Origin of the sequence: Nonomuraea sp. NPDC026600 (genome assembly GCF_040638335.1) — a bacterium.
GTDB lineage: Bacteria > Actinomycetota > Actinomycetes > Streptosporangiales > Streptosporangiaceae > Nonomuraea.
Map to the genome: position 1 here is coordinate 225,299 of NZ_JBEZYD010000001.1, position 53,884 is coordinate 279,182.

General features: G+C 70.6%; 58 protein-coding genes (2 of these 58 cut by a window edge). 23 read left to right on the forward strand and 35 right to left on the reverse strand.

Annotated elements, in window-relative coordinates; all coding sequences use genetic code 11:
- The 8 genes in view from AB0F17_RS01060 to AB0F17_RS01095 are tightly spaced (at most 21 nt apart) and all read right to left on the reverse strand, a layout consistent with a single transcriptional unit that may run on beyond the window.
- Window positions 1–1,065 carry the 5' portion of an alpha/beta fold hydrolase gene (locus AB0F17_RS01060; RefSeq protein WP_358014130.1) on the reverse strand. 90 nt of this gene lie to the left of the window's left edge, so only the first 1,065 of its 1,155 coding nucleotides appear in the window; it begins with the start codon at window positions 1,063–1,065; its stop codon lies beyond the left edge, outside the window.
- A gap of 18 nt (window positions 1,066–1,083) precedes the next feature.
- On the reverse strand, window positions 1,084–1,857 hold the full coding sequence (locus tag AB0F17_RS01065; RefSeq protein WP_358014133.1) for an SDR family oxidoreductase: 774 nt from the start codon (window positions 1,855–1,857) through the stop codon (window positions 1,084–1,086).
- 10 nt (window positions 1,858–1,867) lie between these two features.
- Window positions 1,868–2,818, reverse strand: a complete 951-nt coding sequence (locus tag AB0F17_RS01070) for a VOC family protein (protein ID WP_358014136.1) — start codon at window positions 2,816–2,818, stop codon at window positions 1,868–1,870.
- Window positions 2,819–2,839: 21 nt separating this feature from the next.
- Complete coding sequence (locus AB0F17_RS01075) at window positions 2,840–3,613, reverse strand: SDR family NAD(P)-dependent oxidoreductase (RefSeq protein WP_358014139.1); 774 nt, start codon at window positions 3,611–3,613, stop codon at window positions 2,840–2,842.
- Window positions 3,613–4,035: a VOC family protein gene (locus tag AB0F17_RS01080; protein ID WP_358014141.1), complete on the reverse strand. Its 423-nt coding sequence runs from the start codon at window positions 4,033–4,035 to the stop codon at window positions 3,613–3,615. The genes AB0F17_RS01075 and AB0F17_RS01080 overlap by 1 nt, the downstream gene beginning before the upstream one ends.
- A complete protein-coding gene (locus tag AB0F17_RS01085) occupies window positions 4,035–5,417 on the reverse strand; it encodes an NAD-dependent succinate-semialdehyde dehydrogenase (protein WP_358014144.1) in 1,383 nt (460 codons plus the stop codon). Before AB0F17_RS01085 ends, AB0F17_RS01080 begins: the two co-directional genes overlap by 1 nt.
- Window positions 5,418–6,455, reverse strand: a complete 1,038-nt coding sequence (locus AB0F17_RS01090; RefSeq protein ID WP_358014147.1) for a fumarylacetoacetate hydrolase family protein — start codon at window positions 6,453–6,455, stop codon at window positions 5,418–5,420.
- Between the two features lie 2 nt (window positions 6,456–6,457).
- On the reverse strand, window positions 6,458–6,748 hold the full coding sequence (locus tag AB0F17_RS01095; RefSeq protein WP_358014150.1) for a putative quinol monooxygenase: 291 nt from the start codon (window positions 6,746–6,748) through the stop codon (window positions 6,458–6,460).
- Between the two features lie 176 nt (window positions 6,749–6,924).
- Here AB0F17_RS01095 and AB0F17_RS01100 point away from each other — a divergent pair, with 176 nt between their 5' ends.
- Both AB0F17_RS01100 and AB0F17_RS01105 read left to right on the forward strand, forming a co-directional pair.
- On the forward strand, window positions 6,925–8,061 hold the full coding sequence (locus AB0F17_RS01100) for an FAD-dependent monooxygenase (protein WP_358014153.1): 1,137 nt from the start codon (window positions 6,925–6,927) through the stop codon (window positions 8,059–8,061).
- Window positions 8,058–9,428: an FAD-binding oxidoreductase gene (locus AB0F17_RS01105; RefSeq protein ID WP_358014156.1), complete on the forward strand. Its 1,371-nt coding sequence runs from the start codon at window positions 8,058–8,060 to the stop codon at window positions 9,426–9,428. The genes AB0F17_RS01100 and AB0F17_RS01105 overlap by 4 nt, the downstream gene beginning before the upstream one ends.
- Here AB0F17_RS01105 and AB0F17_RS01110 read toward each other — a convergent pair.
- Window positions 9,416–10,366 carry a LysR family transcriptional regulator gene (locus tag AB0F17_RS01110; RefSeq protein WP_358014159.1) on the reverse strand — a complete coding sequence of 317 codons (951 nt, stop codon included), beginning with the start codon at window positions 10,364–10,366 and terminating at the stop codon, window positions 9,416–9,418. The genes AB0F17_RS01105 and AB0F17_RS01110 overlap by 13 nt on opposite strands.
- A 54-nt stretch (window positions 10,367–10,420) precedes the next feature.
- Window positions 10,421–10,654, reverse strand: a complete 234-nt coding sequence (locus AB0F17_RS01115; RefSeq protein ID WP_358015680.1) for a hypothetical protein — start codon at window positions 10,652–10,654, stop codon at window positions 10,421–10,423.
- Here AB0F17_RS01115 and AB0F17_RS01120 point away from each other — a divergent pair.
- Entirely contained in the window at window positions 10,559–11,434 is an 876-nt protein-coding gene (locus AB0F17_RS01120; protein WP_358015644.1) for a LysR family transcriptional regulator, read from the forward strand. The two genes, AB0F17_RS01115 and AB0F17_RS01120, sit on opposite strands and share 96 nt — an antisense overlap.
- Here AB0F17_RS01120 and AB0F17_RS01125 read toward each other — a convergent pair.
- The 3 genes from AB0F17_RS01125 to AB0F17_RS01135 are packed head-to-tail and all read right to left on the reverse strand — an operon-like array spanning window position 11,401 to window position 15,126.
- Complete coding sequence (locus AB0F17_RS01125; protein ID WP_358014161.1) at window positions 11,401–12,417, reverse strand: ABC transporter permease; 1,017 nt, start codon at window positions 12,415–12,417, stop codon at window positions 11,401–11,403. The two genes, AB0F17_RS01120 and AB0F17_RS01125, sit on opposite strands and share 34 nt — an antisense overlap.
- Window positions 12,414–13,970, reverse strand: a complete 1,557-nt coding sequence (locus tag AB0F17_RS01130; RefSeq protein WP_358014164.1) for a sugar ABC transporter ATP-binding protein — start codon at window positions 13,968–13,970, stop codon at window positions 12,414–12,416. The genes AB0F17_RS01125 and AB0F17_RS01130 overlap by 4 nt, the downstream gene beginning before the upstream one ends.
- 13 nt (window positions 13,971–13,983) lie before the next feature.
- Window positions 13,984–15,126, reverse strand: a complete 1,143-nt coding sequence (locus tag AB0F17_RS01135; RefSeq protein WP_358014167.1) for a substrate-binding domain-containing protein — start codon at window positions 15,124–15,126, stop codon at window positions 13,984–13,986.
- Window positions 15,127–15,259: 133 nt separating this feature from the next.
- Here AB0F17_RS01135 and AB0F17_RS01140 point away from each other — a divergent pair, with 133 nt between their 5' ends.
- A complete protein-coding gene (locus tag AB0F17_RS01140; RefSeq protein WP_358014169.1) occupies window positions 15,260–15,397 on the forward strand; it encodes a hypothetical protein in 138 nt (45 codons plus the stop codon).
- A gap of 29 nt (window positions 15,398–15,426) precedes the next feature.
- Here the strand turns inward: AB0F17_RS01140 and AB0F17_RS01145 are convergent, their stop codons facing one another.
- The 4 genes from AB0F17_RS01145 to AB0F17_RS01160 form a co-directional block, all read right to left on the reverse strand.
- Window positions 15,427–16,269, reverse strand: coding sequence for a GNAT family N-acetyltransferase (locus AB0F17_RS01145; RefSeq protein ID WP_358014172.1), 843 nt, complete (start codon window positions 16,267–16,269; stop codon window positions 15,427–15,429).
- 283 nt (window positions 16,270–16,552) lie between these two features.
- Complete coding sequence (locus tag AB0F17_RS01150; protein WP_358014175.1) at window positions 16,553–17,140, reverse strand: phosphoribosylanthranilate isomerase; 588 nt, start codon at window positions 17,138–17,140, stop codon at window positions 16,553–16,555.
- Window positions 17,141–17,389: 249 nt separating this feature from the next.
- A complete protein-coding gene (locus AB0F17_RS01155) occupies window positions 17,390–18,076 on the reverse strand; it encodes a response regulator transcription factor (RefSeq protein WP_358014178.1) in 687 nt (228 codons plus the stop codon).
- Window positions 18,073–19,779, reverse strand: a complete 1,707-nt coding sequence (locus AB0F17_RS01160; protein ID WP_358014181.1) for a histidine kinase — start codon at window positions 19,777–19,779, stop codon at window positions 18,073–18,075. Before AB0F17_RS01160 ends, AB0F17_RS01155 begins: the two co-directional genes overlap by 4 nt.
- Window positions 19,780–19,909: 130 nt before the next feature.
- Here AB0F17_RS01160 and AB0F17_RS01165 point away from each other — a divergent pair, with 130 nt between their 5' ends.
- Together AB0F17_RS01165 and AB0F17_RS01170 are read left to right on the forward strand one after the other, a co-directional pair.
- Window positions 19,910–20,500: an SAM-dependent methyltransferase gene (locus AB0F17_RS01165; protein ID WP_358014184.1), complete on the forward strand. Its 591-nt coding sequence runs from the start codon at window positions 19,910–19,912 to the stop codon at window positions 20,498–20,500.
- A gap of 26 nt (window positions 20,501–20,526) precedes the next feature.
- Entirely contained in the window at window positions 20,527–21,708 is a 1,182-nt protein-coding gene (locus tag AB0F17_RS01170; protein WP_358014187.1) for an acyl-CoA dehydrogenase family protein, read from the forward strand.
- 13 nt (window positions 21,709–21,721) lie between these two features.
- Here the strand turns inward: AB0F17_RS01170 and AB0F17_RS01175 are convergent, their stop codons facing one another.
- The 9 genes from AB0F17_RS01175 to AB0F17_RS01215 form a co-directional block, all read right to left on the reverse strand.
- Window positions 21,722–22,516, reverse strand: coding sequence for an enoyl-CoA hydratase/isomerase family protein (locus tag AB0F17_RS01175; protein WP_358014190.1), 795 nt, complete (start codon window positions 22,514–22,516; stop codon window positions 21,722–21,724).
- Complete coding sequence (locus AB0F17_RS01180; RefSeq protein WP_358014193.1) at window positions 22,510–23,418, reverse strand: alpha/beta hydrolase; 909 nt, start codon at window positions 23,416–23,418, stop codon at window positions 22,510–22,512. Before AB0F17_RS01180 ends, AB0F17_RS01175 begins: the two co-directional genes overlap by 7 nt.
- A gap of 9 nt (window positions 23,419–23,427) precedes the next feature.
- Entirely contained in the window at window positions 23,428–24,114 is a 687-nt protein-coding gene (locus AB0F17_RS01185) for a gamma-glutamyl-gamma-aminobutyrate hydrolase family protein (protein WP_358014196.1), read from the reverse strand.
- A 128-nt stretch (window positions 24,115–24,242) separates the two neighbouring features.
- On the reverse strand, window positions 24,243–25,466 hold the full coding sequence (locus AB0F17_RS01190; RefSeq protein WP_358014198.1) for a cytochrome P450: 1,224 nt from the start codon (window positions 25,464–25,466) through the stop codon (window positions 24,243–24,245).
- Window positions 25,463–26,659: a cytochrome P450 gene (locus AB0F17_RS01195; RefSeq protein ID WP_358014201.1), complete on the reverse strand. Its 1,197-nt coding sequence runs from the start codon at window positions 26,657–26,659 to the stop codon at window positions 25,463–25,465. Before AB0F17_RS01195 ends, AB0F17_RS01190 begins: the two co-directional genes overlap by 4 nt.
- Window positions 26,656–27,252, reverse strand: coding sequence for an ATP/GTP-binding protein (locus AB0F17_RS01200; protein ID WP_358014204.1), 597 nt, complete (start codon window positions 27,250–27,252; stop codon window positions 26,656–26,658). The genes AB0F17_RS01195 and AB0F17_RS01200 overlap by 4 nt, the downstream gene beginning before the upstream one ends.
- Window positions 27,230–27,586, reverse strand: coding sequence for a DUF742 domain-containing protein (locus tag AB0F17_RS01205; protein WP_358014207.1), 357 nt, complete (start codon window positions 27,584–27,586; stop codon window positions 27,230–27,232). Before AB0F17_RS01205 ends, AB0F17_RS01200 begins: the two co-directional genes overlap by 23 nt.
- Window positions 27,583–27,981 carry a roadblock/LC7 domain-containing protein gene (locus AB0F17_RS01210; RefSeq protein ID WP_358014210.1) on the reverse strand — a complete coding sequence of 133 codons (399 nt, stop codon included), beginning with the start codon at window positions 27,979–27,981 and terminating at the stop codon, window positions 27,583–27,585. The genes AB0F17_RS01205 and AB0F17_RS01210 overlap by 4 nt, the downstream gene beginning before the upstream one ends.
- Before the next feature lie 14 nt (window positions 27,982–27,995).
- Window positions 27,996–29,576, reverse strand: a complete 1,581-nt coding sequence (locus tag AB0F17_RS01215; RefSeq protein ID WP_358014212.1) for an ATP-binding protein — start codon at window positions 29,574–29,576, stop codon at window positions 27,996–27,998.
- A gap of 502 nt (window positions 29,577–30,078) precedes the next feature.
- Here AB0F17_RS01215 and AB0F17_RS01220 point away from each other — a divergent pair.
- Window positions 30,079–30,573, forward strand: coding sequence for a CAP domain-containing protein (locus AB0F17_RS01220; RefSeq protein WP_358014215.1), 495 nt, complete (start codon window positions 30,079–30,081; stop codon window positions 30,571–30,573).
- A gap of 323 nt (window positions 30,574–30,896) precedes the next feature.
- The gene (locus AB0F17_RS01225; protein WP_358014218.1) at window positions 30,897–32,015 is read left to right on the forward strand and encodes a globin domain-containing protein; all 1,119 of its coding nucleotides are present in this window, start codon (window positions 30,897–30,899) and stop codon (window positions 32,013–32,015) included.
- Here AB0F17_RS01225 and AB0F17_RS01230 read toward each other — a convergent pair.
- A complete protein-coding gene (locus AB0F17_RS01230; protein WP_358014221.1) occupies window positions 32,012–32,809 on the reverse strand; it encodes a helix-turn-helix transcriptional regulator in 798 nt (265 codons plus the stop codon). The two genes, AB0F17_RS01225 and AB0F17_RS01230, sit on opposite strands and share 4 nt — an antisense overlap.
- Window positions 32,810–32,991: 182 nt before the next feature.
- On the opposite strand from AB0F17_RS01230, the gene AB0F17_RS01235 reads away from it, so the two are divergent.
- Complete coding sequence (locus AB0F17_RS01235) at window positions 32,992–33,561, forward strand: MarR family transcriptional regulator (RefSeq protein ID WP_358014224.1); 570 nt, start codon at window positions 32,992–32,994, stop codon at window positions 33,559–33,561.
- Here AB0F17_RS01235 and AB0F17_RS01240 read toward each other — a convergent pair.
- Both AB0F17_RS01240 and AB0F17_RS01245 read right to left on the reverse strand, forming a co-directional pair.
- Window positions 33,484–35,073: a hypothetical protein gene (locus AB0F17_RS01240; RefSeq protein WP_358014227.1), complete on the reverse strand. Its 1,590-nt coding sequence runs from the start codon at window positions 35,071–35,073 to the stop codon at window positions 33,484–33,486. The two genes, AB0F17_RS01235 and AB0F17_RS01240, sit on opposite strands and share 78 nt — an antisense overlap.
- Window positions 35,070–35,981, reverse strand: coding sequence for an ABC transporter ATP-binding protein (locus AB0F17_RS01245; protein WP_358014230.1), 912 nt, complete (start codon window positions 35,979–35,981; stop codon window positions 35,070–35,072). The genes AB0F17_RS01240 and AB0F17_RS01245 overlap by 4 nt, the downstream gene beginning before the upstream one ends.
- Window positions 35,982–36,039: 58 nt before the next feature.
- Between AB0F17_RS01245 and AB0F17_RS01250 the strand changes: the two genes are divergently transcribed.
- The 3 genes from AB0F17_RS01250 (at window position 36,040) to AB0F17_RS01260 (ending at window position 38,020) form a co-directional block, all read left to right on the forward strand.
- Window positions 36,040–36,510, forward strand: coding sequence for a MarR family transcriptional regulator (locus AB0F17_RS01250; RefSeq protein ID WP_358014233.1), 471 nt, complete (start codon window positions 36,040–36,042; stop codon window positions 36,508–36,510).
- Between the two features lie 118 nt (window positions 36,511–36,628).
- Window positions 36,629–37,708 (forward strand): exo-alpha-sialidase, encoded by a 1,080-nt coding sequence (locus AB0F17_RS01255; RefSeq protein WP_358014236.1) that lies wholly within the window; start codon window positions 36,629–36,631, stop codon window positions 37,706–37,708.
- Between the two features lie 3 nt (window positions 37,709–37,711).
- Entirely contained in the window at window positions 37,712–38,020 is a 309-nt protein-coding gene (locus AB0F17_RS01260; protein WP_358014239.1) for a hypothetical protein, read from the forward strand.
- Between the two features lie 26 nt (window positions 38,021–38,046).
- Here the strand turns inward: AB0F17_RS01260 and thyX are convergent, their stop codons facing one another.
- Window positions 38,047–38,829 (reverse strand): FAD-dependent thymidylate synthase, encoded by a 783-nt coding sequence (gene thyX / locus AB0F17_RS01265; protein WP_358014242.1) that lies wholly within the window; start codon window positions 38,827–38,829, stop codon window positions 38,047–38,049.
- A gap of 152 nt (window positions 38,830–38,981) precedes the next feature.
- Between thyX and AB0F17_RS01270 the strand changes: the two genes are divergently transcribed.
- Window positions 38,982–39,332, forward strand: coding sequence for a DoxX family protein (locus AB0F17_RS01270; protein ID WP_358014245.1), 351 nt, complete (start codon window positions 38,982–38,984; stop codon window positions 39,330–39,332).
- 13 nt (window positions 39,333–39,345) lie between these two features.
- Window positions 39,346–39,849 (forward strand): MarR family transcriptional regulator, encoded by a 504-nt coding sequence (locus AB0F17_RS01275; protein ID WP_358014248.1) that lies wholly within the window; start codon window positions 39,346–39,348, stop codon window positions 39,847–39,849.
- Here AB0F17_RS01275 and AB0F17_RS01280 read toward each other — a convergent pair.
- From AB0F17_RS01280 to AB0F17_RS01295, 4 genes are all read right to left on the reverse strand, one after another.
- The gene (locus AB0F17_RS01280; protein WP_358014251.1) at window positions 39,846–40,628 is read right to left on the reverse strand and encodes an ABC transporter permease; all 783 of its coding nucleotides are present in this window, start codon (window positions 40,626–40,628) and stop codon (window positions 39,846–39,848) included. The two genes, AB0F17_RS01275 and AB0F17_RS01280, sit on opposite strands and share 4 nt — an antisense overlap.
- Window positions 40,625–41,458, reverse strand: a complete 834-nt coding sequence (locus tag AB0F17_RS01285) for an ATP-binding cassette domain-containing protein (RefSeq protein ID WP_358014253.1) — start codon at window positions 41,456–41,458, stop codon at window positions 40,625–40,627. Before AB0F17_RS01285 ends, AB0F17_RS01280 begins: the two co-directional genes overlap by 4 nt.
- 119 nt (window positions 41,459–41,577) lie before the next feature.
- The gene (locus AB0F17_RS01290) at window positions 41,578–42,735 is read right to left on the reverse strand and encodes an amidohydrolase family protein (protein ID WP_358014256.1); all 1,158 of its coding nucleotides are present in this window, start codon (window positions 42,733–42,735) and stop codon (window positions 41,578–41,580) included.
- A gap of 88 nt (window positions 42,736–42,823) precedes the next feature.
- A complete protein-coding gene (locus AB0F17_RS01295; RefSeq protein WP_358014259.1) occupies window positions 42,824–44,953 on the reverse strand; it encodes an anthranilate synthase component I in 2,130 nt (709 codons plus the stop codon).
- A gap of 289 nt (window positions 44,954–45,242) precedes the next feature.
- Between AB0F17_RS01295 and AB0F17_RS01300 the strand changes: the two genes are divergently transcribed.
- The 3 genes from AB0F17_RS01300 to AB0F17_RS01310 all read left to right on the forward strand — a co-directional run bounded on the left by AB0F17_RS01300 (window position 45,243) and on the right by AB0F17_RS01310 (window position 49,286).
- Window positions 45,243–46,691: a glycosyltransferase family 39 protein gene (locus tag AB0F17_RS01300; RefSeq protein WP_358014262.1), complete on the forward strand. Its 1,449-nt coding sequence runs from the start codon at window positions 45,243–45,245 to the stop codon at window positions 46,689–46,691.
- Between the two features lie 94 nt (window positions 46,692–46,785).
- The gene (locus AB0F17_RS01305; protein ID WP_358014265.1) at window positions 46,786–48,363 is read left to right on the forward strand and encodes a CocE/NonD family hydrolase; all 1,578 of its coding nucleotides are present in this window, start codon (window positions 46,786–46,788) and stop codon (window positions 48,361–48,363) included.
- Window positions 48,345–49,286, forward strand: a complete 942-nt coding sequence (locus tag AB0F17_RS01310; protein ID WP_358014268.1) for a WYL domain-containing protein — start codon at window positions 48,345–48,347, stop codon at window positions 49,284–49,286. The genes AB0F17_RS01305 and AB0F17_RS01310 overlap by 19 nt, the downstream gene beginning before the upstream one ends.
- 32 nt (window positions 49,287–49,318) lie before the next feature.
- Here AB0F17_RS01310 and AB0F17_RS01315 read toward each other — a convergent pair whose 3' ends face one another.
- Complete coding sequence (locus AB0F17_RS01315; protein WP_358014271.1) at window positions 49,319–50,209, reverse strand: SDR family oxidoreductase; 891 nt, start codon at window positions 50,207–50,209, stop codon at window positions 49,319–49,321.
- A gap of 77 nt (window positions 50,210–50,286) precedes the next feature.
- Between AB0F17_RS01315 and AB0F17_RS01320 the strand changes: the two genes are divergently transcribed.
- The 6 genes from AB0F17_RS01320 to mctP (AB0F17_RS01345) form a co-directional block, all read left to right on the forward strand.
- Entirely contained in the window at window positions 50,287–50,835 is a 549-nt protein-coding gene (locus AB0F17_RS01320; protein WP_358014274.1) for a VOC family protein, read from the forward strand.
- Complete coding sequence (locus tag AB0F17_RS01325) at window positions 50,835–51,491, forward strand: carboxymuconolactone decarboxylase family protein (protein WP_358014276.1); 657 nt, start codon at window positions 50,835–50,837, stop codon at window positions 51,489–51,491. Before AB0F17_RS01320 ends, AB0F17_RS01325 begins: the two co-directional genes overlap by 1 nt.
- A 60-nt stretch (window positions 51,492–51,551) precedes the next feature.
- Complete coding sequence (locus AB0F17_RS01330) at window positions 51,552–51,761, forward strand: DUF3311 domain-containing protein (protein ID WP_358014279.1); 210 nt, start codon at window positions 51,552–51,554, stop codon at window positions 51,759–51,761.
- A complete protein-coding gene (mctP, locus tag AB0F17_RS01335; RefSeq protein ID WP_358014282.1) occupies window positions 51,758–53,368 on the forward strand; it encodes a monocarboxylate uptake permease MctP in 1,611 nt (536 codons plus the stop codon). The genes AB0F17_RS01330 and mctP (AB0F17_RS01335) overlap by 4 nt, the downstream gene beginning before the upstream one ends.
- Window positions 53,369–53,508: 140 nt before the next feature.
- Window positions 53,509–53,718: a DUF3311 domain-containing protein gene (locus AB0F17_RS01340; protein ID WP_214634394.1), complete on the forward strand. Its 210-nt coding sequence runs from the start codon at window positions 53,509–53,511 to the stop codon at window positions 53,716–53,718.
- Window positions 53,715–53,884 carry the start of a monocarboxylate uptake permease MctP gene (gene mctP / locus AB0F17_RS01345; protein WP_358014286.1) on the forward strand. Its footprint extends 1,441 nt past the window's final position, so 170 of the gene's 1,611 nt are visible here — the first part of the coding sequence; its start codon is at window positions 53,715–53,717; its stop codon lies off the right edge, out of view. The genes AB0F17_RS01340 and mctP (AB0F17_RS01345) overlap by 4 nt, the downstream gene beginning before the upstream one ends.

A 53,884-nucleotide genomic window follows, 5' to 3' on the forward strand; every position in this document is an offset into this window, starting at 1 on the left:
GCCCTCCTCGCGGGTGAAGACGCGCAACTCCCGCTTGCTGCTGTTGACCGCCTGCTCGTAGGACCGGTACGCGTACTCGAGAGGGATCTGCCGGTCGTTCGCACCGTGCGCGATGAGGAACGGGCAAGTGATCTTGCCGGCCACGCCCTCCAGAGTGACCCGCTCGGCGTTCTTGATGAAGGTGCCGACGTCCGGCTCGCCCCACACCCACAGCACGTGCTCCCAGTAGTGCGGCACCGGGTTCTCGCCCTCGCGTTCGAGCCTGCGTTTCTGCACCTCGCCCCAGTTGTGGTTGGCCCCCCACGCGACGACGAGCTTCAGCCGCTTCTCGAAGGCCGCGGCGCGCGGCGCGTAGAAGCCGCCGAGCGACCAGCCGGCCAGCCCGATCCGGCCCGTGTCGACGTCCTCCCTGGTCTCCAGGTAGTCGACGCAGGCTCGTGCCCAGTCCTCGGTCTCCACTCGTGCGGTCAGCCCGAGCATCCGCAGCGCTTCGCCGCTGCCTGGACAGTCGACCATGAGCGTGGAGATGCCGCGGGCCGCCAGTTCGTGGCACCAGCCCGAGGTGTACATGTGCTCCTTGGTGCTGTCCAGGCCGTTCCACATGATCACGCATGGCGCCGGCCCGCCGTCGCGGGGCGCGGCCCGGGTGAAGTACGCGGGCAGGGCGGCGCCCTCGAACGGTACCTCGACGCGCGTGGTGGCCGGGTCGATCAGCTCGAACGACTTCTCTATCAGCCTCAGGCAATGCTCGTAGATCGCTTTGCGCCCTGGAGAGGAGACGCTCTGCATGCGCTCGGCCTGGCAGATGTAGGCCGCCGCACGCAAGTATTTCTGCCCCGCGGTGCGAAGGTGACCGGCGTCCTCGGCCTGCCGCGCCTGTCCTTCGAGCTGGTCGGCGATGCGCTGCCAGGCCTTCATGAAGTCCCCGGTGCCCGCGTCGCCACGCGCGGCCGCCTCGCGGATGGGCCGGCAGGCCCGGTCCACCTCGTCAATGGTGCCGCCGCTGTTGAGCGTGGCGACCACACCCAGGTTCCAAATGTAGTTGCCGGGAAAGTACTCGAACATTTTTCGCGGTCCTTCTGTTCACAGGTGGGTGGCGTCGGCGATGCCCTTGTGGGAGACGTGCGCGGTGAGACCGCCGTCCACCACCAGCTCGGCGCCGTTGACGTACGCGGACTCGTCGGAGACGAGGAAGACCATCAGCGGGGCGACGTCCGCGGGCGTTCCGATCCGGCCCAGCGGGATCTCGGCCAGGGCCGCCCCGGTGAACGCCGGAGAGGCCGAGGCCATCAGCGGAGTGTCGATCAGGCCGGGCATGACGGCGTTGACCCGGATGCCGCGCTCGCCCAGTTCGAGGGAGGCGGTCCTGGTCAGGCCCCGCAGCGCCCATTTGCTCGCGGTGTACGCCGCGGCGACGTGCCCCGCCATCGCCGCCACCGAGCAGACGTTGACGATCGAGGCGCCCGCGCTCATCAACGGCACGAGCGCCTGGATCCCGAGGAGCGGACCGGTGACGTTGATGTCGAAGGTGCGCTGCCACACCTCCAGGTCCACGTCGGGGATCCGGTCCCTGGCGGCCACTCCGGCGTTGTTGATGAGGGCGTCGACCCGCCCGTGACGTTCCCGCAGCAGGCCGGCCAGGTCGTCCCAGGCCCGCCGGTCGCGGACGTCGAGAGGCACGTAGCCGACCTGGAGCCCCTCGGCCGTCAGCCGGTCCGCGAGCGCCCTGCCCTCGCCGTCCAGCACGTCGGCCGCCACGACCGTCGCGCCTTCCCTGGCCAGCGCCTCCACCTCGGCTGCGCCCTGGCCGCGGGCCGCGCCGGTGACGACGACGACCTTGCCCGATACTCGTCCCACGCCCGCTCCCTCAGACCGGCGGCGCGACGAACACGCCGCGGTCGACGTTGTTGAAGCTCTCCTGGGCGATCAGCTCGCTCATCGGGTCCGCGGTCCCCCACTGGTCCTGGGTCATGGGGTCGTCCACGTCGTAGATGCTCGGATGCCAGACGTCCTCGTCGAGCCGCTCCAGCTCGGTGGTGTACTCCATGGTGTTGCCGCTGGGGTCGATGAAATAGGAGAAGGTGTTGTTGCCGGCCAGGTGGCGGCCGGGCCCCCACACCTTCTTGATGCCCGCGCGCATCACCCGGCCGGTCCCGCGCATGTACTCGTCGAGCCCGCGCATCTCGAAGGACACATGGTGCACGGACGTGTGCGGCCCCCGCGCGATGGCGAGGCTGTGGTGCCAGTCGTTGCAGCGCATGAAGTGCATGAGGTCGCCCATGTGCTCGCTCGACAGCGTGTCGCTGTGGCGGAAACCGAGGTGCCGCTCGTAGAAGGCGCGGGTTCTGGCGATGTCGGTGGAGTTCACGACCGCGTGCGAGATCCGCACGGGAACCGCCTCGCCTTCCTCCAAGGCCCGGTGCGTGCGCACCGCCACGCCGGCGGAGATCTCGATGGTGCGACCGTCGACGTCGAAGAACCGGAAGCCGTAGCCGCCGCCCGCAGTCTGCAGGTCGCCAGGCTCGCTGACGAGCCGGACGCCGTCCGAACCCAGCCGGGCGGCGAGCGCGTCGACGGCAGCGCGGTCCTCGGCTCCGAAGGAGATGAGGTCCAGGCGCTTGTCGGCCGCCTTGCGCAGCCGGATGACGTACTTCTCCGGCGAGCCCACCGCAGCCAGGTAGGTCAGATCGCCGTCCGAGCCGGCCTCCGTCAGTCCCCAGAGGCCGGTGTAGAAGGCGCGCTGGGTGTCGTAGTCGGGTACGGCAAGGTCGACGTGCCGCAGGTGGGTGATCCCGAACTCGTTGGGTGCGTTGCTCATAAATGCCCCTTTTGGTGGTACTCAGCCGAGGACCGAGCCGCCTCCGTCGATGACGATGTTGGAGCCGCTGATCCACGACGACTCGTCCGAGGCCAGGAAGACGGCGGCGTTCACCACGTCCTCAGGACGGCCGTGCCGGGCCAGCGGGATGCGGTCGAGGACCAGGCGCCGCAACCGCTCCGGCGGGTCGGCCAGCAGCGGCGCGGTGTTGGGGGTCTCGATCAGCCCTGGGCTGATGACGTTGGCGCGGATGCCGTACGGCCCGCCCTCCACCACCAGTTGCAGGGTGAGGGCGATGACGCCGCCTTTGGCGGCGCTGTGGGCGTTCTGCGGCATGAACTCCACGCCCCGCAACGCGGCGATCGAGCCGACGTTGATGATGGAGCCGCCGCCGTGCCGTTTGAGGTGCAGCCAGGCCGCCCGCACGGTGTAGTACACGAGATCGAGCTCGTTGCGCATGGTGAAGTCCCAATCCTCGACTCTCAACTCGTCGAGCGCTCCGAACCGTTGCGTCGAGGCGTTGTTGTACAGCACATCGATGCCGTCGTAGGCGGCGACGGCGGCGTCGACCCAGGCACGGGCCTGCGCCGGGTCGCCGAGGTCGACGCCGCCCATGGCGGTGATCTCTCCTCCCGCGGCGCGCACTGTCTCGACCGTGCGCGCCGCCCCGGCTTCGTCGAGGTCACAGCCGGCGACCTTCGCCCCTTCCGCCGCGAACACGGTCGCGGCGGTGACGCCCATGCCCGCGCCGATGCCGGTGATGAGCGCCACCTTGCCGGCCAGCCGTCCGGCCATCACCGGGCCCCCTTCGGTCGATCGAGCAGTTCGATGAGGTTGCCCTCCGGGTCGGCGACATAGGCCATCCGGACGCCGGGTTCGGGCGACGGCCGCGGCGGCATCCGCTCCGACGCTCCTGCGGCGAGCAAGGCGTCGTACGCGGCGTCCACGTCCGGCGCGTCGAGCGCGAAGTGCCCGAAGCCATGCGTGAGAGCCGCCTCGGCCGGGTTCGCGGCCCGCGGGCCTGGAACGCCGCCCGCGCGGTGGAGCAGCTCGATCCGATAGCCCGCCGGGCTCCTGAGCATCACACCGCGAAGGCCCACTTCCGCCAAGGCGAACGTGAACTCGGTCTCCAGGCCGAGCGCGCCGGCGTACCAGGCGGTCATGGCGTCGAGATCGCCGACGTTCAACCCGACATGGTCGAAGGTGCCGCCGCCCATCACTCCCTCCCGAGGTAAACGGTGCGGAGGTTGGTGAACTCGCGGGCGCCCTCGGCGGAGAGCTCTCTGCCGTAACCGCTGCGGCCGATCCCGCCGAACGGCAGCCGGGGGTCGGAGGCGACGATGGCGTTGACGAACAGCGCACCGGAGCGGATCCTGCGCCCGGCCGCCAGCCCGCGATCGGACCCGCTCCACACGGCGGCGCCCAGCCCGAATCGCGTGTCGTTGGCCAGGAGGACCGCGTGATCGTCGTCGCGTGCCCTGACGATGCAGGCGACCGGTCCGAACGTCTCTTCGGCGAAGCCGGTCATGCCCGGCTCGACCAGGTCCAGGATCGTGGGGGCGTAGAAGAAGCCCGGCCCGTCCAGCGGATGGCCGCCGACGACCAGGACGGCTCCCTGCCGGATGGTGTCGGTCACCTGGCGGTGCAGAGCGTCCCTGAGGTCGGCGCGGGCCATCGGCCCCATCGCGGTCGACTCGGCCATGGGATCTCCGACCTCGAGGAGCCTCACCCGCTCGGCCACCAGCGCCGTGAACTCGCCGGCGACCGTGTCGGCGACGATCAGCCGCTTGGCGGCGATGCAGCTCTGGCCCGCGTTGCCGAACCGCGAGCGCACCGCGGCGTCGACGGCGGCCGGCAGATCGGCGTCGTCCAGGACGACGAACGGGTCGGAGCCGCCGAGTTCGAGCACGCTCTTCTTCAGCGACGCGCTCGCGGCGGAGCCCACGGCGACGCCGGCTCGTTCGCTACCGGTGAGTGTGACGGCGGCGACGCGCTCGTCCGCGATGATGCGCGGGACCAGGCGGGCGACGTCCTCCTCGGCCACCAGCAGCGCGCGGAACAGCCCCGCCGGCGCGCCCGCGTCCGTGAGGAGAGCCTCGATGGCCAGCGCGCAGCCGCTCACGTTCGGCGAATGCTTCAGCACGGCGGCGTTGCCCGCGGCCAGCGCGGCGCACGCGAACCGCAACACCTGCCAGAACGGGAAGTTCCACGGCATCACCGCGAACACCACGCCCAGCGGCTCGTACGACACCCACGAGCGGGCCGCCGAGGTAGGCACTTCGTGATCTTTCAGCCACTCGGTGGCGTGGTCGGCGACCACGCCACAGTTCCCGGCACATTTGTCGATCTCGCCACGCGCCTCGGCCAGGGGCTTGCCCATCTCCGAGGTGATCAGGGCGGCGTACCGCTCTCGCCGTTCGGCCAGGAGGGCGCCCACCCGGCGAAGCACATCGCTCCGCTTCTCGACCGGGGTCGCGGACCAGACGGCGAACGCCCGCGAGGCCTGGCCGAGGGCGTGCTCGATCTCGTCCCACCCCTGCGCCCGGTAACGCGCGAGAGTCTCGCCGGTGGCGGGGTTCACGGTGATGATGGACGGCATTCACGCCCCCTCTCGGCCGCGGCGACGGGCGGGCGGGATCGCCGGCACGTCCTCCTCGCGGGCCACCACCCGGTTGCGAATGGCCCCGACGCGTTCGACGACCATCTCCACGACGTCGCCGACCTGAAGCGGAGGAGGCTCCAGGGCGCCCGTCCGGCCCCAGGTCTCCGCGAGCGCCCCCGTCCCGCAGGTGCCCGATGCGATCACCTCGCCCGCCTTCACCCAGGAGGCACGCGAGGCGTAGGAGAGCATCTCCTCAAAGGACCAGCTCATATGGCCGGACCGGTCGGAGCCCACCTCGCGGCCGTTGACCTGCACGGCCATCCCCAGATCCAGCAGCCCGTCCTCGTTGCGCAGGTCGCCCAACTCGTCGGGGGTGACCACCCAGGGGCCGATCGTCGTGGCGAAGTCCTTGCCCTTCGACGGGCCGAGCCCGAGCCGCATCTCGCGGCCCTGGACGTCGCGGGCCGACCAGTCGTTCATCAGGCAGTAACCACCGATCGCGGCAGCCGCGCCCTCGGGGGTGACGTTGCGGATGTCACGACAGGTCACGACCGCGAGCTCGAGCTCGAAGTCGAGCCGTTCGGTGTCCGGCGGCATCGCCACGTCGTCGAACGGCCCGTGCACCGCGTGCGGAGCCATGAACAGGAACGACGGCGCGGCATACCACTCGGGTGGCACGGCGGTGTGACCCTGCATCCCGCGGCCCACCCCCTCGACGTGCGCCTCGAAGGTGAGGAAGTCCCGCATGGCCACCGGATAGACCGGCGGAAGCAGCACCACGTCAGTGAGCGGGTGGCCGTCGAGTTCGGCGGCCTTGTCGGCGGCCTCCTCCCGCTCAGCGGGATCGGCCGCGAGGAGACGCACAAGGTCCGTGCCAGCCGGGAAGGGGTGCACCATGAGCGCGGCACCGGTCCCGATGACCAGGCCGACGCGGTGGCCCACCGCCGAGTCCGCGGCGGATCCGAACGCCGCCGAGTCCGCGGCGGATCCAAATGCCGCCGAGTCCGCGGCAAAGCGGAACGCAGCCAGGCGCATGGTCAGCCGATCGTCTCGTAGAAGGCGCGCTCACGCTTGGCCAGGACCGGAATGGCCTGGCCGAGGCCGTACTCCGCGAAGTGCGGCGATGCGCCGTGGGCGGCGTAGGCCTCCTCGTCGCCGTAGATCTCGAACAGGCGGAACACCGAAGGATCCGAGGGATCCTGGTACGCCTGATAGAACTGGTTTCCTGGCTCCGCGCGGGAAGCCGGGGTCAGCTTCTCGATGGCGTCGCGGACGACCTCCTCCTTGCCCGGTTCCGCGGTCCAGGTCGCGACGACGACAAAACCCATCTGAACTCCTCAAACGTAACGCGGTCAGTTGATGAGTCGACGCTACGGGCCGTCGCGGGCGTGCGGAATTCACAGCCATGGATGCCAGGCATTCGTATTGGCAAGTTCCGCTATGACGCTGCCGCGCCTACCTTCCAGAGTCAGCAACCAGCTCAGGCGTGGGAAGGAAGGCCGCAATGACCGACGCACGGGTGTCCCGCGTGCTCGTCGTGGGGGGAGGTATCACCGGGTCGGTCCTGTCCCTTGCCCTGGCGCGGCGAGGAGTGGACGTCGTCCTCGTGGAGATCCGCCGGGAGTGGACGGGAATCGGGCACGGGATCACCATCCAGGGCAATGCTCTCAAGGCCTTCAGGTCCGTCGGCGTCCTCGACGAGCTGATGGCCAAGGGGATACCGTTCGACATGCTCCGGGTGAAGAACGCGGCCGACGGCTCGCTGATCGCCGAGCTGCCCACTCCGCGGACCGGCGGCGACGATCTTCCCCCGACGCTGGGCGCGCTCCGCTCCGACCTGTCCGGCATCCTCGCCCGCGCGGTCCTCGCGGCCGGCGTCGACGTACGCCTGGGCACGACCGTCACCGAGATCGCCGACCGCGGCGAGTCCGTCACCGCTACCTTGAGCGACGGCACCACCGAGACCGTCGACCTCCTCGTCGGCGCCGACGGGATCCGGTCTCAGGTGCGCAGCATGCTCGGCATCGAGAGCGTCCCCGATCCGGTCGGCATGGGCATCTGGCGGGTGGTCGCGCCGCGTCCCGCGGCGATGGACTGCGCCGAGATCTACTACAACGGCCCGAAGTTCAAGGCCGGCTACAGCCCGATCTCCCGCGATCTCTGCTATGCCTACCTGCTCGAGGGCAATCTCGACCAGTCCTACATCGGAGAACACCCCTACGGCAAGGTCCTCAAGGAGCGTTCGGCCGGATACGGGGGAATCTGGGGCGAGATCCGGGACGGCCTCGCCGACGACGCCGTCGTGAACTATCAGTGGATCGAGAGCGTGCTGGTCGACGAGCCCTGGTATCGCGGCCGTTCGATCGTCATCGGCGACGCCGCGCACGCCTGCCCCCCGCTCATCGCTCAGGGCGCCGCCATGTGCGCCGAAGACGCCGTGGTGCTCGCGGAGATGCTCGCCGGCGGCCATCCGGTCGAGTCGGTGCTGCCCGCCTTCATGGCCCGGCGGTTCCCCCGGGTGAAGATGGTGCTCGACAACAGCCTGCGACTCGCCGGCTGGGAAATGCATCCGGACACCCCAGGCGCCGACCCGGGACGCATCATGAGCGAGACGCTGCACGCCTTGCGGGCGCAGGCATGACCGGACCGGCGATGGGCGGGTTCGCGGGCGAGCTGATCCTGCCGGACGATCCGGGATTCGAGGCGGCGCGGACGGAGCGTGTCTTCAACCGCCGCCTGCCCGGCAGGCGACCCGCCGCGCTGCTCAAGGCCGCCGACGAGAACGACGTCGTGCGCGGCGTCCGGCTGGCCCGCGAACGCGGCTGGAAAGTCGCGGTCCGCTCGGGCGGCCACAGCTGGGCACATTGGTCGATCCGCGACGATGCCCTGGTGCTCGACCTGGCCGGTCTGCGAGAGATGACCTACGACCCGGCCACCGGCCTCGCGACGGCGTCCCCCGCCATCAAGGGCGGCCTCGAACTCGACCCGTTCCTCGCCGCCCACGACCGATTCTTCCCGGGAGGTCACTGCCCCACCGTGGGCATCGGCGGGTTCCTGCTCCAGGGCGGGCAGGGCTGGAACGCACGCGGCTGGGGCTGGGCCGCCGAGCACGTGGCCGCCGTCGACGTCGTGACCGCGAGCGGCGAGCTGGTCCGTGCCGACACCGAGCGCAACAGCGATCTTTACTGGGCCGCTCGTGGCGCCGGCCCGGGCTTCTTCGGCGTCGTCACCCGCTTCCACCTGCGAACGCGGCCCCGGTTCCGGCACTTGGCGCAGACCGTGCACGCCTACCGGCTCGACGACTTCGACGCCGTCATGACATGGCTGCACGGCATGCACGCCTCCGTCGCCGGCACCGTCGAGATCGTCGCGCTCACCAAAACCGACAAGGCGCTCTCGGATCGGCCGGTTCTGCTGGTCACGGCAGTCGCGCTGGTCGATGACGAGCGGCAGGCGCAGGAGGCCCTGGCGCCGTTCCGCACCTCACCGGCGCTGGAGCGCGCCATCACCGTCATCGACGCCCAGCCCAGTACCCTCGACGAGCAGCGCGAGCGCCAGCTGCGCGACAACCCGGAGAGGCACCGGTGGGCGGTCGACAACGCCTGGCTCTCCGGCCCTGCCGACGCCGTCGTCCCGGCCATGCGCCGGGCCTTCACGACGCTGCCCAACGAGAAGGCGTTCACGATCTGGTTCAGCATGGCCCCGCTGCGCCCGCTGCCGGACATGGCGTTCTCCCTGCAATCGGAGATCTATCTCGCCAGTTACGTGCCGTGGGGGGGCGAAGCCGACGACGTCCGCAACCGTGCCTGGCTCAGGGAGGTCATGGCCGATCTGGAACCCGTCACGATCGGCCAGTACGTCGGTGACGGCGATCTGACCTCCCGCCAGGTCCGGTTCCTGGCCGACGAGGCCTGGGAACGCCTGAACAAGATCCGCGCCGGCTGGGACCCGGACGGGCTCTTCGCTGGCTATCTCGGCGGCGCCACGAACGCCAATCACTGGCAGTGACCGGCGTCACGAGCAGGGGCATCGTCCTTGGCCAGCATCTCGCTCACCTCGTCCAGCCGCTCGAACAGCCAGCGGTGCGCCGGGTCGGACAGCCGCGTGGCGGCGAACCAGTAGCCCTCCGCCAGAATGACGTCGCCGAACGGCGGCCTCACGGCCACCAGCGGCCCGCGCGGCCCGGCGTGCAGCCGCGCCAGCCGCTCGGGCACGATGGCCACCATGTCGGTGCCCTCGATGACGAAGGGCAGGGGCAGCCAGCCGGCCACCTGAACCTGGATCCGCCGCTCCACGTTCAGCTCCCCCAGCACCCGGTCGACCGGGGTGAGGTTGCCGCGGCCGAACGCCGCCACGGCGTGCGGCAGCTCGGCCACGTCCTCCAGCGCCAATCGGCCCTCGACCAGCCGCGGGTTGCCGGGGTCGACCAGGCAGACGAAACGATCCCGCCACAGTGGGCGCGAGCTGCCCGCGAAGCCGTAGCCCATCGGCCCGATGAGCACGTCGTAGTCGACCAGCACCCGCTCCGAGCGGCGCACGTCGGGACCTAGATGGTCGACCTGCAGGCGGATGTTCGGGGCCAGCTCGCGCACGCGCGCCAGCAGGTGATCGTGGACGACCGCGATCGCGTAGTCGCTCATCGTGAACCGGAACACCCGCTCGCTCGTGGCCGGGTCGAACTCCTCCTCAACCCGGAGCGCCCTGTTGAGCAGCCGTACCGACTCCTGGACCTCGGGCAGCAGGTCGGCGGCGAACGGGGTCAGCTCGTAGTCCCGCCCGTTGCGCGTCAGCAGCTCGTCGTCGAAGCGGCGGCGCAGCTTGGCGAGCGCGCCACTCATCGCGGACTGACTGAGCTGAAGCCGCCGACCGGCGCGGGTGACGTTGCCCTCTTCGAGCAGCACCTTCAGCGCGATGAGCAGGTTCAGGTCGACGCCTCCGAGCGTCATCGTCCTCCCCTTCAACCGTTCCTGCGGCCACCCGACACCATCGTCGGCGGCCTGTCAATCGCACAGCGTTAAAATGTCGAAGGTGCCAAGGAGGTAACATTGCGCCAGGCCAGAGGCAATGTCGATGCCAATCTGCTGCTTTTCCTTCATGCTCTGCTCGAAGAGCGCAACCTGACCCACGCCGGCGCTCGGATGGCCATGACGCAGCCCGCCATGAGCGGAGCCCTCGGCCGGCTCCGCGCCCACTTCGACGATGAGCTTCTGGTGCGCAAGGGCCGCGATTTCCACCTCACCGAGCTCGCCGAGCAGCTCCTGCCGGTCGTGGCCGAGGCGGTGGGGTCGCTGGAGGCCCTGCTCGGCGAGGTCAGGGAGTTCGACCCGGCGCACAGCACCAAACAGTTCACGGTCAGCCTGTCCGAGTACGCCATGGCCGTCCTGGCCGAGCCGTTGACCCGCGCTCTGGGCGAGCACGCCCCCGGTTGCACCATCGCGTTCGACGCCCTGCCCTCCGACCGGCTCGACTTCGACGCCCGCCTCACACGCCGCGACCTGATCGTCGGCCCGCTCGGGTTCGATCTGCCCGGCTGCCGTCAGCCGATCTTCACCGACCACCTCGTATGCCTGGTCGCGCGGGACAATCCGCGATCGGCCGACGGCCGGCTGACGCTGGAGGACCTGCGGCGCCTGCCACACGCGGTGGCGGAGTTCGCCGGGGCCGGTGAGATCAAGCGCCCGATCGAAGTGGTGGCCGAGAAGTACGGCCTGGCGGACCGCACCATCCAGGTCACCGTCACGAGCCTGCTCACGCTGCCCTACGCGATCGCCGGCACGGAGCTGTGCGCGTTCGTGCCGGCGCGGCTGGCGCGGCGGTGTCTCGACATCCTGGATCTGGTGGTCGTGGAGACCCCCCTGGAGTCGGTGGAGATCACTGAGGCCGCCCACTGGCACCCGCGGCGTTCTTCCGAACCGGCCGGCCGCTGGGTCCGTGAGCTGCTCTACGACGTCGCGATCGAGCTGGAGACCGACAGCCGGGATCACGTGGCCCCGCCGCGGTGCCTCCCCAAATAGGCCGACAGGCCGATCGCGGCGAGGAGAGCGGCCCCGTTGAAGACCGGGCTCACCCACGCCTGCGCGCCGGCCAGGGTCAGCCCGCTGACGGCGACGGAGACGAACAACACGCCGATCAGCGTGCCGATCACGTTGAAGAAGCCCGGGCGTACCGCGGTCGCGCCGAGGAACGCCGCCGCCAGCGCGGGAAACAGCAGGCTGTTGCCGGTGTCGGCGGTCGCGCTGCCGGTCCTGGCCAGCTGCAGGATGCCGACGATCGAGGCGATCGTGCCTGCCATCACGAAGGAGATCGCGACGTACCGGCCGGACCTGATGCCGACCAGCTGGGCGGCACGCGGATTGGCGCCGATCGCGTAGAGCGAGCGGCCGTAGGGCGTTTGTGACAGCAGATACCAGAGCACCGCGGCGACGACGACCACGATGTACACGACCAGGGGAACCCCTGCCATGGTGCTCGATCCGAACTGGACGAGGTCCGTGGAGATGCCCTTCAAGATCGTCTGCCCGCCCGTGTACCACTGGATCGCCCCGCCGAGGAGGGTGGCCATCGCGAGCGTGGTCACGAAGGAGTTCAGCCGGAAGCGGGTGACGAGCACCCCGTTCACCCCCCCGATCAGGGCGCCGGCCACGACGCACACCAGGCACGCGACTGGCAGCGGCACGTCGTCGTCCGACATCAGCCCGGCGCAGAGCACGGTCGAGGTGGCCGCGTTGGCGCCCAGGGAGAAGTCGAAGTAACCGCTGACCAGCGGGAGGATCGCGGCCAGTGCGAGCAGGGCTACGGTCGCCTGGTTGCCCAGCAGCACCGACAGGTTGTCCACCGACAGGAACACCTCGCGGCTCTGAGGCAGGATCGCGAAGAACGCGCCCACCACGATGAGAAGCGCCAGCAACGCGTTGTTCTCCACCAGCGCCCGCACGTCGGCCGTGCGGACCTCGCGCGGAGCCGGGGCGACGACCTCGTCCGTTGCGGATCGGCTCATGACTTGTCTCCTGTGGGGATCGGCACCGATGACTGGGTGACGGCGGTGAGATGGTCGGGCGTGAGCTGCGTGCCGCTGAGCTCTGCCCCGGCCACGCCGTCCCGCAGGACGACGACCCTGTCGCACAGCTCGCACAGCTCGATGAAGTCGCTGGAGGCCACCAGCACCGCGCAGCCCGCCGCAGCGGACCGTCGTACGGTGTCGTATATGTCCTTGCGTGACATGACGTCGACGCCCTGGGTCGGCTCGTCGAGCAGCAGCAGCCCGGGTTCGCGGCGCAGCCATCGGGCCAGCACCGCCTTCTGCTGATTGCCGCCCGACAAAGAGGCGAAGACGCTGTCCACGGCGGGGGTCTTCACGTTGTGCCGGCGTACCAGATCCGCCGCCGACCGTCGCTCCCCGGCGAGGTCCATGCCGCGCGGTCGCCAGAACCTGCGCAGGGCCGAGATCGACAGGTTCTCGCGGACGGTGAGCTCCATGAACGACGACTCCGCGACCCGGTCCTCGGCCACGTAGGCCACTCCCTGCTCCATGCGCGCCATGACGTCCTCCGCGCCGGACTGGAGGCGGCCGTTCACCACGACCGTCCCCGACTCCGGCGGGTGAACCCCGAAGACGGTCTTGAGCAGCGACGACCGGCCGCTTCCGACCAGACCGGCGACACCGACGATCTCCCCTTGGCGCACGGTGAGCGAGACGCCGCGCAGCGGGCCCGCTACCAGGTCCTCCACCCGTAGGGACACGGTCTTCGCCAACGCGGGGCGGCTCGCCGTGGCCGCGGGGGCCCGTTCGAGCTCGTGGCCGGTCATCAGGGAGATGAGGTGCTGCTCGGTGGGGTTCTCCTCGACGAGGGTGGCGACCGTGCGGCCGTCCCTGAAGACGGTGAAGTCATGGGCGACCGACAGCACCTCCTGCATCCTGTGGCTCACCATGAGAACGGTCTGACCGAGGTCCGCCCGACGGCGGATGGCCCGGAGCAGCAGCTCGGACTCGTGCACGGGCAGCGTCGCCGTTGGCTCGTCCAGCACGAGCACGGCACTCGACGAGTCCTGATCCTGCAGGGCACGCGCGATGGCGACCATCGTCCGCTGCGCCGGCCGCAGGCTGTCCACGGTCTGCCGGGGGGTCGCAGCGATCTCGAAGCGGTCGAGGAGCTCGCCGACCCGGCGTTCGAGTTCCTTCCACCGCACCGACCACGCGGCGGTCGTGGGGTATCCGGCGTCGAGCGCGAAGTTCTCCGCGACCGACAGCTCGTCGAACAGGCCGAGATCCTGGTGGACGAAACGCAGCCCCGCGCTCTTGCCGGCCGAGGCGGACCAGGTGTGGGGAGACCAGGTCCCGGATCCGACCTGGATGACGCCGGCGTCCGCTTCGTAGACGCCGGCCAGGATCTTGATCGCGGTGGACTTGCCGGACCCGTTTCCCCCCAGCAAGGCGTGGACGGTGCCGCGCCGCAGCGCGAGCTCGGCCTCGTCCAGCGCCTTGGTGGAGCCGAAGGCCTTGCAGAGCTCGGACAGCCGTACCACGATGTCTTCGGAGTGAGTGCTCGTCATGACGTCATCGACCTCAGACCAGGCCCCACAGCTTCTTGTACTGCGACTTGAAGTCGACGCCGCCCTGGTAGTCCCCGGAGTCGGGCAGGTTCTTGTCCTTGTCGACCATCTGGAAGCCGTCCCCTTGGGGCTGCGGCTGCTCGCCGTTCAACACCCGGATCGCGGTGTCGACGGAGCCGTAGGCGCCCCATTGCGAGGCGTACCCCAGCGCGCCGAAGCTGAAGGTGCTGGTGCGGATGAGATCCATCGTGGAGGCGTCGCCGAAACCGCTGGAGATGTGCAGAGAGGCCGCCCTGCCGGAGGACTGGATGGCCTGGGACAGCCCCGCCTGCATCCAGCCGCCGACCGGGATGGAGATCGCGTTCGCCGAAGGCTGCTGGAGCAGAGCGGTTGAGAACTTCTGGGCCATGGTGTTGCTCACCATGTCGCTGTTGGAGATGTCGAGCTTGCCGACGATCTTGCAGCCGGCGCAGGTCTTGAGCTCGGCCTCGAAGCCCTCGGCGATCCACGGGCCCCAGATCGGGTCGGTGAAGTTCACCAGCAGGACCTGGGCCTTGGCGCCGGTCTTGCCGATCAGCCAGTCGGCCTGCAGTTTTCCGTTGAGCTTCCAGTAGTCCTTGATCGACGTGCCCTCGAGCTGGAGCCGCTCGCTAGCCATGAGCTTCTTGCCGCCGGCCGCGTCGCAGTCCGAGCCGCCGCCGCCGATGATCTTCGTACCGGCCTGGACGGCCTCCTGCATCGGGGCCTGCACCGCGATGCAGTCGATGCCCACGGGGACGACCACGTCCGCCTTCGCGCTGGCGGCCTGCCGGATGCAGTTGCCCCAGCCGCCCGGGTTGAGCTGCCCGTCGCACATCTTGACGTCCCAGCCGACGGCCTTGGCCGCTTCCTCGACCCCGGCGACCGGCGTCGCGCAGGAGGGCACCTGCTGGCCGCACGACACCACCCACAGCTTGACCCCCGCCTTCGGCTTCGTCGCAACCGTCGGCGGGACTCCGGTCTTGCCCTCATAGGCGGCGTTCAACGCCTTCGCGGCCTCGCTGTTCTGCGTGCCGGCCGTCGGCGCGCTGGTGGTCGTTGAGCCGGATGAGCACCCGCTCAGCAGCGCCGGCACGGCGCAGGCGGCGAGGATGCTCAGCTTCCTGGTTCTTCTCATGTGCACCTGAGCTCCTGTCACTGGGTCGTGGCCGCCAACCAGGCGGTTCCCCGAGTGAAACAGTGAGACGGGGCTCACAGAACTCAGTCATCCACATGACAGCGATCGCCGCTGCCTATGGTTCATCGGTCTCGTGGCGGTGCTCCGGGTGGCTCCGGCCGACGTTCCCGAGCCCCGGCCGGTCGACCTGCCGGGCACCGTGACGGGCGCGGGGACGCTGCTGGTCCTGACGTACGCGGTGATCGAGGCAGGCCGCGAGGGGCCCGACTGACGGGGCGGACCGCTGAGGCCGGTGGTTGGTCAGGTGCGGAGGAAGCTGTGGGTGTGGCCTGCTGCCTGGAAGCCGAGCCGTTCGTAGAAGTTCTTGGGCCAGTCGCCGGCGTCGGCCACCAGGAACACCAGGTCGCTGCCCGCTGCCTCGGCGAGGAGTGCCCTCATCAGGGTGCGGGCGTGGCCCCGGCCCCGGTGGCGGTCTCCGGTGTACAGGTCCTCGATCTGCGTGACGCCGCCGTGCGTGTAGATGTCGGCCCTGGCGGCGAGCTCGCCGTCCTCGGTTCGTACGCCGCGGAAGCCCACCGTGTCGGCGCCGCGCAGTCGTTCCTCGACGCGTCTGGCGAGCTGGTCGATCACGGCGTCGGCGGCCTCGGTCAGCGTCTCGCGCCAGCCGGCCCGGAGGGTGGGCAGCAGTGCGGGCAGGTCGAGATGCTCAACGGGCGCCGCGTCGTGCGGGAACGCGCCGCGGAACACCATGACCAGGTTGGTCTCGTGCGTGTAGCCCGCGGCCTCGAAGGCGGGCGCGTACGCCTGGCCCAGACGGTCGTCGTCGACGTTGACGAGCCGGTGGGCGCGCCCGGCGAGCACCTGGTCGGCCGCCTTCAGCACCGCGCCCGGGTCGGTGCCGGACCCGACGATGAGCTTGTTGTCGTCGTACGAGCCGGGGTAGCGCTCGTTGAGCACGGCGAATCCGCCGGGCACTTCGACGGTCCGCCCCGCCTTGCGGCGGGCGAAGTCGTGGATGAACGCGACGGTACGGGCGAAGTCCTGCAGAGGACCGGCGCCCAGACCAGGGCCATCAGCCACGGGGCCGCCAGGCATGGGGCTGTCAGGCATGGGGCCGCCGGTTCTGGAGCCGACGTCAGTCATGGGGCCATCCCTGGAGTCGGTCACAGAGTCGCGCTGAGGTCGCCAAACGGACCGCCGACGAAGTTCTCATCGGCGTAGTCGCCGGGCCACTACCGAGATCGCCACCGGAGTTCTCACCAGCGTCGCCGCCGGGATCACCGCCGAGATCGCCACTGGAGTTCTCACCAGCGTCGCCGCCGGGATCACCGCCGAGATCGCCACTGGAGTTCCCATCAGCGTCGCTGCCAGGAGCGCGATCGGCGATCGTCAACGGACCCGGTGCCGGAGGTGTCAAAGAGGTCGGTCATGGGCGGGCCGCCGTGATGAAGCGGCGGATGAGGTCGGAGTCCTTTACGCCGGGCGCCAGCTCGACTCCGCTGGACACGTCCACGCCCCATGGTTCGGCGGCGGCGATGGCATCGGCGACGTTTGAGGGGGCGAGGCCGCCCGCCAGCAGCCAGTGTCCCGAGGGGTGGCCGCGCACCGCCGACCAGTCCCATGACTCGCCGGAGCCGGGGCGGGGGGCGTCGATGATGAGCAGGTCCTCGTCGTAGGCGCCGCAGCGTAGGTCGGCTTTGGCGTCGACGGCTCTGATCAGGGTGTGGCCGAGGTCCTTCAGCGCGGTGAAGTCGCCGTGCGGGTGCTTGCCGTGCAGTTGGATGCCGCGCATGCCGGAGGCGAGTGTGGCGGCGCGGACGGTCTCAGGGGACTCGCCGCGGAACACGCCGACGGTGAGGACGTGGGCGGGCACGGCCGCGGCCAGCTCGGCGGCTCGCTCGGGCGTCACCTGGCGGGGGCTCCGGGTCATCACAAAACCGATGGCGTCGGCGCCCGCCTCGACGGCGGTCGCCACGTGCTCGGGCTCGCTCAACCCGCAGATCTTCACGTACACACCGACGACCCTAGCGGCGCCGGGCGGCCCGCGGCGACCGTGACCCAGGCCGGAGTCCAGATGGGGCCCAAGCCGGGGCCGGGCCCAGAAGCCCAAGCCGGGCCGGGGCCAGGAGACGTCGTGGTGGTGAGCTTGAGCAGGGGGATCCTCTTGGGCGCCCGTGGCGGGGCCCGGCATTCAGGTGGTCCTTCCTGCGGTGAGGATCACATGATCGCAGGTCAGGGCCCGTACGGTCGTCAGCTCGTGGGATTATCCGAGGGGTCCGCCGCGAGGATGACGTACCGGCCGGAACGCCGCGTCCACCAAGCCGCTGCGATGGGCGACGACCGCGGCCTGGATCCGGTTGCGCAGCCCCAGTTTGTCCATGGCGGCGGCCACGTGGGACTTGACCGTGGTGATGCCCACGTGCAGTTCCTCGGCGATCTCCGCGTTGGACAGCCCGGTGCCGACCAGCGCGAGCACTTCCAGCTCGCGGTCGGTGAGCACGGCGGGGACCGGCATGGTCGCCTCCTCCTCGGCGGCCAGGAAGCGGGCGACGACCCGGCGCAGCACCGAGGGGCCCAGGAGTTGCTCGCCGGTCACGGCCCGGCGTACGGCGTCGACCATGCGTTCGGGCTCGTCGTCCTTGACCAGGAAGCCGACGGCGCCCGCGCGCAGGGCGGCGTACACGTCGGAGTCCTCGGCGAACGTGGTGAGCACGACGATCTTGGTGGCCGGCCGCGCCGCGAGGACCCGTCTGCTGGCCTCCAGCCCGTCGACCCTGGGCATGCGCAGGTCCATCAGGATCACGTCGGGCAGGTGCAGTTCGGCCAGGCGTACGGCCTCGGCGCCGTCCTGGGCCTCGGCCACGACCTCCATGTCGCCCGCGACCTGCAGCAGCATGCGTACGCCCGCGCGGACCAGCGCCTGGTCGTCGGCGACCAGGACGCGGATCACGTGGCACCCCCGGTGAGGCCGCCGGTGATGGTCCCGCTGATGAGGTCGGTGATGCACCCCGTGGGGCGCTCAGCCGGCGGGGAAGTGGGCGGGGAGGCGGGCGAGGCGATGGGCATGTCGGCCGTGAGCAGCCAGCCGCCGTCCTGGTCGAGGCCCGCGGTGAGCGTGCCGCCGAGTGCGCGGACGCGCTCGCGCATGCCGGCCAGGCCGCGGCCGGATGAGGGCAGGCGTCCGGATGAGGGCAGGCGTCCGACGATGGTGGGCGGGGGGCCGTTGCGTACGCGTACGGTCAGTGCCTGGCCGGTGGTGGTGACGGCGACGCTCACCTGAGTGCCGGGACCGGCGTGCTTGAGCACGTTCGTGAGACCTTCCTGGACGATGCGGGCGGCGGAGGCACGAGCTACGAGCGGGGCGTGCGCGGTGGCGGGGTCGAGTTCGAGCTCGACCTGGAGGCCGGCGGCGGTCATCCGCTCGGCGGACTCGCAGATGACCTCGGCGGGGTCGGCGGGCATGTCGGGCCGGCGGCCGGGGTCGCGCAGCACGTCGAGCAGCCCGCGCAGGTCTTCGAGCGCCTGGTGGCCGGTCTCGCGGATGTCGGCCAGCGCGTCGGCGACCGGCCCTTCGGGGGCGGCGTAGCGGGCGGCGCCGGCGCGCAGGACCATCGCGCCCACGTGGTGGGCCACGATGTCGTGCACCTCGCGGGCGATGTTCTCCCGCTCGAGGAGCTGGTCGGCGCGGACCTGGGCGACCGCCAGCCGGGCCGACTCGCGCACCCGCAGCCGCTCGGCCTCGGCGGCCGCCTGCCTGACACCCAGGTAGCGGCCGATCGCGACGGGGGTGGTCACCAGGGCCATCAGGATGGCGACGCGAAACGCGGTGACCTCGGTCGAGTCCTCGACGATCGCGAGCGAGGCGAGCATGGTGCAGACCACGTACGTGACCGTGATCCAGGCCCAGGAGGCGATCCGCATCGCGAACACGCAGAGCGCGATCAGCATCAGGATCAGGCAGGTGTTGACCGTGTCGTTGAGGTACTGGTCGGCGGCGATCAGCAGCACACTCTGGAAGATGAACACCAGTCCGGGAAAGCGCCGGGCGACGCCGAGAGACAGCCCGCCGAACACCGCGAACAGCCCCACGACCCAGACCGGCTGGGTGCCGTTGTGCCAGTCGGTCCAGGTGCTCAGCACAGTGAAGGCCACCCCGGCGCCGGCCAGCAGCACGTCCGGCGAGATGTCGCCGTCCTTCAGCCGCCCGGCGGGGCCGCGCAGGTAGGCGCCGATGAGGACGGGGAGGGTGGGGACGAGAATCGAGTACATCCACGAGTTCGTGGTGAGGGCGATGCCCGGGTCGGCCAGGTTGATCGCGGTCGCGGCGATGGCCGCGCCCAGCGCCGCGCAGGTCGGCCGCCAGCCCGAGTGGTAGGCGACCAGGCCGATGGAGACGCAGAGCAGCATCTGGGCGGTGTTGGAGCTGAACGACTGCACCTGGTCGGTGAAGACGAGGAACGCGGCGAGGTAGAGGCTCACCGCCAGCGGCGCGCGCCTGACCAGGCCCATGGGCGCGCCCACGCCGACGGCCATCGGGATCACCTCGTTGCCCGGCAGCAGCGCGGAGCCCCCGCCTTTGGCCGAGAGCATCAGGTCGAGTGCGGTTCCCGCGGCCGCGAGCAGGAGGTCGAGCGGCACACCACGCCATCGCATCCGCCCACGGTATCCGGGCGGGGCGCGCGTTCCGGTCCTCCTGACGGAGGAGCCGGTCTCCTCCTAGTGGCCGCATCACCGCCCCGTCGGCGGATGGGACAAGCGGGAGACTTCCCTTACCGTTTGGGGTATGCCTAATGACACCGCGTTGTTGCTCGGCCAGTTCCTGCGCGCTCCGGCCAAGATCGGCGCGTTCGCGCCCAGCTCGCGACGGCTCGCGGCGGCCGTGTGCGCGCCTTTGCCGGAACGCGGCGAGCCTACCGTGGTCGAGCTCGGCCCCGGCACGGGTCCCTTCACCGCGGAGATCCAGCGCCGGCTGAGCGGGCGGGGCCACCACATGGCCGTGGAGGTCAACCAGTCGCTGGCGGCGCTGCTGGCCCAGCGATTCCCCATCGTGGACGTCGTGCATGATGACGCGACCGAGCTCAGCCGCCTGCTCGGCGAGCGCGGCCTGCGGCAGGCCGACGTGGTGATCAGCGGGCTGCCCTGGGCGGCGTTCCCCGAGGACCTGCAGCGGGGGCTGCTCGGCGCGGTGTCCTCGGCGATGAGCCCGTCCGGGGCGTTCACCACGTTCGCCTACATCCACGCCATCCCGATGAGCTCGGCGCGCCGCTTCCGCGCGCTGCTGGCCGAGCGGTTCGAGGAGGTCGTGCCGGGCCGTACGGTGTGGCGCAACGCGCCTCCGGCGTTCGTGTTCCACGCCCGCAGACCTCGACCCTGAACAGAACTTACTTCTACGATGGGGTGATGGATTTCACCCTTCCCGACAGCGCCTTGGCCGTTCAGCGCGGCATCGGCGACATCTGCTCGCGCTATGACCTGGACTACTGGCAGCGGTGCGAGGCGGACAAGCGCTGGCCGGAGGAGGTCTGGGCGGAGCTGGCCAAGGGCGGCTGGCTGGGCCTGGCCGTGCCTGAGGAGTTCGGCGGTGGCGGGCAGGGGCTGCTGGAGCTGGCGGTGGCGACGGAGACGCTGGCCGCCTCGGGCGCGGCGGGCGGCTCGGCGTTCACGTACGTGCTGACGCCGGGGTTCGGCGCGCTCACCCTGGCCAGGCACGGCACGGCCGAGCAGCGGGCGGAGCTGCTGCCCCGGCTGGCCACGGGTGAGCTGGAGACGTGCTTCGCGCTGACCGAGCCGGACGCGGGCTCGAACGCGCTGGCCATCACGACGGCGGCCAGGCGCGACGGCGACGAGTACGTGATCAAGGGGCAGAAGATCTGGATCACCGGCGTCCAGCGGGCCACCTGGATGTTGCTGGTCACCAGGACCGTCCCGGCCGCCGAGGCCAAGCCGCGTACGCACGGGCTGACGGTCTTCCTGGTGAACGTGCCGGAGGCGGTGGCGGCCGGGCGGCTGTCGTACCAGCCGATCCCGAAGCTGGGCGCCAACACGACGCCGTCGAACATGGTGTTCATCGACGACCTCCGGGTGCCCGCCTCCAACGTGGTGGGGCAGATCGACCAGGGCGCGGCCGTGCTGTGGGACATCCTCAACCCCGAGCGGATCCTGCTCGCCGCCTCCGCGCTCGGCGGGGCCGAGGTGGCGTTGCGGGTGGCCGTGCGGTACGCCAAGGAACGCGAGGTGTTCGGCCGGCCGATCGGCGCCAACCAGGCGATCGCGTTCCCGCTGGCCCAGGTCAAGGCCAAGATCGAGCTGGCCCGCCTGATGCTCTACAAGGCCGCGTGGTCGTTCGACCGGCGCCTGCCGTGCGGCACCGAGGCCAACATCGCCAAGCTCACCGCGTCACAGGCGGCGTGGGAGGCGGCCGACGCCGCGTTCCAGACGTACGGCGGGATGGCGTACTCGCTCGAATACCCGGTGGCCAGGCTGCTCACGGACGCCCGCATCGGGAAGGTGGCACCGGTGACGGAGGAGCTGCTGCTCAACTACCTCGCGACACAGGTGCTGGGGTTGCCGCGCAGCTTCTGAGGACGGGCGGAAACTAGTGGAACTCCGGTGGCCGCTTCTCGCGCACCGCCCGCACGCCCTCCACCACGTCGGGGCCGCTGAAGCCGAGGAACTCCATGGCGAGCGAGGCGTCGAAGGTGGGTCCCGCCATGCGCAGCCAGTTGTTGAGCGAGTATTTGGTGAGGCGGATGGCCTCCTGGGAGCCGGCGGCGAGCCGTTGGGCGATCTCCATCGCCTTGTCGTGCACCTGGTCGTCGTCGACGCACAGGCTCACCAGGCCCATCCGCTCGGCCTCCTCGCCGGTGACGGGCTCGCAGAGCAGCAGGTGGTATTTGGCCTTGGCCAGCCCGCACAGCAGCGGCCAGATGATCGCGGCGTGGTCGCCCGCCGCGACGCCGAGCCGGGTGTGGCCGTCGATGATGCGGGCGGTGCGCCCGGCCACGGAGATGTCGGCCAGCAGGGCGACGGCCAGCCCGGCGCCCACCGCGGGCCCCTGCACGGCGGAGACGATCGGCTTGGCGCAGTTGAGCACGTTGTAGACGATGTCGCGGGCCTCGGCGAACACGCGCAGCCTGGTGGCGTGGTCGCGGGTCATCTCCTCGATCATGGACAGGTCGCCGCCCGCGGAGAACGCCTCGCCCTCTCCCCTGACGATCACCGCCCTGACGGAGTCGTCGCGGTCGACGTCGCGCCAGATCTCGGCCAGCTCGCGGTGGCCGGTCATGTCGACGGCGTTGCGCCTGCGCGGCTCGCTGATCGTGATCCGCAGCACGCCGTCAGCGGGCGTGTCGATCTTGAGCTTCTCGTACGCGCTCCCGTACCTCACCATGCCTCCCGCAGCCGCGCGGCCACGTAGTCGCGGGCCTCGACGGCCTGGTCGAACAGGCCGGGCAGGCCGAAGAAGCCGTGGATGGCCCCGTCGAACCGGCGCGTCTCGACGGGCACCCCGGCCTCGGCCAGCCGGGTGCCGTAGCGTTCGCCGTCGTCGCGGAGCACGTCGCACTCGGCGGTCACCACGGTCGCGGGCGCCAGCCCCGCGACGGACGGCAGCCGCAGCGGGGACAGCCGCGGATCCTCCAGGTCGGCCGCGCCGGCGTACTGCGTGAGGAGCCATGCGAGGTCGTCGGCGTCGAGGCCGAAGCCCTTGGCGAACTCGGCGTGGCTGGGGGTGTCCATGGCCGCGTCGAGCGCCGGGTGGACGAGCACCTGGTGGGCCAGGCGCAGCCCGGCGTCGCGGGCCTGCCAGGCGGCCACGGCGGCGAGGTTGCCGCCCGAGCTCTCGCCCATCACGGCGACGCCGCCGGCGCACTGGTAGAAGGCGGGGCGGGCGAAGATGTCGCGTACCACGGTCCAGGCGTCGTCGGCCGCGGCCGGGAACGGGTGCTCGGGGGCCAGCCGGTAGCCGACGGAGACGACCACCGCACCGGTGCGCAGCGCCAGGTCGCGGCCGAGCGCGTCGCTGCGCTTGATGCCTCCGGTCATCCAGCCGCCGCCGTGGAAGTAGACCACCACGGGCAGCGCGCCGTCGCCCCGGTCGGCGCGGTAGACGCGGATCGGCACGCCCTCGGCGCTCTCGTCGCGGACGAAGGCCAGCTGGGTGAGCGGCCCGCGCTCTCGCGCGAAGTCGTCCCGGGCCCGGTCCTCCTGGATCCCGGCCAGGTCCAGCCCGACCCGGCCGGGGCCGGACAGGTAGCGCTCGACGTAGTCCTGCGCCTGGGGGTGCAGTGGCATGATCGAAGCCTAGCGGGCCGCCTCCACGAGCGCATCGAAGATCCGGCCGTCCTCGCTCCGCTCGGGGTGCCACTGCACGCCGACCCCGAACCGGTGGCCCTGCAGCTCGATGCCCTCGACGATCTGGTCGTCGGCCCAGGCCACCGCCAGCAGCCCGGTGCCCAGCCTGCGCACCGACTGGGTGTGCGGCGCGACCACCTCGACCTTGTCGCCCACCGCCTTGCCGAGCTTGCTCGACACGCTCACCTGGATGACGTGCGGCACGCCCGGCTCGGCGTGACGCTCGTTGTCAAGCACCTCGGGCAGCCACGGGATCAGCGTGCCGCCCTGGGCGACGTTCAGCACGTGCATGCCGCGGTCGATGGCCAGAATCGGCACGTCGGCCTGTACCGCGGCGCGGGCCAGGGCCAGCTCGAACCTGTCGCGGTGCCCCTGCGCCTCCGGCACCCGCTCGTCCTGCTCCTCGCCGTAGGCGCCGCCGCCCACTTCGATCCCGCCGGCCAGCACCACGCCCTGCAGCCCGCGTACGTAGGCGTCGATCGCGTGCAGGTTCAGCGGCGGCAGCACCACGGGGGCGCCCCCGGCGCGCTCGACGGCCTTGGCGTAGGACGGAGGCGACAGCACCGCCTCGCGCACCCAGTCGCCCCAGCGGGCGGCTTCGAAGTAGGCGGTGATGCCGATCAGCGGTCGGGACATGCGATCTCCAGAGTGCCTGGTGGAGTCCGTGCCGCCGCCGGTCGTGACGACGGCCGCACGCCCATCATGGCGCACACCATTTCGGTTATGTCACCTCTCCGGGAGATCCTGTGCCGTATCGCGCGAAGTCAGGGCACTGTCAGGAAGACCGGCAGCTCCGCCGCGGAGTTGGAGAACAGCGACGGCACGGGGACGAGCGCCCCGGGCGGGACGGCGAGCGACAGGCCGGGGTAGCGGCGGAAGAGGGCGGGCAGCGCCTCGGTGGCCTCCAGGCGGGCCAGCGGGGCGCCCAGGCACAGATGGGGGCCGCCGCCGAAGGCCAGGTGCCGGCGTTGCTCGCGGGTGATGTCGAACCGCGCGGCGTCGGAGCCGTGCTGCGCCTCGTCGCGTCCCACCGCGCTGTACGGGGCCAGGATGGCGTCTCCGGCGGGGATGGTGACGCCGGCGATCTCGATGTCCTCCAGCGGGTAGCGGGCCAGGAAGTTGCCGATGGGCGCGTCCCAGCGCAGCGTCTCCTCCACGACGGCCGACCAGGTGTCCTCGCCGCCGGCCACCGCCAGCGCGCGCTGGTCCGGGTGGGTGAGCAGCGCGCGGGCGCCGTTGACGATCAGGCTGAGCGTGGTCTCGTGCCCGGCGGCGAGCATCAGCCAGAGGGTGCCGACCAGTTCCTCGTCGGTGAGCCGCTCCGGGTCGTCGCGCTGGGCGGCGATCAGCGCGCTGATCAGGTCGTCGCCGGGCTCGGCGTGGCGCGCGGCGACGAGCCGGTTCAGCAGCAGGTAGATGTCGCGCTGGGTCTTGAGCACCTCCTCCGGGGCGGTGGTGGAGCGGAAGATGCTGTCCACCAGCTCCCGCAGCTCGGGGCGGTCCTCCTCCGGCACTCCGACGAGCTCGCAGATCACCTGCATGGGCACCGGATAGGCGAAGTGCTTGCGCAGGTCGACGGTCCCGTCGGGCCGCACGTGCGACGGGAGGTCGTCCAGCAGCATGCCGACGGTCCCGGCGATGCGCGGCCGCAGGCTCTGGACGTGGCGCGGCGTGAGCGTCCGGGTGACGAACTTACGCAGCCGATGATGCTCGGGCCCGTCGGCGGTGACCATGTTGGTGACCTTGACCATGCCGATCAGCGGCCAGTCGTCGGCGATGTCGCCGTCACGGATGGCCGTCCAGTGGAGCCAGTCCTTGCTGACCCTGCGGTCGGTCAGCAGGTCGGCCAGCAGGGCGTGATGGGTGACCGACCACGCCTCGACGCCGCCCGGCAGGACGACGCGGACGACGGGGCCCAGTTCCCGCAGCCGGGCGGCCTCGCCGTGGTGGTCGGTCCCGGCGGGGTCGAGGGTGACTACGGGGATCATGAACGGTCTCCAAGCGCGCTGAAGCGGACCGGCAGCGAGGCGGGGCAGCGGGTCCACGGTGAAGGGTGCGGAGTCAGCTCCGCGGCGTCCACCGAGAGGCGTACGTCGGGCAGCAGGTGCAGGGCCGTCTCGACCGCGGTGCGGGTGATGAGCCGGGCGGGGACGGGGGCCGGGCAGACGTGCGGGCCCGCGCTCCAGGCCAGATGGGCGCGGTTGCCGAGCTCGATCTCCGTCGCGCCGTCGTGGACGCGCGGGTCGTCGTTGGCCGCCGACAGGCCCAGGACGAGCGCGTCGCCGCGGGCGATGCGCCGGCCGCCGAGCTCGGTGTCGCGCAGGGCGTACCGGGCGGGCATGTTCGTCATGGGCGGGTCGCGCCAGAGAACCTCGTCCAGCGCGTCGTCGACGCCGAGGCGCCCGCCGCGCAGCCGGCCCGCGAAGCGCGGGTCGGTCAGCATGAGCCGGAACGTCTGCGCGATCCACGTGGTCGTCGTCTCCTGCGCGGCGGAGATCATCACCACCATCGTCTGCAGCACCTCGGCCTCGTCGCGCAGGTCGGCGTGCGCCAGGAAGTGGCTGGTCAGGTCATCGGCCGGGGCCTCCTTCCTGGCCCGCATGAGGCCGCCGAGCATCTCCTCGAACCTCCTGTTGCCCGCCTGGGAGTCCCCGGCGCTGCCGAACAGGGCGCGCAGCGCGGCCAGCAGCTCGTGGCCCTGGCCGGTGTCGAGGCCGAACAGCCCGGCGATGGCCAGCATCGGGACGACGGCCGCGTACTCGCCGACCAGGTCGGCGCTGCCGCGCTCGGCGAAGTCCTCGATGAGCTGCCGGCACATGGCCTCGACGGAGCGGCGCATGCCGCGCTGGTCGATCGCGGCGACCCCGTCGTCGATCGGGCGGCGCAGGCGGCGGTGCTCGGCCCCGTCGGCGCCGACCACGTTGGGCCGCCAGAACATCATCGGTCCCAGCCCCGAGTCGGGCGGCACGACGCCTTCCTGGAACAGCCGCCAGTTGCGGGCGTCGCGCGAGTACAGCTTCTCCTGCCGGGTGATGGTCAGCAGCTCCTGGTAGCCCATGACGAGCCAGGCCCCGACGCCCGGTTCGAGCTCCACCCAGGCGACGTCGCCCCATTCGCGGCGCAGCCTGCGGAAGACGCCGTGCGGGTCGGGGCAGGTCGTGGTGGCGGACAGGGGGATCATGAAGGGCCCTTCTGCATGGCCAGCGCGTGCTTGACGAGGGCGATCAGCGCGTCCACCGACGAGGACCGGCTCCTGGCGTCGCAGTGCACGATGGGTGTGCCGGGCTCCAGGTCCAGCGCCTCGCGCAGCGCCTGCGGGCTGTGGCGCGTGGAGTCGGGGAAGTGGTTGACGGCGACGGCGAAGGGCAGGTCGCCGCGGAGTTCGAGCTGGTCGAGCACTTCGAAGCTGCCCTCGATGCGGCGGGTGTCGACCAGGACGAGCGCGCCGACGGCGCCCTCGCCGAGCCCGGCCCACAGGTCCCAGAAGCGCCGCTGGCCGGGGGTGCCGAACAGGTAGAGCACCGTGTACGGGCTGAGCGTGATGCGGCCGAAGTCCATGGCCACCGTGGTCGTGGTCTTGCCGTCCAGCCCGGCCAGGTCGTCCACGCCGACGCTGGCCTGGGTCATGGTCTCCTCGGTACGCAGGGGCTCGATCTCGCTGACCGCGCCGATCATCGTGGTCTTGCCGACGCCGAAGTCGCCGACCACGAGGATCTTGACCGCCCGCTGCACGGTGTCGGGCAGGTAGCGGTCAGCTGAGCCTGCGGAGCCCATTGAGCACCTCCTGGAGGGTAGTCAGATCTGGGCGCCCGGCCTCAGGGATGCGGGAGCGGGCTATCAGGTGGCCGGAGTCGACGAGGTCGGAGGCCAGGATCCCGGCCACGCTCAGCGGCAGCCGGAGGTGCGCGGCCGCCTCCGCCAGCGAGAGGAGCCGCCCGAACATGCGCAGCAGGTCGCGCGCCTGGCGGGCGGCCGAGGGCGGCAGCGGCTTGCCGGCGTCGGCCACGACGAGGAGCGTGTCGAGGCCGACGGTGTTGCGGGTGGGGCGGGCCCGGCCCTGGGTGAGCACGTAGGGCCGCACCGCGCTGTCGTGGTACTCGCCGCTCATCTGCGCGTGGCCCCGCGTGCGGGGGTGCTGAAGTTCCTCTCGCCGATCTTGATGACCTGAGCCTGCATCTGCTGCGCGATGAGCCGCGGGTCGACCACAGGATCGGTGATGACCACCAGGTGGGAGCCGGACCCGGCGGCGCGGGCGAACAGGAAGCCGCCCTCGAAGCCCACCATCAGCTCCCTGACGGTCCGGTTGCCGCCGCCGAACTCGCGCCCGACGCTCTGGGCCAGCGACTGCAGCCCCGAGCAGGCGGCCGACAGCCGGTCGGCGACGTCTCTGTCCGTACCTGCCGAGCGGGCCTTCAGCAGGCCGTCGGAACTGAGGACGACGACATGGCGGACCCCTGGGACCCAGACGACCTCGGCGATCATCCAGTCCTGGTCTTGGTGCATCGGTACCCCGTTCGTCATCGGTCGTCGTGTTCCCCGGTGTCGGGGTCGTGGTCGAAGAAGGCGGCCATCCACTCGCCCGCCTGTTCTGGTGTCGCGGGCCGCTCCGCGGCGGCGGACCGCGCACCGCCCGGTTCCGTCGCGTCGGAGCTCGCCTCTCCGCGGCGGGAGCGTCTGCGTGGCAGCGCGCCGCCCGCCATGCCTTCTGTCGTGCCGCCCGTCCCAGCGGCGTGCTCGCCGGAGGTGTCCGGAGCGGGATCGTCCAGCGTGGGGTGATCCTGCTGGGCGGGGTGGTCCTGGGCGGGGTCGATCGGCTGGGCCTCGTGGCGCGGGGGGCGGGCTCGCGGCGGCGCCTCCGCCGGCTCCAGCGTCTCCACGATCGAGCTGGTCACCAGGACGACTGCGCGCACCCCTCCGTACGGCGAGGGCATCAGGTCGGCCAGGAACCCGTGGCGGCGCACGTAGTGCCCGATGACCGCGAGGCCGGTCTGCGGGATCTCCCCCACTTCGCCCACGTCGACGGGCCTGCGCCCGGAGACGATCTCGCGTGCCTGCTCCAGGTGGTGGTCGTCCATGCCGACGCCGCCGTCGTCGATCTCGATGACGGCGCCGCGCTGCACGTGACGGACCGCCACGAGCACCGCGGTCGCCGGCGGCGAGGACTGGGTGGCGTTGGCGAGCAGCTCGGCCACCAGGTGGATGAGCGGCTCGACCACGTGGGCGGCGACGGCGGTGTCCGGGTCGCCCGACACCTCCACCCGCTTGTAGGCGACGATCCTGGAGGCGGCGGCCCGCACCACGTCGACCAGCGCGAGCGGATTGGGCCACTGCTGGCCCGGCCACTCGCCACACAGCACGGCCAGGCTCTGCGCGTGGCGCCCCTGCTGGGCGGCGGCGTGGTCGACCTGCATGCTGGTCTCGAGCACGTCCGGGTTGCCGGGGTGGCGTTCGGCCATCACGGACACGTTCTCCTGGATGCGGTGCGCGGAGGTCTGCACGCGCCGGGCCAGCGCCAGCAGGGCCAGCCGCAGCGACTCCTGCCGCTCGCGGTCCTGCTCGGCGGCGCCGCCGACCGCGTCGAGCACGTCTTCCAGCAGCTCGGCCGCGTCCTCGTCGAGCCCGGGGCTCTGGTACGGCGCGGGCACCGCGTCCTGGGCGATCACGGCCGGGATCCGCGCCTCCACCAAGTGCTTGATCGCCTCCTGCAGGGCCTTGGAGCGGGCCGCGACGTGCTTGCTCCACTGGGTGTTGCGCTGCTGGAGGTGGCGCTGGAACTCCGCCTCGCGCTGCTGCATGGCGCTCTCGCGCCGGCTCGTCGCGCGCACGGCCTCCTGGTGGGTCTGGCGCAGCGCCGCCACGGCGGCCACGGTGGCGAGCGCGAGCGCCGCGGCGACCACGCACGCCCAGACGACGCCGGACCGGCCGTCAAGGAGCAGGGCGGCGAAGGCGCAGCAGGCGGCGACCACGGGCAGGGCCAGCGCCGCCGGCCAGAGCCACGCGGCCTGGGGCGCCGGTGCCGGAACCGGGCTCGCCGGCGTCTGAGGTGACCGGGTCGGGCGTGCCGGGGCCTGGGGCGGTGGGGGTTGGGAACGAGCCATGGTCACCTTCGCGAACGGGCTGGAGAATGCGCTGGTCTCAGGCGGGAGGCGGCTATGGAGACCCCCTCTGCCGAAGCAAGCGGCACCTCCCCTTCCAGTCCGTTGCCCCTGCGTCACTCCCAGTGGTGACACATCCGCCAAGATCCGATTATTCCGACTCTACAGAATCAGTCAATCCATTCCCCGCCGCGTGTCAGATATATCACAAAGGTGCTTTTTATCCCCATTTGTCCCGACATGTCCTCTTTGCGGGCAGTGGCGCGCCCGACACATTCCCGGCTCGTCCGGTCAATGAAGCACGCCTTCCCATCCAGCCAGGAATGGTCTGACAAGGACCACCCGAAAACGTTTCCCGATGACATCTGGGCCCCTATGCCCCTTGTAGCGACAAATCCCGTCGCCCACAATCCATGGGAAAGCGTAGAGTCACAGGAAGGGAACTCATTGTGCGTACGAACAATGCCTTGTTCGCGGCCGGTCGGTCGCGAACGAGGTACTGACGATGGCAGGCTTACGCCCCCCTCTCCCCGACGCCACGAGCGACGGCTTCCTCGCGGAGGCGCTGGCCGAGGCCAATGCCCATCGTGCCAAGCATCACGCCCCACCGCTGGTCCTGGACCCGGAGCTGGTCGAGTACGCCAGGTCCCGCGCGGCGTCGCGATCGGAACATCCGGACACGGCGGCCGGGCACGACGGACTACGAGAAGGCACCGGCGAGAACCTTTTCTGGGGCGCCGGTTCGAAAAAACTGCCGCTCGCCGCCGGGAAAGCGGTCGCTGAATGGTACGACGAAATCAAAGGCTACGACTTCGGCGACCCGGAAAACGTCGCCGACTGCGGTCACTTCACCCAACTGGCGTGGAAGGACAGCCGGCGGATGGGCGCCGGACGAGTGGCCGGACAGGGTCAGGTTTTCTTCGAGACGTACATCATCTTCGTTTTCGAGGAGCCCGGCAATAAGTCCGGCCGCTTCGCGGAGAACGTACGGCCCGCCTGACTTCCGGTCCGGGAGCCGTGCCAGCCGACGGCTCCCCCTACGGTCCGATCTTCTCCGCCATACTATGCGAATACGACATATTTTCACTTTTGATGACCGAAATCTACCTCAACCGAATGCGGAAAATCACGTTACCGTCACGGAAAGTTCTGCTCAGCACTGTATCGGGGCGAAACGGTTGTGACGCCCAGGAGGTGGTGTAAGACTCGAATTCGAGCGATCGGTCGAGCCGGGGCCCGCCGAGCGCTCATCACCCGGAGCCGTCAGGGAGGTGTAACGACACGACCGGAATGATATTCCGGCCAAAGGGTGGGGTTAATTTCATGTCGTTGAATCCACGCCTGGTAAAAGAGAGTTTCGCCGTCGTGGAGCCGGTGGCCGACAAGGCCACCGCCTACTTCTACGGCCGGCTGTTCGCCGAGAGTCCGCACCTGCGGGGCATGTTCCCCCCGGCCATGGACATGCAGCGCGACCGGCTCTTCAGCGCACTGACCCGCATCGTGTGGAGCCTGGACAGCCCGGACAGCCTGGCGTCCTTCCTCCGCCAGCTCGGGCGGGACCACCGCAAGTACGGCGTGATCGCGGAGCACTACACCGCGGTCGGCAACGCCCTGCTGGCCACCATCAAGCGGTTCGCCGCCGACATCTGGCACGAGGAGATCGAAGCGGCCTGGGTGGCCGCGTACACGGTCGCGGCCAATCTCATGATCGAGTCGGCCGAGTCCGACTCCGGGGTCTCGCCCGCGTGGTGGCTGGCCGAGGTCGTCGACCACGAGCGGCGTACGGAGGACATCGCCGTCCTGACGATGCGGCCGACGCAGCGCCTGCCGTACATGCCGGGCCAGTACGTCAACGTGCAGGTCGCGCGCTGGCCGCGCGTCTGGCGCACGTTCTCCATCGCCAACGCGCCGCGCGTGGACAACACGATCACGCTGCACGTGCGCTCGGTCCCCTGCGGCTGGGTGTCCACCACCCTGACCAGGGACACCCGCGTCGGCGACACGATCATGCTGGGGCCGCCGATGGGCACGATGACGCTGTGCGACCGCAGCCCCCGCGACGTGCTGTGCGTGGCGGGCGGCACCGGGCTGGCGCCGATCAAGGCGATCATCGAGCACATCATCGCCTCGGGCCGCCGTCCCAACATCCACCTGCTGTTCGGCGCGCGGACCGCGGCGGAGCTGTACGACCTGCCCGACCTCATCCGCATGGAGGCGTCGTTCCCCTGGCTGCGGGTGCTGCCGGTGGTGTCCGGCCAGCCCTCCTACGACGGGATGCGCGGCCGGCTGCCGGAGGTCACGCAGCGCTTCCACTCGTGGGCCGAGCACGAGGTGTACGTGTGCGGGCCACCCGCCATGGTCAACGAGACGGTCCGGCGGATGCAGATCGACGGCGTGCCCCTGTCACGCATCCACCGCGACATCGTGCAGGGAGAACGTTAGGGGCAGGAGACCTGCTGGAAGGCGGCGGCGGTCTCGTCGTCGTTGGGCCAGAACGTCTCGATGGCGAGCTCGGCGACCGTGACGTCCAGCGGCGTGCCGAACGTGGCGATCGTGGTGAACATCGACAGGATCCGCGTCCCGTGCCTGATCCGCAGCGGCACCAGGATGTCGGCCGGTCCCGGCACGTGCGCCACGTTCAGGTCCACGCCGGGGTAGGTGTAGGCGGCCAGCTCGTCGTGCAGCTCGGCGAGCTGCCCGGAGCCCGACGCCTCCGCCTGCCTGCGCAACTGGTGCAGCAGGTGGGCGCGGACCTCCGCGAGGTTGACCAGGCGGCCGCCCATCGCCTCGGGGTGCAGCGACAGCCGCATCACGTTGACCGGCTCCTTGAGCAGCTCCTCGGGCACCCCGTCCATGAACATGGCCGCCGCCGAGTTGGCCGCCACCAGGTTCCAGGCGGCGTCCACGACGAGCGCGGGGTACGGCTCGTGCCCGGCGAGGATCTTGTCGAGCGCCTGCCGGACGATGGGGGCGCGGGCCTCGCGTTCGGGGAAGACCGGCGCGAAGCCCGCCGCCACCAGCAGCCGGTTGCGGTGGCGCAGCGGCACCTCCAGCTCCTCCGACAGCTTCATCACCATCTCGCGGCTCGGCCGGGCACGCCCGGTCTCGAGGAAACTGAGGTGGCGAGCCGACACCTCGGCCTCGATCGCCAGATCGAGCTGGCTCACCCGCCGCCGCTGCCGCCAGGACCGCAGCAGATCCCCAAAAGACTCATCTTCTAGTGCAAGTGCGCCCATGCCGGCAACGCTATCGGGGGGAGGGAAGCGTGGCGATTACCTCCCACGTAAGGGGGCGTGGCAATCTCTTCGATCAGTGACCGGGCGGCATGGATTCTCATGGTCTCTTCGCTCGATTCGCGAAATTTCGCAACTCTGGCGATTATGTAAACGACCAGGCGGGGCGACACGGAGAGGCGTGCATGGCCGAGACGTTCGATGGTGACCAGGAGAGCGAAGGCGCGCGGTTCATGGAACGCTTCGCCATGATCATGTCGGAGTCGGGTTATCCGCGGATGGCGGCCCGGGTCTTCGCCGCGCTGCTGGTCTCCGGGGAGGGCAGGCGTACCGCCGCCGAGCTCGGGGACCAGCTCGGCGTCGGGCCGCCGGCGATCTCCGGCGCGGTGAAGTACCTGATGCGGGTCGGGATGATCACCCGCGAGCGGGACCCGGGGCAGCGCCGCGACCACTACCGCGTCGACCAGGCGGCCTGGTTCAAGGCGACGTCGTCGAGCGATGAGGTCTACCGTCGGTTCGAGGAGGGCGCCCGCGACGGGCTGGCGGTGTTCGGCACCGACACCCCGGCCGGGGAGCGGCTGGATGAGATCCAGCGCTTCTTCGCCTTCCTCCGCGGCGAGGTGCCGAAGCTGATGCGCAGGTGGCAGGAGCAGAACGCGGCCCTGAAGGACGGCCGATCACGCGAGGTCGCGCCGGCGCAGCCCGATGACGCCGAGCGCGGTCAGCGCGGCGGCGACGGCGGTCAGGGCCAGTAGCGAGGCCGCCGACGTCTGCCCGAGCACGACCCAGGGCACGTGCACGAAGGGGATGATCTGCAAGAACGCCTCGTCCACCTGCCCGAGCAGGCCGAAGATGTCCAGCAGGATGAAGGCCACCCAGACGCCCCAGCTCGCCATCGCCAGGCGGGGCAGCAGTCCGGCCAGCGCCGCGGCGATCCCGGTCATCACCCACACGGCGGGCAGGTAGGCCAAGGCTCCCGCGCACACCTGCGGCAGTCTGCCCAGGTCCCCGCTGCTCAGGCCGTACCCGAGACCGGCGGCGGTGCCGAGTACGGCCAGCACGACCGCGGGGCCCGCCGCGGCGATGAGGAGGTGGCTGAGCGCCCAGCGGGCGCGGCTCACCGGGGTGACGAGCACGAGGTCGGCGCGCCCGGCCGTCTCCTCCGCGCGCAGCCGCAGCGCGGACATGATCCCGTAGGCGGCGACGATCCAGGCCAGCATGGACAGCAGGAAGTTGAGGAAGAAGTCGACGGGCCTGGCTCCCTGTCCCCCGACCCCGGTGACCATGTCCATGATCTCCGGGGCGTCGATCTGGCCGTCCAGGCCGCCGGTGACGGCCCCACCGAGCGCGAGACCACCGGCTCCGAAGCCCACCGACCACGCCAGGACCTGGCCGCGGTGCAACCGCCAGGCCAGGGCCAGCGGCGTCCGCAGGCCGGGCGCCGCCGTGGCGGGCCCGAGCCGCGGCGGCAGCAGACCGGCGGCGAGGTCTCTGCGGACCGACAGCGCGTAGGCCACGGCGGCCAGTAACGCGACGAGGACCAGCAGCAGGACGAGGATCCACCAGCGCTCTCCCGCGAAGGGGCGCACACGCAGCGTCCAGCCCAGCGGCGACAGCCACGACAGCCAGTCCGCCCCGCCCGCGTCGCCGACGGCGCGGATCAGGAAGAAGAGGACGAACACCCCCACACCGAGGCCTCTGGCCGCGGCGGCGCCCTCCGTCGCCTGCGCGACGACGGCGCCGACGGCGGCGAACGTCCAGCCCGCGGCGGCCAGCGAGAGCCCGAGCGCGAGCGAACCGCCCGCGGGCAGCCCGCCACTCATCAGCACCAGCGACATCAGGACGGCGATCAGCAGGTTCGCGGCGAACACCACGGCCAGCACCGCGGTCAGCGGCGCGTGCCTGCCGACCACCCCCGCGCCGACGAGCTCGCGGCGGCCCGACTCCTCGTCCACGCGGGTGTGCCGGATGACGAGCAGCATGCTCACCAGGCCGAGCAGCATCGCGCCCGAGGAGCCCACGGTCCACGCGGTGAGCCCGCCGACGCTCGAATCGAACACGATGCCGCGCATGGCGACCTGGGAGGGATTGGCCATCGCCGCCCTGGCGGTCGACTGGAGGGCCTCCGTGGTCGGGTACAGCTTGGCCGTGCTGCCGGCGATGGCCGACGGATAGACGGCGGCCAGGAGACCCCAGAGGGGCAGGATCAGGCGGTCGCGGCGCAGGACGAGACGGGCGAGAGTGCCCGCTCCGGTCAAGGCGCTCATTGGTGCACCTCGTGCTTGCCCCGCGGCGCCGAGCGGTAGTGGCGCATGAAGAGGTCTTCCAGCGTGGGCGGGGCGGCGGTGATGTTGAGCAGGCCCCGCGCGGTCAGGAGGGAGAACAGCTCGCCGAGGTGCGCCGGCTCGACCTGGCAGCTCACCCGGTTGCCCTCGACGCGCAGGTCGTGGACGCCGGACACGCCGGCCAGGCCGACCGGCTCACGGGCCAGCTCCGCGGTGACCGAGGTGCGGGTGAGATGGCGCAGCTCGGCCAGTGTGCCGGTCTCGACGACGTGCCCGCCGCGGATGATGCTCACCCGGTCGCACAGGGCCTCGACCTCGGACAGGATGTGGCTCGACAGCAGGACCGTGCGTCCACGCGCCTTCTCCTCCGCGACGGCCTGCCTGAACACCGCCTCCATCAGCGGATCGAGTCCGGAGGTGGGCTCGTCCAGGATGAGCAGCTCCACGTCCGAGGCCAGCGCGGCGACCAGGGCGACCTTCTGCCGGTTGCCCTTGGAGTAGGCGCGGCCCTTCTTGCGGGGGTCGAGCTCGAACCGCTCGATCAGGCTCTTCTTGCGCTGCGGATCGACACCGCCGCGTAGCCGGCCCAGCAGGTCGATCACCTCTCCGCCGGACAGATTGGGCCACAGCGTCACGTCGCCGGGCACATAGGCCAGGCGGCGGTGCAGCTCGGTGGCGTCGGCCCAGGGGTCGCCGCCCAGGAGGCTCGCCTTGCCGGAGTCGGCCCGCATCAGGCCGAGCAGGATCCGGATGGTCGTGGACTTTCCCGCGCCGTTCGGTCCGAGGAAGCCGTGCACCTCACCGGTGCCGACGGTCAGCTCGAGATCGTCGAGCGCACGTGTCCGGCCGAAGGTCTTGACCAGGCCGGACACGGAGATCGCGTTCGTCATGCTGGACAAGCTACACTAAATTCACGAAATTCGTGAAATATGAACATAGGAGTGTGGAATGACGAGGACAGATGAGCAGCGGTTCCTTGATCGATTCACCATGATCATGTCCGAGTCGGGCTACCCCCGGATGGCCGCGCGCGTGTTCACCGCGATCCTGCTCTCCGAGCACGGCCGGCGTACGGCCGGCGAGCTCGCCGAAGAGCTCGACGCGGGTCCGTCGGCGATCTCGGGCGCGGTGAAGTACCTCATCCAGGTGGACATGCTGGTCCGCGAGCGGGCACCCGACCGGCGGCGCGACCACTACCGCGTGCACGAGTCGGCGTGGTACGGCGCGATACGGTCGGCCCGCGAGGTGTTCCGCCGCTTCGAGGAGGGCGCCCGCGAGGGCGTGGCCGTGTTCGGCGCCGACACCCCGGTCGGCGCCCGGTTGGAGGAGACCAGAAGCTTCTTCGCCCACCTCAGCGATGAAGTCCCCGAACTTCTCCGGAAATGGCGGGAAATGCCACCGCCCGCGTCGGCCCCCTGACGCCGTAGCCCGCACGGCCTCTTGCGTAATCGCGCAGCAAATCGCCCAGTCCTCGGCGTTCCTGGTCAGGGCGTGGCACGATGGCGAGAAGCGAACACGGGAGCGATGGGAGCTTGACATGGGCGACGCAGTGCTCGCGATCGGCACCCGCAAGGGCCTGTTCCTCGCCCGCTCGGCGGACGGCGGCCCGTTCGAGGTCGCGCCGATCCAGTTCTCCACCGTCGGTGTGACCTCGGTGGCCATCGACACGCGCGGCACCGCGCCCCGGATCCTCGCGGGCATCGAGTACGGCCACTTCGGCCCTTCGGTGATGTACTCCGACGACCTCGGCGAGACCTGGCAGGAGGCCGAGCGTCCCCCCATCGCGTTCCCCGAGAAGACCGGCGCGACGCTGACCCGGGTGTGGCAGCTCGCGCCGTCGCCTTCCGAGCCCGAGGTGGTCTGGGCCGGGGTGGAGCCGGGCGCGCTGTTCCGCTCGGAAGACCGCGGCGTCACCTACGAGCTGGTCGGGGGCCTGTGGGAGCATCCCCACCGGCAGCACTGGCAGCCGGGCGGCGGCGGGCTGTGCCTGCACACGATCATCAGCCATCCGGCCGACCCGAAGATCATGGGCATCGCGGTGTCGACGGGCGGCTTCTATCGCACCACTGACGGCGGCCTCTCGTGGGAGGCCGCCAACCAGGGCATCCGCGCGCCGTTCATGCCGGAGGGGCAGCAGTATCCCGAATACGGGCAGTGCGTGCACCGGGTCGGCATGCACCCGGCCCGGCCCCAGCGGCTCTTCCTGCAACACCACTTCGGCGTCTACCGCAGCGACGACTTCGGCGGCTCCTGGCACGACATCGGCTCGTCACTGCCGTCCGACTTCGGCTTCCCGATCGCGGTCCATCCCGCCCGGCCGGACACGGTCTACGTGCTGCCGCTGAACGCCGACATCGACCGCACTCCGGTCGATCACCGCTACCAGGTCTTCCGCAGCGACGACGCGGGCGAGACCTGGCAGCCGCTGGAGCGCGGACTGCCCGAGGGGCCGGTCCACGCGAGCGTGCTGCGTGACGCGATGACCGCCGCCGAGGCCGGGGTGTTCTTCGGCACCCGCGACGGCGAGGTCCACTGGTCACGAGACGACGGCGACACCTGGTCGGCGGTCGCCCGGCACCTGCCCGACGTGCTCAGCGTACGCGCGGCGGTGCTGTAGCCCATGGCGAAGAACGTGATGATGGTGGTCTTCGTCCTGCCCAACTCGCTGCGCCGCTGGGTGAGCGGCCACAGCGAGGTGAAGGTCTTCGCCGTCGCCGCCGACCACGACGCCCCGCCGACCCTCGGCTCCGCGCTCGACACGCTGCGCCGTACGCATCCGCTGCTGGAGGAGCGGCTGCGGGACGACTGCGGCCGCATCCGCCGGCACATCCACATGATCGTGTGCGGCGAGAACGCCCGCGGCCTCGGCGGCCTCGACTGCGCGCTGCCGCCGGGCGCCGAGGTCTACGTCATGCCCGCGCTCGCCTGATCACCCGGGCTGATCACACCTGCTGATCACACCTTGCGCCAGCCCGGGACCCAGGCCCCGTCCTGGATGACGTAGTCGCCGAACAGGGCGGGCGCCTCCTTGACCATGAGCTCGCCGATGTGCTGGAACAGCAGCCGGATCTCCTCCTCGGCCCCCGCCGCCGTGCGCGCCTCGATCGTGTGCCGCAGCGTGCGTACGTTGGCCGTCCAGACCAGGCCGGTGGCCAGCCCCTCCGGGGCGAAGCGGCGCATGAACGAGGTGCGGTGCTTCTTCTCCGAGAACTGCACACCCTCCTCGTCGAGCCCGAAGTGGCCGGCCATCCAGACCTGGAACTGCTCCATCTGCTCCAGCAGGGCCGTGGCCCGCTTCATCAGCTCGGGGTCGGACTGGGCCCACTCGGGGAACCAGAACGGCAGCTCGTCGAGGCGGACGAAGCGCAGCGACTCCTGCGAGATGGCCACCCCGGGCCGGTGCCGGACGAGCTCGTGGGTGAGCACGCGGCTGACGTTGTGCAGCACGAAGCTGAAGTTGAGGTGCTCCAGCACCGAGCCGTGGGCGCTGGCCAGGATGTTGCGCAGGTAGTCGCCCTGGTCCTCGCGGATGCGCACGACGTTGGGGTTGAGTCCGGGCTCGAAGGAGCGGTAGCAGAGGCGCCCGGCGAACTCGGCCAGGTTCTGTGCGTCGAGGTCGCCCCGGTCGAGCCGCTCCAGCCAGCTCTCCCCGCCGACCTCGCCCAGGTAGCGGGCGAGCTCGTCGTAGTCGAGATCAGGACGGGCGACGAGGAACACCTCGGGTTCGACGGTGCGCATGGAAGAGCCCCCGCTCGGGTTAGGCGATGTGATGGCCCCAGCAAACCAGGTCGCGGACCCGCGCGCGACTCGGCACGGGGTCCGGCTGAACACTTGTCGCTTCAACTTTTTCGCCCTACAGTCAGAGACCCAATAACTTGAAGGGACAACTTATGGATGTCGTCCTCTGGATTCTCCAGGGCCTGCTCGCCGTCGCCTTCCTCGGCTCGGGCGTCATGAAGCTCACCCAGCCCAAGGACAAGTTCAAGGCTCGCATGCCGTACGTCGAGGACTTCAGCCAGCAGCAGATCAGGGCCATCGGCGCGGTGGAGTTGCTCGGCGCGCTCGGCCTGGTACTGCCCTGGGCCACCGGCATCGCCCCGATCCTCACGCCCCTGGCGGCGGTCGGCCTCGGCATCACCATGATCGCCGCCGCCGAGGTCCACCGGAGGCGCAAGGAGAACTTCGCCGTTAACCTGGTACTGCTGGCGATGGCGGTCATCGTCGCGGTCGGCCGATTCTGACACTGGGGGTCCGTTGGTCGAGGGGCTCGACCATGACGAGCAGCGGGCCTGGCAGGGCCTGCTCGCGGTGATGCTCGTCGGCATTCCGCAGGTGGAGCGTACGTTCCGCACATACGGCCTGGTCCACATCGAGTACGGCCTGCTCAACATGCTGTCCACTGGGCCGTTGCGGCTCAGTGACCTGGCCACCCTGGGCAACGTCTCGATCAGCCGTCTCAGTCACCGGGTCAGCAAGCTCGTCGAGCGCGGCTACGTACGGCTGCGGCCCGCCGAGAACGACGGCCGGGCCAGTGTCGCCGAGATCACCGACGAGGGGCGGGCGGTCGTCGCCGCGATCGCCCCGGAGCACGCGCGGGCCCTGCGTGAGGTGCTGTTCGACCACCTCACGCCCGAGCAGGTCGCCGCGCTGGCCGACGCCATGCAGAGCGTCGGGGCCAAGCTCGGCGCCTGCATGCAGGACGGCCGCCCGAGAGAACAGGCCGGCCCGGACCGGACCGGCTCCACAGGTTGCGGCTAGGTGATGTCCCGCCGGATCGTCGTGGCCGAGGCGACGACCGAGAAGAGCACCGCGTAGCCGAGCAGCACCACGGCGCCGGCCCAGGCCGGCAGCAGATAGTCGGTGCCGAGCCCGAGGTCGACGCCGCTGTTGGTCACCGCGCCGCCCGCGCCGGCCGGCGTCCACTTGCCGACGGGCCGCAACGCGGGGATCGCGTTGACCAGCGCCTCGATGATGAACACCCACACCACCGCGGCGACGATCGCGCCGAGCTGGTTCTTGATCAGCGCGCCCAGCCCGACGCCGAACAGCGTGTAGAGCACCAGCACGGCCAGCACGCCCGCGGCGATGCGCAGGATCTTCGCGGACAAGACCAGCTCACCGTGGGACAACGGGACGGACACGGCCACCGCGACGGCGGTCAGCGCCAGCACGACCAGCCCGAAGGCCAGCCCGACGACCACCCCCGCACCGAGCTTGGCCATGACCACGCGCTCGCGCCTCGGCGTGGTGAGGAAGGTGGTGGTGATGGTCTGGTAGCGGTATTCGGCGGTCATCATGACGACCCCGAGGATCATCGGGAACAGCGCGCCGCTCGCCCCGAGCCCCCACATCAGCTCCTGGAAGGGCACGGTGTCCCTGCCGGGGAAGATGGGCTGGCCGTTCGGCCCGCCGCTCTGGCCCGCGAACCCGATCGTGAGACCGAGCTGCAGGAGCACGTAGGCGATCGTGACGGCCAGCATCACCCACCAGAGCCTGGTGGTGCGGAGCTTGAGCAGCTCGCCCTTGATCAGCGTCATCGGCCCTGCTCCTCCCCGGTCAGCTCCAGGAAGACCTGCTGCAGGTCGGAGCGCTCCTGGGCGACCTCGCTCAGCACGACCTTCGCGTCGAGCGCGATCTGGCCGATGCTCTCGGCCTCGAGGCCGCTCACGCGCAGGAACCCGTCATGCCGCTCGACCGTCGCTCCGGCGCGTTCGAGGGCCGGGACGAGCTCGTCGGCGCGGGTGGTGCGTACCCTGACGGCCGCGTCGCCGTTGGAGACGAGCTCGGCCAGGCTGCCCTGCCGGACCAGCCGGCCTTTGGCGATGATCACCACGTTGTCGACGATCTGCTCGACCTCGGCCAGCACGTGGCTGGAGACCAGGACGGCGGCGCCCTGCTCGTGGGACAGGTAGCGCAGGAAGCCGCGTAACCATTGGATGCCCGCCGGGTCGAGCCCGTTGGCGGGCTCGTCGAGGATGAGCACCTTGGGATGGCCGATCAGCGCGGTGGCCAGCGCCAGCCGCTGCCGCATGCCGAGCGAGAAGGTCAGCACCCGCTTGTCGGCCACGTCGGCGAGGCCGACCTGTTCCAGCGCCTCCGCGGCGCGCTCGCGGGGCAGCCGGGCCGCCGTGCAGAGCACCCGGAGATGGTTGAGGGCCGTACGGCCCGGATGGAAGTTGGTGGCTTCGAGCACCGCGCCCACCTCGCTGAGGGGATGTGGCAGCTCGACGTAGCGCCGGCCGTTGACCAGCGCCGTGCCGGAATCGGCGGTGCACAGCCCGAGCAGGCTGCGCAGGGTGGTGGTCTTGCCCGCCCCGTTCGGGCCGAGGTAGCCGGTGATCGTCGCCGGCTCCACTGTGAACGACACCCCGTCGACCGCGCGTACCGGTCCGAATGCCTTGCAAAGGTTTCGAATCTCGATCGCACTCATCGTGCGGCAATTATCACGACTTCTGGATGAATCGCACCTCCTCCCCAAGGAGGAATTCAGAGCCGGTAGACCCGGCGGGCATTGCCGGAGCCGATCATGTGGGCCACCCGGGCGGCGTCGGCGACGCTCCACTCCCCCGCGTCGAGCCGCGACTTGAGCGTGGCGGCCAGGGCCCGGCGGAAGTAGAGGGCGCCCAGATGGCCGGTCTCGGCCACGCCGCGGCAGTCGGAGCCGAAGAGCTGCTTGTGGAACGGCACCAGCTCCAGCAGCTCGTCCATGATCCGCGCGGACCCGGCGGCGCTGTGCGTCAGCGCGAGGCCGACGTCGACGTAGACGTGCGGGAAGACACTGGCCAGATAGGCGGCCTGGCGGTGGAACGGGTAGCAGTGCAGCAGCACCACCGGCACGCCGATCGGCTGCAGCGCCTTGACGAACGTGGTCATCCGCGCCGGGTCGGTGCGATACGGGCCGGGGTGGAACCCATGGCCGGGGTCGCCGAAGCCGGCGAGGACCTGCACCGGCAGGCCGCGATCCCTGGCCACGTCGACGGCGGTCCACAGCAGGTAGCGCAGCAGGATCGGGTCGGTCAGCGGCTCCTTGGGGTCGGACAGCCGGCGGTTGGCCGCCGCGATGACCGCGCCCCTGCTGGGCCTGGACGGGTCGAAGTCGAGGCCGCACCGGTAGCCGATGACCGTCGCCATCCCGACCGCTCTGGCGGCCCTGGCGGTGAGCTCCTCGGCCAGGCTGTCCATGTAGTCGAGGGCGAGCTGGGCCATCTCCGCCACGTCGTGCTCGATCTGCTCGATGCTGATGACCTCGTTCGCGGCCGCGTCGCCGTGACGGGCCAGCTCGGCGGCCGTCAGCAGTTCGGCGCCCTCCATGCCGGTGTCGACCAGGAACGCCCCGACCCCGGCGGCCCGCAGCAGCAGCCGGTTGACCTCGTCGGCGCCGAGCTCGGCCCGGCGGGCCAGATAAAGGGCGGGGGCGGTGTGCGGTTCCAGGCCGAGCACGGGCGCGCACCAGCGGCGGATGGCCGCGCCGATCGGCGCGTCGAAGTGGGTGGTGCCGGGCGGCGCCGGGCAGCCGCCCTCGTTGATCAGCAGCTCGAACTGGGCTCTGGACAGGTCGTCGCGGCGCACCCCGTGGCAGTGGTGGTCGACGAGGGGGGCCAGGAGGGCGTCACGCACCGTATCGGGCAGATCTACGGGGAGCATGCGGAGACTCTAAGTGGTCTCCGCACGCCCCCGTGGACGTTTTACCTACCGGAAAGACGCGCTGGATCCTCACCTTTGGCAGGCGGGCTCACCTGCGGGTGAGACGCAGGACGTTGGCGATGACCTTCGCGCCCGCGCCGCCCTCGGCGGTGAGGATCGACTCCGGGTGGAACTGCACGGCGAAGCGGCGCCGCTCGGTGTCCTCGATCGCCATGACGTTGCCGTCCGGCGTGACCGCGGTCGGGGTGAAGCCGACCACGCCCGCCCGCTTGGCGTGCAGGGAGTGGTAGCGGGCCGCGACGAACTCCTCGGGCAGGCCGTCGAGCAGCGCGTCGCCGCCACCCAGCCGGGTGACCTGGCCGCGCTTGCCGTGCTCGGGGTAGTCGAGCAGCTCCAGCGAGCCGCCCGCGTGCTCGACCATCGCCTGCAGGCCGAGGCAGACGCCGAAGACCGGCAGGTCGCGGGCGTAGATCTGGTCGATCAGCGCCGACATGCCGAAGTCGGAGGGCCAGCCGGGCCCCGGCGACAGGACGACGAGGTCGGGCGCCAGGTCGTCGAGCATGGCCGCCGGGAAGCCGTGGCGCAGCGTGACCACGTCGGCGCCCTCCTGGCGGAAGTAGTCGGCGAGGGTGTTGACGAAGGAGTCCTCGTGGTCGACGAGCAGCACCTTCATGCCCTGGCCCGGCTGCTCGCGGGTGTGCGTGACCGGCTGGGCGTGCGGCTCGTTGACCGCGGCCAGGGCGCCGAGCAGGGCGCTGGCCTTCAGCTCGGTCTCGCGCTCCTCGGCTTCGGGGTCGGAGTCGAACAGCAGGGTGGCGCCGGCCCTGACGGTCGCCAGGCCGTTCTTGATCTGGGCGGTGCGCAGGGTCAGGCCGGTGTTCATGGAGCCGTCGAAGCCGATGAAGCCGATGGCGCCGCCGTACCACCTGCGGGTGGTGGCCTCGTGGTCCTCGATGAACTGCATGGCCCAGGTCTTGGGCGCGCCGGTGACCGTGACGGCCCACATGTGGGTGAGGAAGGCGTCGAGGGCGTCGAACTCGGGGCGCAACCGGCCCTCGATGTGGTCGACGGTGTGGATCAGGCGGGAGTAGAGCTCGATCTGGCGGCGGCCGATGACCCGGACGGAGCCGGGCACGCAGATGCGCGACTTGTCGTTGCGGTCGACGTCGGTGCACATGGTCAGCTCCGACTCCTCCTTGACGCTCGTCAGGAGGGTGCGGATGGCCTCGGCGTCCTCGATCGGGTTGCTGCCGCGCGCGATCGTGCCGGAGATGGGGCAGGTCTCGACGCGGTCACCGCTCACCCGGACGTACATCTCGGGCGAGGCGCCGACGAGATGCTCACCCTCACCGAGGCTGATGATGAACTCGTACGGGGCCGGGTTGCTGTGGCGCAGGCCCCGGAAGAACGCCGACGGATCGGTGCAGGTGGCGTGGAAGACCTGGCCGGGCACGACCTCGAACAGGTCGCCGCGCTTGAACTTCTCCTTGGCGGCGGCCACGACCTTGGCGTATGTGCCCCGCTTCGGGTCGGCGGGCACCTCGGCGGGCTCGACGATGGGCACGGACGCGCCGGTGCGCTCCAGGCCGCGGGTGGTGGCGCCGTCGACGGTGAACTCGTAGCGGTATTCGACGCTGGTCTCGCGCTGGCGGTCGATCACCACCAGCCGGTCGGGCAGGTGCAGCACCAGGTCACGCTGGTCGTCTGGGCGGACGAGCTCCTGCCGGATCGGCTCGAACTGGAAGGCCAGGTCGTAGCCGAAGGAGCCGTAGAGGCCCAGGTGCGGATCGTCGCCCCGGAAGGCGGCGATGACCTCGCGGATCGCGGTGAACACCGTGGGCCGGCGGCTGCGCATCTCCTCCGTGAGCAGGTCGGCCGACTCGGGCACGTACACCTCGACGAAGTCGGCGGTCGGCTCCTCGACGGGCTTGCCCGCGGCCAGCAGGCAGGAGACCACGGCGGGCAGCACGACCCGGCCGCGCGCGTTGAGCGCCCTGGCGGAGATCCGGCGGCCCTTGGCGACCAGCTCCAGGCAGGGGTCGACGTAGCCGAAGGCCCATCGGCTGTAGCGACCCGGGTAGTCCATCCCGGAGGAGAAGGCGCCGCCGCGCCTCTCGCTGAGTGCCGTCACGATCTCTTCGAGCGCTTCCTCCGGCACCTGGCGTACCTCACGCTCGACGCCGATGCCCCCGGCGGTGGTATATCCGCTCGTCTCCACTGCTGCCCCTTGTCGAAAACCGATGGTTCAAACACTGATGCCCCGGGGGCGGACACGAGAAAGGCCGCCTTCCGGGGCGGCCGTCCGTTGAGGAATGCGAATCACGCGCCGCCTAGGAGCGGCGCCACCACTGAAGCTGCAACGAGATTCGCATGTGGCAAGGGTAACCGGCGCGCGATGATCACGCAACGCGCCCGCGCCGGGCGGGTCCCATCTGAGGGAAATGCCCGGCAAATAGGGGTGCGCTTGCCCTGACGGGAGTCCTGACGAGCGGCTAACTTTAGCAATCATGGAACGCCCCCCGTTACTAGCGTGGCGCTCGGTCACGCTGATCTCGATCTTGCTGTTCGCGGTTCTGCTGCTCCTCAGCGGCCGTTATGGATATCACCGCGATGAACTGTACTTCCGCGTGCTGTCCGAGCATCCGGCCTGGGGTTACGTCGACCAGCCGGCGCTGGCGCCGATGGCGGCCAAGCTGTCGATCGCCGTGTTCGGCGACACGCTCTTCGGGATCAGAGTGCTGCCCGCGCTGGCCGCGGCGATTCTCGTCGTGCTGACCGCGCTGATCACCCGCGAGCTGGGTGGCCGGGGGGTCGCGCAGATCCTGGCCGCGCTCGGCGCGGCGACCGGTGCCTACACTCTCATCGCCGGGCACACGTTGCTGACGCTCAGCTTCGACCTGCCGTTCTGGGCGGCGGCCATCCTGTTCATGACCAAGGCACTCATGCGCGAGCAGCCACGGTGGTGGCCGGCCGTCGGTGTGATCGTCGGGCTGGCGACCTACAACAAGCACCTGATCGTCATGCTGGTGCTGGGGCTGGCGGTCGGGCTGGTGACCGTGGGGCCGCGCCGGGTGCTGGCCAGCCCGTGGCTGTGGGGTGGCGCGCTGATCGCGGTGGCGCTGGCCGTACCGAACCTGCTCTATCAGGCCACGCACGACTGGCCGCAGCTCAAGATGGCGGCGGCGCTGAGCGGCGATCGGGGCGGCGAGTTGCGGGCGCTGTTCGTGCCCATGCAGCTCACGCTGTTCGGGCCGGTCGTGACCATTATCGGCGCGTTCGGCTGGCTGCGTCTGTGGCGCGACCGGCGGGTGCGGGCGCTGGCCGTCGCCTATCCCGCCGCGGCGGCGGCGACGCTGATCAGCGGCGGGCGCTTCGACTACACCGCGGGCCTGATCCTGCTGCTGTTCACGGCGGGCTGCGTGAGCGTGGAGGCGGCGGGGCTGGGCAAGGTCCGGCTGGCCCGCGGGTTCCTCGTGCTGAACGGCCTGGTGTCGGCCGTGATCGCGCTGCCGCTGATCCCGGTCGACAAGGTGGGCGCCACGCCGGTGCCGGCGATCGACGAGGTGGTGCGCGAGTCCATCGGCTGGCCGGAGTTCGCGGCCAAGGTCAAGAACGTGCTGGGGTCGCTGCCGCCGGAGGACCAGGCGCGGGCCATCGTCATGACCGGCAGCTACGGCGAGCACGGCGCGCTCGTGCGCGCCGGGATCCCGCGCGTCTACAGCGGCCATAACCAGCTCCACGCGTACGGCCCGCCGCCCGAGAGCGCCACCGTGGCGGTGATGGTGAACATCGGCCCCCGCGGCAGGGACTTCCAGTACAAGAGCTGCGAGCAGAAGGACCGCGTCGACAACGGCGTCGGCGTCGACAACGAGCTGCAGGGCATGGGCATCTTCCTGTGCCGGGAGCTCAAGCAGCCGTGGAGCGTCGCCTGGCCGTCCTATCAGCACTTCGACTGACCCCTGGGGTGCCCCCGGGGTACCGCGCCCCGGGGGCATCTGTTACTGGTAGGTAATGCGACGAGTGCGGGTCCGGCGTGACCTTCCCGTTCCGATGCCCGACGGAGTGACCCTGCTGGCCGACCACTACGCGCCGGTCAGGCCGGACCGGGCGCCGGTGATCCTGATCCGCTCGCCGTACGGCAGGCGGGGCGTGTTCGCCTGGGTGTACGGCCGGGGCTTCGCCAGGCGCGGCTTCCAGGTGGTGATCCAGAGCTGCCGGGGCGGTTTCGGCTCGGGCGGGACGCTCGACCCCCTCGGCGACGAGCACGACGACGGCCTGGCCACCGTCGCCTGGATGCGTGAGCAGCCCTGGTACGGCGGATCGTTCGCGATGTTCGGCCCCTCCTATCTCGGCTACACCCAGTGGGCCATCGCGGCCGACGCCGGGCCGGAGCTGAAGGCCATGGCCACGCAGATCACCGCCTCGCAGTTCAGGGACGCCGCCTACGTGGGCGGGGCGTTCGCGCTGGAGTCGGCGCTGAGCTGGACCACGCTGACCGACGCCATGTCGCGCCGCTTCGGTGGTACGGCGATGCTGACGGCGCCCCGGCTCACCCGCAGGGCCGTCTTGTCCGGGCGGCCGGTGGCCGAGCTGGATCTGGTGACCGCGGGGCGGCCGCTGCCGTTCTTCCAGGACCTGCTGGCGCATCACGCCGACCCGGCGGTGCCGTACTGGGACAAGCGTGACTTCTCCCCGAAGGTCGGCGAGGTGGAGGCGGCCGTCACCATGCTGGGCGGCTGGTACGACGTGTTCCTGCCGTGGCAGCTCAAGGACTATCAGGCGATGCGGGCGGCGGGGCGCCGGCCGTACCTGACGATCGGGCCCTGGTACCACGTGGACGCCCGGCACGGGCGGCCCTCCATGGCCGACGCGCTGGCCTGGTTCCGCGCGCACCTGCTGGGCGACCGGTCCGGGCTGCGGGCCGAGCCGGTGCGGTTGTACGTGACGGGGGCCGAGGAGTGGCGCGACTACGCCGACTGGCCGGTGCCCGGGGTGCGGCAGGAGCGGTGGCACCTGCGGCGCGGCTTCGGGCTCGGGACCGAACCGCCGCAGGAGGATGAGCCCGACCGGTTCCGTTACCACCCGGACCATCCGACGCCGGTGATCGGCGGGCCGGTGCTGCTGGCCGACTCCAGGCCGCGCGACCAGCGGCGGTTAGAGGCGCGGCGCGACGTGCTGGTCTACAGCTCCCCCGCGCTGGAGTCGGACGTGGAGCTGATCGGGCCGGTCGGCGCCGAGCTGTTCGTCAGGTCGAGCACGCCGTACGTGGACGTGGTCGTGCGCGTCTGCGACGTGCATCCGGACGGCCGCTCGCTCAACGTGTGCGAGGGAGTGCGGCGGCTGGGTCCCGAGCTGGCGGGGGACATTCAGGAGAGGGACATTAAGGAAAGGGACATACGGCGGGTGCTGGTGGACCTGTGGCCGGTCGGGCACCGGTTCGCGCGCGACCACCGGATCCGGGTGCACGTGGCCGCTGGGGCGTACCCGACGATCGACCGTAATCCGGGCACCGGCCGGCCGATCGGGCTCGGCGGGGAGATGGTGCCCGCCGACGTCGAGGTGTTCCACTCCCCCGAGCACCCCTCGGCCATGCTGCTGCCCGTCCTGCCATGCGCGCCGCGCGATTGATGTCGCTGCTCCTGCTGTTGCAGGGGCGCGGCGGGATGACGGCCGCGGAGCTGGCCAAGGAGCTGGAGGTCTCGGAGCGGACCATCCACCGTGACGTGCTGGCGCTGTCGGAGTCGGGGGTGCCGGTCTACGCCGACCGGGGGCGCGGCGGCGGCTACCGGCTGCTGGACGGCTACCGTACCCGGCTGACCGGGCTCGACCGGGCCGAGGCGGAGGCGTTGTTCCTGTCGGGGGTGCCGGCGGCGCTGCGGGAGATGGGGCTGCAGGAGGTGGCCGCGACGGCCCGGCTGAAGGCCGCCGCGGCGCTGTCCCCCGGCGTGCGCGACGCGCCGTCGACCGCCGCGCAGCGCTTCCACCTGGACGCGCCCGGCTGGTTCGCCGGCGACTCCCCGCCGCCGGCCGCGCTCGCCCCGCTGGCCAGGGCTGTCTGGCAGGACCTCGCGGTGACGGCCGTCTACAAGGACGCGGAGCGGACGCTGGAGCCGTACGGGCTCGTGCTCAAGGCGGGTGCCTGGTATCTGGCGGCGAGGAGCGGCGAGCGGTTCCTGATCTTCCGGGTGGACCGGTTCGGGGAGATCGGCGTGCTCGCCCGGGTCTTCGAGCGCGACCCGGGCTTCGACCTGGCGGCCTTCTGGGCGGGGCAGTCCGCGGCGTTCAGCCGGTCGCTGCTGCGCCAGACGGTCACGCTGCGGCTGAGCGAGGCGGGGGTGCGCATGCTGCGCCACATCGCCGACCCGGCCGCCCTGCCCGACGCGCTGGCCTCGCTCCAGCCCGACGGGACGATCCGGCTGGAGGTGGAGTCGGTGAAGGTGGCCTACGGGCAGGTGCTGCGGTTCGGGCCGGAGGCGGAGGTGCTCGGGCCACCGGAGCTGCGCGCCCTGGTGGCCGAAGCGGCGGCCCGGCTCGCGGCCCTCTACCGGTAGCGGCGGCCCTCTACTGGTAGTCCTCCGGGTCGTTATCGGTAATCCTCCGGGTCGGCCTCCTTTCCGGCCTCCCGCACCTCCGTGATGAAGCGCCACACGTCCGGCCTGCTGCCGTCCACGTCCGTGAACCCGTACACCTGGGCCAGCTCTCCGCTGGAGACCGACTTGCCGGACCAGCGCCGCTTGTCGGGATCGGTGGCCAGGGCGGCGACCGCGCGACCGGCGTAGGCCGGTGTCTCCGACACCGCCCAGGCGGGGTCGGGCTCGGCCTCGCGCCAGGTCTCCTCGGTGACGCCGAACAGCTCCAGCATGGCCTCCGACCGCAGGAACCCCGGCGTGAGCGCCACCGCCGTACCGTCGTGCGGCTCGAGGTCGTGCGCCTGGCTGAAGGCGAGCCGGTTCACCGACACCTTGGCCAGGTCGTAGTACGGCGAGACCCGGTAGTGGGTGTCGTTGTAGTCCGTGGTCCCGTCGGTCACCTCGACCACCAGGCCGCCCGGGTTGCGGATCAGCAGCGGCAGCAGGTGGTGGCTGGTGATGAGGTGGGTGTCGATCGCCAGCCTGAGCAGGCGCAGCCCGTTGTCCAGGTCGTGCTTCCACACCGGCGTGTCCCACTCGTACAGCGGCTCGCCGCCCCACACGTCGTTGACCAGCACGTCGAGCCGCCCCTGCTCGCGGTCGATCCGCTCGGCCAGCGCCTTGACCTGGGCCGGATCCAGGTGGTCCACCCGCACCGCGATGCCGGTGCCGCCGGCCCGCGTGACCAGCTCGGCCGTCTCCTCGATGGTCTCGGACCGGTTCAGCTCCGAGCGGCCCTCACGCGTCGATCTGCCGGTGCAGTACACGGTCGCGCCGACCGCGCCCAGCTGGATCGCTATTCCTCGTCCCGTTCCGCGGGTCGCGCCCGCCACCAGAGCAATCATGGAGCCATGCTCGCCCGGAAAGAGGACATCTCATGTCATGTTTTTCGCGGGAGCCCTGTGATAAGTAAAGAGTTACTATGAACAGCGAATTCGAGCTGCGCGGGGTCAACCACATCGCACTGGTCTGCTCGGACATGAAGCAGACCGTCGACTTCTACTCCGGCGTGCTCGGCATGCCGCTGATCAAGACGATCGAGCTGCCGATGGGCTGGGGGCAGCACTTCTTCTTCGACTGCGGCGGCGGCAACGCGCTGGCCTTCTTCTGGTTCCCCGACGCGCCCGAGGGCGTGCCCGGCGTGTCGGCGCCGCGCAACCTGCCCGACCGGGGCGAGCTGCTGTCGGCCGTCGGGTCGATGAACCACATCGCCTTCGACGTGCCGCCCGAGCGGATCGAGGAGTACCGCGAACGGCTGGTCGCCAAGGGCATCGACGTCGGCGTGCTGCTCAACCACGACGACAGCGAGTTCGGCGTGGCGCCGAAGATGCACGACGGCGTGTTCGTCCGGTCGATCTACTTCAAGGACCCCGACGGAGTGCTGGTCGAGTTCGCCGCCTGGACCCGGCCGGTCGGGCAGCCCGGCGACGTGCGGCACGAGCCGAGGACCGCCGCCGAGCGGACCGTCTGATGCCGCGCCTGCGGCCGGTGCCCCGCGAGGAGATGACCGACCCGCTGGTGGTCTTCTTCCACGACCGGCTGTTCTCGCCGGAGCGGGCGGGCACGGCGACGGGCTCGCCCGGCGACTGGTGGACGGTGTTCGCGCTCGACCCGAAGATCTTCCGGCACTGCGTCAAGGGCTTCCAGCTCTACCGGGACTCCGCGCTGGACCCGGTGCTGCGTGAGCTCGGCCAGACCAGGGCCGGGTGGGCGCGGCAGAGCCAGTTCGTCTTCTCCCAGCACTGCAAGCAGCTCCGGGCGCTCGGCGTACCCGAGGAGAAGGTGCGGGGGGTCGCGCACTGGCAGGTCAGCGACGTGTTCGGCGAGCTGGAGCGGGCCGTGCTCGCCTACACCGACGGGCTCGTGCTCGACGGCGGGCGGGTGCACGACGAGGTGTTCGCGGTGCTGCGCGCGCACCTGCCGGATGAGCAGATCCTGGAGCTCACCTACGTGACCTGCCTGTACGAGATGCACGCCACGATGGCCAGGGCGCTGCGGCTGGAGTTCGACGACCGGCCCGACCCGATCGTCGAGGTGCCGGCGCCCGAGGGCTACGGCAGCCGGGATATCGCCGACGAAGTGACCGTTCGTCGCGAGGAGCCGACCACTCGTCGATCAGTGACCTGACCGAAATATTCACGTCACTAGTCTGCGAGGGCAAGAGCCGCATCTCCCTAGGAGACCGCCTTGCCCGATGACAAGAGTGACCGCAGCCCCTGGAACTGGCTGCTGCTCGTGCCCATCGCCATCCCCCTGATGCCGTTCCTGTTCAACTCCGACGAGCCCCGGCTGCTGGGCTTCCCGCTGTTCTACTGGCTGCAGATCGCCTTCATCGCGCTCGGCGTGGGCACGACCACGCTGGTGTACCAGATGACCAAGCGCAGGAGGCAGCGGTGAGCGAGCACCTTACCGAGATCATCGTCTTCGCCGCGCTGTTCCTGGTGGTCAGCGGCATGGGCTTCGTCGCCGCCCGGTGGCGCCGGCCGGCCGACCTGGCCAGCCTCAACGAATGGGGGCTGGGCGGCCGCAACTTCGGGCCGTGGATCACCTGGTTCCTCATCGGCGGCGATCTCTACACCGCCTACACGTTCGTGGCCGTGCCCGCGCTGCTGTTCGGCGCGGGTGCCGCCGGGTTCTTCGCGGTGCCGTACACGGTGATCACGTATCCGATCGTGTTCCTCGTCATGATCCGGTTGTGGTCGGTGTCGCACGTGCACAGCCTGGTCACGCCGGCCGACTTCGTGCGGGTGCGGTTCGGCTCGCCGACGCTGGCGCTGCTGGTGGCCATCACCGGCATCGTGGCGACCATGCCGTACATCGCGCTGCAGCTCGTCGGCATCGAGGCCGTGCTGAAGACGATGGGCGTGGCCGGCAGCGGGTTCCTCAGCGACCTGCCGCTGATCATCGCGTTCGTGATCCTGGCCGCCTACACCTACCAGTCGGGGCTGCGGGCGCCCGCGCTCATCGCGTTCGTCAAGGACGTCCTCATCTATCTGGTCATCCTCGTCGCGATCATCTACATCCCGGCCAGGCTGGGCGGCTGGAGCCAGATCTTCGGCGACGCCGCGGCCAAGTTCCAGGCCACCCCGGCGCCCAACGACGGGATCCTGCTCAACTCCAACAACCAGCTCCAGTACGTCACGCTGGCCCTGGGCTCGGCGCTGGCGCTGTTCCTCTACCCGCACAGCGTCACCGGCGTGCTCGCCTCGCGCAACCGCGACGTGATCAAGCGGAACATGTCCGCGCTGCCCGCCTACAGCCTGCTGCTGGCGCTCATCGCGCTGCTCGGCTACATGGCCATCTCGGCGGGCATCAAGCCGATCGGCACCGACGTCAACACCGTCGTGCCGCAGCTGTTCGACCAGATGTTCCCCGACTGGTTCGCGGGCATCGCGTTCGCGGCCGTCGGCATCGGCGCGCTCGTCCCGGCGGCCATCATGTCGATCGCGGCGGCGAACCTGTTCACCCGCAACATCTACCGCGAGTACATCAACCGGAACCCGACCGACGCCCAGGAGGCCGGGGTCAGCAAGGTCACCTCGCTGGTGGTGAAGATCGGCGCGGTGCTGTTCATCCTGCTCATCGACCCGCAGTTCTCCATCGACCTGCAGCTCATCGGCGGCGTGATCATCCTGCAGACGCTGCCGTCGGTCGCCATCGGCCTGTTCACCCGCTGGTTCCACAAGAGCGGGCTGATCGCGGGCTGGGTCGCCGGGATGGGCGCCGGCATCCTCATGCTCTACAACGTCGCCAACCCGGTCATCAAACACGAGCACTTCGGCGGGTCGGCGTTCCCGCTGGCCAAGCTGGGCCTGGACACCAAGATGACGATCTACGCGGGCTTCCTGGCGCTGGCCGTCAACCTGATCGTGGCGGTGCTCGGCACGCTGCTGTTCCGCGCGCTCAAGGTCGCCGACGGCCCCGACGGCACGGCGCCCGAGCACTACACGGCCGACGAGGGCGACCCGCGCGTCAAGGACCTCGACCTGTCCGGTTCGACGTGACTCTCCGCATTTAGGCCAAACCGTAACACCGCCGACATTGGGATTAATCCCCAAGAAAAGCTAATCTCCCCTCATTGACGATAAGTCAGGGGCCGGTTCAGACCGTGAGCCGGCCCCTGACTCATGTTTCGGAGGGGTCGATGACAACCCGGGAACCCGGGCAGGCACGCAGTGACCGCAGCCCGTGGAACTGGCTGCTGGTCCTGCCCATCGCGCTGCCGCTGATGACCTTCCTGTTCAACGCCGACGAGCCCCGGCTGTTCGGCTTCCCGCTGTTCTACTGGCTGCAGATCGCCTTCATCCTCGTCGGCGTCGGCTGCACCACGATCGTCTACAGGATGACCAAGTGAACGCCAACGTGACCGAGCTGGTCGTCTTCGCGCTGCTGTTCCTCACGGTGAGCGTCATGGGGTTCGTGGCGGCCAAATGGCGGCGGCCCGAGAACATCGAGAGCCTGCACGAGTGGGGGCTGGGCGGCCGGAACTTCGGCTCCTGGATCACCTGGTTCCTGGTGGG

What these genes read in the sequence shown, in the direction of transcription:
- AB0F17_RS01180 (WP_358014193.1), bottom strand. Translation starts at nt 23,418, where the DNA reads ATGCCACTGCACCCCCAGGCGCAGGACTACGTCGAGCGCTACCTGTCC.
- AB0F17_RS01310 (WP_358014268.1), top strand. Translation starts at nt 48,345, where the DNA reads ATGCGCGCCGCGCGATTGATGTCGCTGCTCCTGCTGTTGCAGGGGCGC.
- AB0F17_RS01135 (WP_358014167.1), bottom strand. Translation starts at nt 15,126, where the DNA reads ATGAGAAGAACCAGGAAGCTGAGCATCCTCGCCGCCTGCGCCGTGCCG.
- AB0F17_RS01210 (WP_358014210.1), bottom strand. Translation starts at nt 27,981, where the DNA reads ATGCACCAAGACCAGGACTGGATGATCGCCGAGGTCGTCTGGGTCCCA.
- AB0F17_RS01185 (WP_358014196.1), bottom strand. Translation starts at nt 24,114, where the DNA reads ATGTCCCGACCGCTGATCGGCATCACCGCCTACTTCGAAGCCGCCCGC.
- AB0F17_RS01130 (WP_358014164.1), bottom strand. Translation starts at nt 13,970, where the DNA reads ATGACGAGCACTCACTCCGAAGACATCGTGGTACGGCTGTCCGAGCTC.
- AB0F17_RS01255 (WP_358014236.1), top strand. Translation starts at nt 36,629, where the DNA reads ATGGGCGACGCAGTGCTCGCGATCGGCACCCGCAAGGGCCTGTTCCTC.
- AB0F17_RS01315 (WP_358014271.1), bottom strand. Translation starts at nt 50,209, where the DNA reads ATGATTGCTCTGGTGGCGGGCGCGACCCGCGGAACGGGACGAGGAATA.
- AB0F17_RS01205 (WP_358014207.1), bottom strand. Translation starts at nt 27,586, where the DNA reads ATGAGCGGCGAGTACCACGACAGCGCGGTGCGGCCCTACGTGCTCACC.
- AB0F17_RS01250 (WP_358014233.1), top strand. Translation starts at nt 36,040, where the DNA reads ATGACGAGGACAGATGAGCAGCGGTTCCTTGATCGATTCACCATGATC.
- AB0F17_RS01220 (WP_358014215.1), top strand. Translation starts at nt 30,079, where the DNA reads ATGGCAGGCTTACGCCCCCCTCTCCCCGACGCCACGAGCGACGGCTTC.
- AB0F17_RS01260 (WP_358014239.1), top strand. Translation starts at nt 37,712, where the DNA reads ATGGCGAAGAACGTGATGATGGTGGTCTTCGTCCTGCCCAACTCGCTG.
- AB0F17_RS01305 (WP_358014265.1), top strand. Translation starts at nt 46,786, where the DNA reads ATGCCCGACGGAGTGACCCTGCTGGCCGACCACTACGCGCCGGTCAGG.
- AB0F17_RS01320 (WP_358014274.1), top strand. Translation starts at nt 50,287, where the DNA reads ATGAACAGCGAATTCGAGCTGCGCGGGGTCAACCACATCGCACTGGTC.
- AB0F17_RS01280 (WP_358014251.1), bottom strand. Translation starts at nt 40,628, where the DNA reads ATGACGCTGATCAAGGGCGAGCTGCTCAAGCTCCGCACCACCAGGCTC.
- AB0F17_RS01300 (WP_358014262.1), top strand. Translation starts at nt 45,243, where the DNA reads ATGGAACGCCCCCCGTTACTAGCGTGGCGCTCGGTCACGCTGATCTCG.
- AB0F17_RS01100 (WP_358014153.1), top strand. Translation starts at nt 6,925, where the DNA reads ATGACCGACGCACGGGTGTCCCGCGTGCTCGTCGTGGGGGGAGGTATC.
- AB0F17_RS01070 (WP_358014136.1), bottom strand. Translation starts at nt 2,818, where the DNA reads ATGAGCAACGCACCCAACGAGTTCGGGATCACCCACCTGCGGCACGTC.
- AB0F17_RS01215 (WP_358014212.1), bottom strand. Translation starts at nt 29,576, where the DNA reads ATGGCTCGTTCCCAACCCCCACCGCCCCAGGCCCCGGCACGCCCGACC.
- AB0F17_RS01225 (WP_358014218.1), top strand. Translation starts at nt 30,897, where the DNA reads ATGTCGTTGAATCCACGCCTGGTAAAAGAGAGTTTCGCCGTCGTGGAG.
- AB0F17_RS01160 (WP_358014181.1), bottom strand. Translation starts at nt 19,779, where the DNA reads ATGCGATGGCGTGGTGTGCCGCTCGACCTCCTGCTCGCGGCCGCGGGA.
- AB0F17_RS01200 (WP_358014204.1), bottom strand. Translation starts at nt 27,252, where the DNA reads ATGGGCTCCGCAGGCTCAGCTGACCGCTACCTGCCCGACACCGTGCAG.
- thyX (WP_358014242.1), bottom strand. Translation starts at nt 38,829, where the DNA reads ATGCGCACCGTCGAACCCGAGGTGTTCCTCGTCGCCCGTCCTGATCTC.
- AB0F17_RS01270 (WP_358014245.1), top strand. Translation starts at nt 38,982, where the DNA reads ATGGATGTCGTCCTCTGGATTCTCCAGGGCCTGCTCGCCGTCGCCTTC.
- AB0F17_RS01195 (WP_358014201.1), bottom strand. Translation starts at nt 26,659, where the DNA reads ATGATCCCCCTGTCCGCCACCACGACCTGCCCCGACCCGCACGGCGTC.
- AB0F17_RS01175 (WP_358014190.1), bottom strand. Translation starts at nt 22,516, where the DNA reads ATGGTGAGGTACGGGAGCGCGTACGAGAAGCTCAAGATCGACACGCCC.
- AB0F17_RS01245 (WP_358014230.1), bottom strand. Translation starts at nt 35,981, where the DNA reads ATGACGAACGCGATCTCCGTGTCCGGCCTGGTCAAGACCTTCGGCCGG.
- AB0F17_RS01240 (WP_358014227.1), bottom strand. Translation starts at nt 35,073, where the DNA reads ATGAGCGCCTTGACCGGAGCGGGCACTCTCGCCCGTCTCGTCCTGCGC.
- AB0F17_RS01340 (WP_214634394.1), top strand. Translation starts at nt 53,509, where the DNA reads ATGACAACCCGGGAACCCGGGCAGGCACGCAGTGACCGCAGCCCGTGG.
- AB0F17_RS01110 (WP_358014159.1), bottom strand. Translation starts at nt 10,366, where the DNA reads ATGACGCTCGGAGGCGTCGACCTGAACCTGCTCATCGCGCTGAAGGTG.
- AB0F17_RS01230 (WP_358014221.1), bottom strand. Translation starts at nt 32,809, where the DNA reads ATGGGCGCACTTGCACTAGAAGATGAGTCTTTTGGGGATCTGCTGCGG.
- AB0F17_RS01145 (WP_358014172.1), bottom strand. Translation starts at nt 16,269, where the DNA reads ATGACTGACGTCGGCTCCAGAACCGGCGGCCCCATGCCTGACAGCCCC.
- AB0F17_RS01095 (WP_358014150.1), bottom strand. Translation starts at nt 6,748, where the DNA reads ATGGGTTTTGTCGTCGTCGCGACCTGGACCGCGGAACCGGGCAAGGAG.
- AB0F17_RS01080 (WP_358014141.1), bottom strand. Translation starts at nt 4,035, where the DNA reads ATGGGCGGCGGCACCTTCGACCATGTCGGGTTGAACGTCGGCGATCTC.
- AB0F17_RS01085 (WP_358014144.1), bottom strand. Translation starts at nt 5,417, where the DNA reads ATGCCGTCCATCATCACCGTGAACCCCGCCACCGGCGAGACTCTCGCG.
- AB0F17_RS01165 (WP_358014184.1), top strand. Translation starts at nt 19,910, where the DNA reads ATGCCTAATGACACCGCGTTGTTGCTCGGCCAGTTCCTGCGCGCTCCG.
- AB0F17_RS01290 (WP_358014256.1), bottom strand. Translation starts at nt 42,735, where the DNA reads ATGCTCCCCGTAGATCTGCCCGATACGGTGCGTGACGCCCTCCTGGCC.
- AB0F17_RS01170 (WP_358014187.1), top strand. Translation starts at nt 20,527, where the DNA reads ATGGATTTCACCCTTCCCGACAGCGCCTTGGCCGTTCAGCGCGGCATC.
- AB0F17_RS01120 (WP_358015644.1), top strand. Translation starts at nt 10,559, where the DNA reads ATGGCCATGACGCAGCCCGCCATGAGCGGAGCCCTCGGCCGGCTCCGC.
- AB0F17_RS01190 (WP_358014198.1), bottom strand. Translation starts at nt 25,466, where the DNA reads ATGATCCCCGTAGTCACCCTCGACCCCGCCGGGACCGACCACCACGGC.
- AB0F17_RS01090 (WP_358014147.1), bottom strand. Translation starts at nt 6,455, where the DNA reads ATGCGCCTGGCTGCGTTCCGCTTTGCCGCGGACTCGGCGGCATTTGGA.
- AB0F17_RS01125 (WP_358014161.1), bottom strand. Translation starts at nt 12,417, where the DNA reads ATGAGCCGATCCGCAACGGACGAGGTCGTCGCCCCGGCTCCGCGCGAG.
- AB0F17_RS01325 (WP_358014276.1), top strand. Translation starts at nt 50,835, where the DNA reads ATGCCGCGCCTGCGGCCGGTGCCCCGCGAGGAGATGACCGACCCGCTG.
- AB0F17_RS01105 (WP_358014156.1), top strand. Translation starts at nt 8,058, where the DNA reads ATGACCGGACCGGCGATGGGCGGGTTCGCGGGCGAGCTGATCCTGCCG.
- AB0F17_RS01075 (WP_358014139.1), bottom strand. Translation starts at nt 3,613, where the DNA reads ATGGCCGGACGGCTGGCCGGCAAGGTGGCGCTCATCACCGGCATCGGC.
- AB0F17_RS01235 (WP_358014224.1), top strand. Translation starts at nt 32,992, where the DNA reads ATGGCCGAGACGTTCGATGGTGACCAGGAGAGCGAAGGCGCGCGGTTC.